The following is a 51049-nucleotide window of genomic DNA, read 5'->3' on the forward strand; positions in this document are numbered from 1 at the left end:
ATGGTGCGCGTAAGGTCTGGCATCAGCTCAGACGCGAAGGCAGGAATGTCGCCCGCTGCACGGTAGAGCGGCTGATGCGCCAGATGGGACTGAAAGGCGTCATTCGTGGCAAGGGGGTCAGAACCACCCGGCCAGATCCGCAACGCCCCTGCCCACAGGATCTGGTGCAGCGCCGGTTCCATGCGCCAGTTCCCGACAGGCTGTGGGTTTCGGATTTCACTTACGTTTCCACATGGCAGGGCTTTGTATATGTCGCTTTCATCATTGATGTATTCGCCCGCGTGATTGTGGGCTGGCGCGTCTCATCAACTGTCCATACCGACTTCGTACTGGATGCCCTGGAGCAGGCTCTGTGCCAGAGGCAGCCCGAGGAGAAAGTGACCCATCATTCCGACAGGGGCTGTCAGTATGTGTCCATTCGCTACACGCAAAGACTGGCTGAAGCAGGCCTCGTTGCCTCTGTCGGTAGTGTTGGGGATTCCTATGATAACGCCCTGGCCGAGACCATAAATGGTCTCTACAGAACCGAACTCATCTATCGGCAGGGGCCATGGAAAAACAGGGAAGCTGTTGAACTGGCCACACTCAGATGGGTGGACTGGTTCAATAATCGCCGCATGCTTTCATCCATTGGAAACATCCCCCCGGCAGAAGCTGAGGCTCGCTTTTATGCTCAGCAGAAATCACATGCTTTAGCCGCCTGGTTCAGATAAAAAACGTCTCCACAAAACCCGGGGCAATTCAACGCGATCTTCATGGACCACGTTCATACGCCGGATCTGCCGTGCCCCCATTCGGTGCAGCTCTTCAACTGGATTATCGACGGCAAGCTGAAGGCCCACATTGGCGGTACCTACCCGCTGGCCAACGCCGCCCGCGCCCATGCCGACATGGAAAGCGGTGAAACGACCGGGAAGCTCCTGCTGATTCCGTAAAAAAGCAGGAGAGCCGGGATCATTCAGGCTTATTCGCCTCCCATTCCTTCCTGATCAGTTCCAGACCCTCCTCATATGTCGTGACCCAAAGCGCGGGGAAATGGCGTTTGAATTTCGTTGAGTCGAAGAGATTGTCCTGCTCGTAGCGGGGCAGCAACTCCCTTATCTCCCGCACCTGTTTTGAGAAAATGCCTGCGATGATCAGTGGCCATCTGCCGATAACCGAATAAGATGGCGTGCGTCCGAAAATCCTGCTCGCCATGGTGACGAATGTCTTATAGGTCGGCCGATCATCACAGCACGGCAGATGCCAGGTCTGGCCAAAAGCATTGGGTGTGTTGCCCAGGGTTGCCAGCCCCCGGCTCGCATCCGGCGTCCAGATGAGGGTCCGGCGCGTATCGTCACGGACCGGGACCAGAGGTCTTCTGCCTGCTTTCAGCCTGTCGATGATCAGGGCGTTGGTGAAGCTCTGCGTTTTTCCCGGACCATAGAATTCCGGTGCGCGGGCGATGAGCACGGGAATGTCTCCCCGCGCCATTTCTTCCAGCACCATGGACGCCATTGCAGCGCGCACCCGCCCTTTCCGGCCCACCGGGGCGAAGCGCGTTTCCTCCGTCTGGATATGACTGTTCTGCGGATACATGTAGGTATTGTCGAAATAGGCGAAACTGGCGCCCGCCGCCCGGCACGCCTGCAAGGCGTTCTTCAGCATGACCGGAAACCGCTCTTCCCAGAGCGTGCTGTCAGGGGGCAGGCCGGCTGTGAAATAGACGATCCGGCTGCCTTTCACCGCCTGTGTCGTCTGTCCTGCATCCAGCAGGTTCGCAGCCATAAGGGTATCGTCCTGGTTGACCTTGCGGGGATTGCGGCTCACGAGCCGCAGGTCGCCCGTATGATGCTGATGTAATGTCCGCGCCAGTTCCGTGGCGATCTGGCCATTTGCGCCCAGAATTGTCTGCATGTGGGGCTGCCTCCATGGTGCCGAGCAGGTTTATCGTTACGACGCTAACGTTGAAGTCAGATTTAATGTCAAACGACAGATTGACCTTCAACTGGGCTTGAACGTTACAAAACGGTTGTCCGCCCCCCTGTCGCATCAAAGGGACCAGCCATGAGCCGTCATATCCTTCACGTTGCCACCAACATCGCGCATTTTGACAATCCGGCGCACCCAACGGGATTATGGCTGTCGGAACTGACGCATGCCTGGGACGAGTTTGCCGCCAGGGGTTATGAACAGCGCATTATCAGCCCCAGGGGTGGCAAGGTTCCGCTTGACCCGCGTGCGCTGAAATGGACGATGCGCGATGCCTCATCCAGAGCCTGGCTGGCCGATCCGGCAAAAATGGCCCTGCTCTCTTCAACCCCCTGCCCAGCAGACATCAATCCGCAGGATTATGATGCGATCTACTTTACCGGGGGGCATGGCGTGATGTGGGACTTTCCAGACAATGAGGACCTTCAGGCCATCACCCGCGCAGTGTGGGAAAAGGGCGGCATTGTTTCCGCTGTCTGTCATGGATATTGCGGGCTTCTGAACACCCGTCTTACAGACGGTTCTTTTCTGGTCTCAGGGCGAAAAATCACCGGATTTTCGTGGACCGAGGAAAGGCTGGCGGGCGTATCGCGGGAGATACCCTACAACGCGGAAGCTGAGATGAAGGCACGGGGCGCGCTATACGAAAAAGCCCTTCTGCCGTTCATGTCCCATGTCGTGGCGGATGGAAAACTGGTGACGGGCCAGAACCCTTCTTCTGCCAGAGCGACCGCAAGAAAAGTCGCGTCCCTTCTGGGAGGACTTTAAGGCGAAACAGCTTTTTTGCTGCGCCTCCTGCTCACGGACAGACGACGATCCGTGCTGTCCAGAAGGCGCACATCGTCAGGGGTCACGTCCAGGTTTTCGGGAGGCTCCATAAGCACATTCGTCAGGACACGATGGGCATTGGCCGCACAGTCCATGTCGTCAGGGCGTGCCTGAATGTCCGTAACCAGACGAAGGAGGTGGGTTTTGCTCTGGGCCAGACGTGCCTGCAGCGCCTCGATATCCGCAATCTTGCGTGTCAGTGCATTCATGAGGGCATCATGATCCCAGTGTTTCAGATCAGCGGGCAGCAGGGTGCGGATTTCATCCAGCGTAAATCCGGCCCGCTGTGCCATCGTGATGAGTCCCAGGATCAGCTCGGCCTGTGGCGGATAGGTACGGTATCCGTTGGAACGACGATCAACCGTTTTCAGGAGACCGATGCGCTCATAGAAGCGGAGTTTGGAAGTCGTAAGACCGGTTTGCCGGGCCAGTTCTCCAATTTTCATCATCTGTCTTCTGTTACAGGTTCATCTTGACGTTGAACTTATGTTCAACGTTAGCGTCTGAGCAATATCAGTTCTGAATGCTCGGGAGAAGTATCATGTCATTCGTCACGACATCCGACGGCGTAGAGATTTTCTACAAGGACTGGGGACCGAAGGACGCCCGGCCGATCGTATTCCATCATGGCTGGCCGCTCAGCGCCGATGACTGGGACACGCAGATGCTGTTCTTCCTGAGCAGGGGATTTCGCGTTATTGCGCATGACCGCCGCGGTCACGGACGTTCGGCGCAGGTGAGCGACGGTCATGACATGGACCATTACGCGGCTGATGCATCGGCAGTTGTCGAACGTCTCGGTCTGAAAAACGCCATTCATGTCGGGCATTCGACAGGGGGCGGACAGGTTGCCCGCTATGTTGCGCAATATGGTCAGCCTCAGGGACGTGTCGCCAAAGCCGTGCTCATCAGTTCCGTGCCGCCTTTGATGGTCCAGACGGACCGCAGTCCGGAAGGCGCACCGATCGAAGTCCTGAACGGACTGCGTGCCGGACTGGTGGCCAATCGCGCGCAGTTCTTTCTGGATGTGGCCGGCGGGCCGTTTTATGGCTTCAACCGTCCGGGCGCAGAAGTTTCGGAAGGGACGATCCGCAACTGGTGGCGTCAGGGCATGATGGGGAGTGCGAAAGCCCATTATGAAGGGATCAGGGCATTCTCCGAAACGGACCAGACGGAAGACCTGAAAGCCATTACCGTCCCGGTGCTTGTGCTACAGGGCGATGATGATCAGGTCGTGCCTTATAAAAATGCGGCCATCCTTCAGGACAGGCTGCTTCAGAACAGCACGTTGAAAATCTATCCCGGTTATCCGCATGGCATGCACACGACCCATGCCGATATCATCAATGCCGATATCCTGGCGTTTATTACCGACTGAAGATCGCGTCCCGACGATGTGGCCTTTGACGTCAGTAGGTGGTGATTTTGTCTCGTTACCTGCCTTGTCGTGAAGTCAGTCCCCGCAATGTGGCTGGGCTGGAGTTCGTCTGTAAACGTCGGCTTTACGAAAACGTCTCTGATGGACGTAATGTCCTGAATGCGGACATCAGTAGCCTGTCCGCTCTGTTCTCACCAAGCAGACAGGCAGTTACCGACAGGAAAAGGCGAATGCTGGCTGTGGGTGACAATTTCCCTCTTGCCGGCCATCTTCTACCGGGAAGATGGCCGGTCATGCTGAGGCAAGAAACGCAACCAGAACCACCCCATCAGGGCAGACAGGACAGAACCGGCGAAGATGCCCATCTTGGCCAGGGTCACAAGATCTGATCCGGAAAATGCCAGGTTCGCGATAAACAGGCTGATCGTAAATCCGATGCCGCACAGCAGCGAAAGACCAAACAGCATTCCCATTGGTGTTTCGGCCGGAAGCGTGGTGATCTTCAACCGGGTCGAAAGCAGCGTCGCGCCAAAGACACCGACAGGCTTGCCAACAATCAGTCCCAACATGATCCCGAGCGGAACAGCCTCCAGCGTTCTGTCCGGATGAACGCCCACCAGTGAAACACCCACGTTCATGAAGCCGAAAAGTGGCAGAACCACCCATGTGACAAAGGGGGCCAGCGCGGAGCCTGTTTTATCGAGAGGCGTAACTGGTCCAACGCCTTTTCCGGATGTCGTCGCCGGCAGACAGAGTCCGGTTATTACCCCGGCAAGAGTTGGATGCAGGCCAGATTCCAGAAGTGCTATCCATAGGAGAATGCCTGCGGTGGCATAACTCCATAACGTCCTGATCCCGGCCCTGTTCGCTCCGATCAATGCTGCAGTAACGATCCCGACCGCTACAAGTGCTGGCCAGTACAGAGCGCTCCCGTAAAACAGGGCGATCACCAAGATACCCAGCACGTCATCGAAAATGGCCAACGCCATCAGCCAGGCCCTGGCGCCAGGCGAGACATGCTTTCCAAGAGCAAGAATGATCGGCAACGTGAATGCAGCGTCCGTTGCAACAGGAATAGCCCAGCCGCGCGTCGCTTCCGGATGCCCGCATGTCACCAGAAGATACGTCAGGGCGGGCACGATCATGCCGCCCAGTGCCCCGATAAGCGGCAGGGCAACGCGGCGTAGTGATGAGAGGTGCCCTGAGACGGTTTCCTTCTTGATTTCGAGAATGACCACCAGAAAAAACAGGGTCATAAGCCCGTCGGAGACCCATGCGTCCATGTTTTCCGGCCCATGCGTGCCCAGAAAGGAAAGCTTCATGGGGGTCGTTATCAGGGCTGTATAACCCAGCGCCCACGGTGAATTTGCCAGGACAAGACCCGCAAGAGAGGCGAGCAGGAGAACAGACGCCCCGCCTGCGGGAGAGCCAAGGAAACGTCGAAGATGGGCGGCGGACGCAATAAAGGATTCAGTCATTTCTCTTTGTTGAACAGGACAGGGTTCCATACAAGTCAAAGGTTCTGCGCTATATTGTCATAATGTTTCTTTTTACGTCCGCTTCTCGAATACCCGTTTTACGAGCTTTGCGTTCTGGATGAGGCAACTGCAGCCTTTTCCTCATATCTGCCCAAAGTCATCAATGATCCTGCGTTCTCCAATCATGCCATGCTGGCACTGCTTTAGTAGATGGTTCAACTCATGCCGTAGAGATTGCAGATCAGAATTTTGCGGTCGTTTTCCCTGACATGATTACTGGCGATAACATCAACTTCTTCGCTGGATCGGCCAGCCTGGGCCGCCAGATCCAGTAATACCCGCACCATTGTGGCTTGTGTTATGGGCGTGTCGGGGTTGTGGAGCGGATTGCAGATTATTTGTCACAGTATCAAAGAAGCTGGCGGTATTCTCCTGCGCTGAAAAGATATCAGGCATAACATCGTGCCGGATACCAGACGTATGGAAGGGCATAGGATCCCGTGGCCTTCGGTATTTTGCACGCTTTCTTCGCATCGACCCATTTTATGAGACGGCTGCTGAACATGACCAGAAAGCGCGTTATAATGGATCGGGAATACTTCTGTCTGGTGAATACTCCCTCGGTGAATTCCTTGTATTTTTAAGAAATGGGTCTGTAGCTGGACAGTCTGCCTGTTCGTCAGAGAATGCTGGCCACTCATCTTCAGATGTCATTGCGAAGGCTTTATAAAAACATCACCAAACATATATTATATTGTAATATAATAATTAATATAAATAATATTATATTTTATCAATGGATTTCTATCCATAATCCCCACGAATATCATAATGATAATCATTTTCATAATATAAATTCCTTTCATAGGTGACATGTTCAGGTTCACGTCAGGTTTCTCTGTTATCGGTAGGAAGTCATCGTCGTGATGGCAGGAACTCTACGTTTGACAGGAAACAGACGCGTATTATGCGAAGGATATTGCACGGTAGCCTGTATGCAGCCTGTATTTTCTTCCTGTTGGTATCGCCCACCCGGGCAGACAGCGGGACGGAAGGCATATGCATGACAGTCCAGCAGGGCATCCGCCTGCATGTGGACGGTATGTATGGCGGATATCCCCATTCCGTACTGCGCGATGCCGTGCTGCAGGGGGTGGCGTGCCCGTCTGATGAGGCTGAACTGCATGCATTCAGTCTTATCGCTGAGTCAGCCCCTCATCTGCGTATTTCCGTTACGAGGCCCATGGGACAGGGGCAGCAGGGATCGATTTCCGCCCGGCTATTCGCGCAGGGGCACTTTATCATAGGGGAACGTATGTCCCTCTCCCCCCTGGCACGTTCCCAGTCTCCTTTTTCGGTTTCGTCCGACATCAACCTCATGATGGCGCGGCTGTGGAGCGATCTCGCCTTACGGATCAGTCATGGTGGTCCCGTCATTCCATGAAGGCCTGAAGCATGAAGCGCGTCATGCGCCCCATCCTGTCGGTCGCCATGACCGGCGCCCTGACATGGGGGGCTCTGGCCCGGGCTCAGGTCCCCCGGTCCGGCCCATCCTTCCATGAAGCGGTCGGCATGGCGTGGGCCATTGATCCGGTCCGCACCGAACTGCAGGTCAGTCACCATTCCGCCCGTGCCCGCGCGAGTGCGGCGGGGTCATGGTTTGCCGGTGGCCCTACCCTGTCGGGTGAATACATGGATGACCACATGCTGGGCAGTAACGAAGGCTATACGACGTATCAGGGCGGGGTGTCCGTGCCGCTATGGCTGCCGGGACAGGGCAGCGCTACCTGGCAGGTTGCAAGCGCGGAAGCTGCATCGCTTGATGAACAGCTCAATGTCGAACACATGGCACTATCCATCCGGGTGCTTGACGCTGGCGCTGCCGCCCTGATCGCCCGTACGCGGGTGGAGGTGGCCCATACCCTTTATGATGTGACAGCACGCATGGCCACCAGCGCCACACGGGCGGTGCATGGTGGCGAACTGGCCTCGACCGATGGTCAGATGGCACAGGCGGCAGTGGAGAATGCCCGTAATGAACTGGCCCTGGCACAGGAGGAGGCCCGGAATGCAACGGCTGCACTGGAGGTGCTCCTCGGCCGCCCGGTTGTGCCGGATCTTGCGCGTTACGGGGCGAGCGACGTCACCCACGCCCGCTTTATCGCGCCCCGTGACATGGAGGACAATGACCCCCGCATCAGGGTCGCGCACCGCAATGTTGAAGCTGCCGAGGCCAACATGAAGCTGGCGCGCCGTTCCTTCATGCCCAATCCGGAAATCGGCGTGGATGCGATCCATGAAAAGCAGTACGGCAGCCCGTGGGATGACCGGGTGGGCGTGAATTTCAGCATTCCCCTGCCCAGCGAGGTCCGCAACACGCCCATCATGTCCGAAGCGCGCAACCGGCTGGCTTCGGCTACCAGTCAGGAAACGCAGGCGCGGCGCATGGTGCATCTGGAAATGATGCGGGTACGGGAACGCCTGATCGCAGCCACCACGGCGCGGCAGACCACCCGCACCGCATCCGAAAACATGGACAGGCGGGCCGAGGCGCAGGAACGGGCCTGGCGGCTGGGCGAAACCAGTCTGGATACGGCGCTTGCCGCCCGGCAGGCGGCGGCCAATACCCGGCTGGCCAGCGCCAGGGCCGAGGTGGAATGGCATGTCGCCAGCATCCGCATGCTGATCGCAACCGGGATCGTACCATGAAGCGGCTCACCCCTGCCCTGTTCATCCTGGGCCTGTCCTGCCCGCCAGCCCATGCCACGGATGTGGCGTTGCCTCCTGTCGTGAAGCTGGATGGGGCGGCCGTGGCGAACGCGGGTATCGCCATTGTCACGGCAGCACCCGGTAGGGTTGTGCCCATGCTGCCGGTCATAAGCCGGGTCATGCCCGATACGACACGGGTCGTGCATATCCACCCCGCTGGCAGCGGCAAGGTGCTGGCGGTGCTGGTGCAGCCGGGCACACCCGTGCGGCGGGGACAGGCGCTGCTGCGTTATCAGGACCATTCCCTGCATGTCGCGCGTCTGCAGGCGGTCCAGATGCGTGCGGCGCTGACAGCCGCCATCGCGGCCCGGAGCGATGCGGCGGGCGCCGTGCAGCGGGCAAAGGCGCTGGCGGGCGAAACCATCTCCATGGCCGAACTGCGCCGCAGGCAGGATGCACTGGCGCAGGCTGACGCCACCATGCACGCGCGACAGGCGGACGTGGATACGCTGGGCCATCGTTTCGCGGAGGAGTTCAATTCATCATCGGAACAGGACAGCAAGCGCACGGAAGACGAGAGCTCGACCCTGATTGCCCCTGTCGATGGCATGGTGCAGGCGCTCAATACTTCGGTGGCGGGCGACGTGGACCCGACCATGGATGTGGCGACTGTGGCGGACCTGTCCGGCATATGGCTTGTCTCCGACATCCCTCCCGATCAGGCCGTACGGATCGCACCGGGCGGGCAGCAGGTGACGCAGGCGGCAGGTGGCCCGTTCACGTCGCGCATCGACACGGTGGATGGCATGGCCAGTCCGTTGACCGGGCTGGTCCGCGTCATCAGCAGCGTGCCCAACCCCACCGGCGCACTGGTGCCCGGCATGGTGCTGGATGCAACACTGGCACAGCGCGATAGCGTGGCGGGCATTGTCGTGCCGTCCGAAGCCCTTCAGCAGATTGACGGGCAGAGCGTCGTGTTCTTGCGGATGAGCGAAACCGATTACCGGCCCGTCGTGGTTGATGTGGCGCTGGATGACGGGATTCAAGCGGTCGTCCGTTCCGGCCTGAAAGGGGGCGAGCCGGTCGTAGGCCACGGCAGCTTCGCCCTGCATTCGGTCATCGGCCTTGCCGGGATGGATGCGGACTGATGGCGCGGAAATACCTTGAGGCGCTGATGCGCGCGCGCATGCTGGTTCTGGGCGGTCTTTTCGTGCTGCTGGCGGCTGGAATCATGACGGTGCTGGGTCTGCCGGTGGAGGCGGTGCCCGATATCTCGCCCCGTCAGGTGCTTGTCTCGGTTGTCGCCCCCGGCCTCGCGACGGAAGAAGTGGAGAAACTCATCACCTTTCCCGTCGAGGCCAGCATGACCGGCATTCCCGGCATGACCGACCTGCGCTCCGTCTCCCGTGGCGGGGTGTCGGTGGTATATGTGCAATTTGCCGACGACACCGACATCAACCTTGACCGCACCCGCGTGAACGAGCGCATGCAGCAGGCGCGTTCGAACATATCCGTGCCCGGAATCACCATCAGCATGGGGCCGCTGGCCACAGGCATGGGCGAGATCATGCAGTTCCAGATCCGGGGCGCGGGGCGCTCGCCCATGGAACTCAACCGCATCATGAACTGGACCGTGGTGCCGCAGATGCGCCTCGTGCCCGGCGTGGTGGACGTGAACGTCAATGGCGGGGCGGAGGAAACCTATGAAGTCACGCTTGATCCGGCACGGCTGATCGGGGCCAATCTTTCCGTCGGTGAGGTCTATCGCGCGGTGGATGAGAATAATGCCGCGTCTGGTGGTGGCTGGATCACGCATCATGCCGAACAGCAGAGCGTGGTCGGGCGCGGGCTGGTGGGTAGCCTTGCGGATTTCGGCAACATCGCCGTGCGGACCAATACGGACGGCTCGGTCGTGCGCCTGCGCGACCTCGGGCGCATCACCACGGGCGCGCGCACCCGGCTGGGGGCGGTCACGCGCGACGGACAGGGCGAAATCGTGATCGGCGTGGTGATGATGGAAAGTGGGGCGAGTTCCAACGCCACCCTTGCCGCGATCGACCGCGCCCTGCCGGGTATCCGGCAGGCGCTGCCCGCAGGCGTTACGCTGGCCCCCTACTACACCCGCGCCACCCTGACCGGGCAGACCATCGCCACCGTGCGTGACAACCTGTTGATGGGCGCAGTGCTGGTGGTGGGCGTGCTGGTGGTGGTGATCGGGAGCTGGCAGGCGGCCCTTGTCATTGCCTCGGTCATTCCGGTGGCCCTTGTCTGCGCCATGGCGGGGATGCGGCAGTTCGGGATTTCAGCCAACCTGCTCAGTCTGGGCGCGATCGATTTTGGCATGATCGTCGATGGCTCGCTGGTGGTGATCGAACATGTCCTGTCACGGCGCGAGGAGGAACCGGATGTGGAATTCATGCCCCTCGTGGTGTCATCCGTGCAGCAGGTCATGCGCCCGGTGGGGTTCGCCATCCTCGTCATCATCATGGTCTATCTGCCCATCCTGACGCTGCAGGGGATCGAGGGGCGCATGTTCCGTCCCATGGCGCAGACGGTCATCATGGCGCTGCTGGCGTCGCTTGCTTACTGCTTCATCTGCATTCCCGTGCTGGCCAGCCTTGCGCTGGGGCGGCTGCACCCTGCGGGCGATACGCGACTGATCGCATGGCTGCGCCGCCCATATACCCATATGGTGACATGGGGGGAGATGCATCCGCGCACCCTGTTCGGCGGCACGATCGCGGTGCTGGTCGTATCGGCTGTTCTTGCCACACGACTGGGGGGTGAATTCATTCCCCAGCTTGATGAAGGCGCACTTGCGGTCACCACCACCCGACTGCCCTCGGTCTCGCTCGACACCGTGCTGGCGTCGGTCACGAAGCAGGAGCAGATCCTGCGTCGCTTCCCTGAGGTCAGGACAGTGGTCAGCAATACCGGCACATCCGCCATTCCGACCGACCCGATGGGCGTGAATGAGACCGACAGCTTCATCTTCCTCAATCCCCCCTCCACATGGAAAACCGCACGCACGCAGGCCGGACTTGTCGCCGCGATGGACGACACAATGCGGCGCGAACTGCCCGATGCACTGTATTCATGGAGCCAGCCGGTGCAGATGCGCATGGACGACCTGCTCTCTGGCGTGCGCACCCAGATTGCCGTCTCGATCTTCGGTGATGACCTGACCACGCTGGCAGAACTGGGCGACCGGGTGGTGGCTGCAATGTCCGGCGTGAAAGGCGCGGCGGACGTGGCGGCGGCAGGCGATGGCGCCGTGCCGCTGATCGTGGCCGATATCGACCGCACGCAGGCCGCCAGCCGCAATGTGGCGGTGCAGGACATTCTGGATACGGTAGAGGCGGTTGGCGGGCATATCGGCACAAGGCCGGTGATCGTGGATAACGCCATCATCAGCACGCAGGTGCGCCTTGAACCGAAGCGCGTGACCTCGGCTGCCGCGATTGGTGCGCTGCAGGTCCGGCGCATGGACGGGCAAGGCAGTGTCATGCTTTCACAGGTGGCGCATGTGCATGAAGTCGATGGCCCGCCGCGCATCAGCCGCGATGGCGTGCGCCGGCGCATGGTGGTCCAGGCCAATGTGCGCGGGCGGGATCTTGCGTCCTACGTGGCCGAGGCACAGGCCCGGGTGGTTCGGGACGTGAAACTGCCCGCAGGCTATACCATGCAGTGGGATGGCCAGTTCCGTAACCTGCAATCAGCGGTGCTGCGGCTGGAGATCGTCCTGCCCATTGCCCTTGGCCTGATCTTTGCCCTGCTGGTGGTGGCGTTTGGCGCGGTCCGGCCTGCCCTTCTGGTATTCATCAACCTGCCGGTGGCGGCGACCGGCGGCATCGTGGCGCTGACGCTGCGGGGCCTGCCGTTCAGCATTTCGGCAGGCATCGGCTTTATTGCACTGTTTGGCGTGGCGATCCTCAACGGTGTGGTGCTGGTCAGTGAAATCGCAGCCCTGCGCGCGGGTGGCATGGCGGTGGCGCAGGCGGCCTTTGCCGCCGCCGAATCCCGCTTTCGCCCGGTCATGGCCACGGCCCTTGTCGCCAGCCTTGGCTTTTTCCCCATGGCGTTTTCAGACAGTGCGGGGGCCGAGGTCGAGCGCCCGCTGGCCAGCGTGGTGATCGGCGGGCTGGTTACGTCCACATTGCTTACACTCCTGGTGCTGCCATCGCTTTACGCCCGGGTCATGCGAGAGAAAGTTCGGGACTGATGCGTATCCTTATTGTTGAAGATGAACGTGACCTTGGGGCGGCAGTGCAGGAGCGCGTGCGGCTGGACGGGCACGCCGTGGACTGGTTCATGACGCTGGAGGACGCGCGCGCGGCCATGGCCACCGTGGATTATGATTTCATGCTGCTTGATCTTGGGCTGCCAGATGGCAGCGGGCGCGACCTGCTGCGTGAAATCCGTGCTACGTCGTCTGATATCGCCATCCTCATCACCACGGCGGAAGATCAGATCAGCGACCGCATTGCCGGCCTGTCCGAAGGGGCGGATGATTATATTGTCAAGCCTTACGACCTGAACGAACTCGTGGCCCGTATCGCTGCCGTGGCGCGGCGTTATGCGGCTCCCCGCAGGCAGGTCCATTATCGCATTGGGGAGATTACGATCGACCGGGAAAACCGCTCGGTATCGCGCAGCGGGCGGGTGCTTGACCTGACCGCACGGGAATGGGCCATTATGGAACTGCTTTCACGTCATCCGGGGCGGATCTATTCCCGCCAGCAGATCGACACGGCCCTGTATGCGCTGGACCACGATGTGGACAGCAACACTGTCGAGGTTTTCATAAGCCGCCTGCGCAAGAAGGTGGGCAACACGGTGATCAGGACTGTCCGTGGCCGTGGATACTGCCTGGCTGACGGTGAAGCAGTATGAAGAACTGGAGTCTCGCCACCCGCATCGTCAGTAGTGTCCTGAGCGTGGTGACGCTCAGCCTGCTGGCTCTCAGCCTCGCCGTTGCAGGCTTTACCCGCTACGAAATAACGGAACGGCTGGACAATTCCCTGCAGGAAGTCTCCGAACGGCTGCAGGCCACCATCGCTACACAGCCCCATGGACCACGGGACACTGTTGCCTGGGTGCCCGGTGTCGGACCGCGCACACTCGCCTACCAGGTGGTCGATCAGTCCGGGCATGTGGTGTTGCGCTCACAGAATGCGCCGGTCCAGCCGTTTGTGCCCGATATCCATACCGGGTTTGTCGATACCCCCCGTTTCCGGGTCTATATCGCAGCCCCGACCGCCACGGCCTATCGTGTGCTGGTGGGGGAGCCGACATTGCACCGTCGGGGGGCGACGTGGCGCGCGACGGCGATCGCCATTGTGCCGATACTGGTTTTCCTGCCTGTCATCTGGCTGCTGGTACGCGTGATCGTACGGCGTGCCCTGCGCCCGCTTGACCGCCTGCATGATGAAATGCAATCGCGTGGCAGCGGCAACCTGCGGCCCATCCCCTCGCTTGACCTGCCGGTGGAACTCGTCTCCATCCAGCATGCCGTCAATACCCTTCTGGCCCGTCTGGAAACCGCACTTTCCACCGAGCGGGCCTTTGCCGCAAGTGCCGCGCATGAACTGCGCAACCCGCTTGGCGCCCTGCTGGCGCAGGTGCAGATGCTGGGCCGCATGGTATCGCCAGAAACGGAGGCCGGGCGCAGGGTGGACATCATTGCCGACCGGACCCGCCGACTTGGACGGACGGTAGAAAAACTGCTGCAGTTCTCACGTGCCTCGTCAGGTGTTGCCTTCCGCCGCAACCGCTTCGACCTCCTGACCGTGCTGCGTGTACTGGCGGACGATCTGGACCATAACCCGCGTGACGGGTGCGGAATCATCCTGAACGTAAACGGGATCAGCCACATATTTGTGCATGGTGACATGGATGCGACCGGCATCATGCTGCGCAACCTGCTGGAAAACGCATTGCTGCACGGGGGGCGTGAGACGCCCGTGCATGTGGCCGTCCTGCCAGATGGGGGCATTGACATTACCAACGACTGCCCGGCCCTGACGGCGGACATGCTGACGCGGCTGACCAGTCCGTTCGTGCGCGGCGGGACTGGCACGCGCGGCAGCGGCCTTGGCCTGGCAATTGCCAGCAATATTGCCCGGCAGATGGACGCGACCATGCGCCTGCGTTCCCCGCTGCCGGAATCAGGCAGGGGGTTTGGTGCCCACATTACTTTCCCCGACCCGGATGTGATCCGCGCCTCCGGCACAGCCTGAGACCGCGCGTTCGGTTTCACGTCATATGGAACTGATATGAAGACTGGCATGACGCACGAAACACTCCCGGCACGCAGGCGCTATGATGCGCCGACAGTCTTTTTTTACTGGAGCTGTGCAGCAATCATCATGTTGCAGTTCATAAGCGCAGATATATGGGGTCTGTTCCATAATCCGCTGCGTCACCAGCTTCTGGTCAGCCACCTGACGGCGGGAATGGTGCCAAGCAGTGCTACTGCCCGTGCGCATCGCGTGGCGGATCGGGTGGGGGCGACAGATGTCCGCATCAGACCGCTGGCTGGGCTCTCTCTTGGCCTGCTGCATCAGCCACACCAGTGGAATTGCTGGCTGATCATCTTTCTGGCTACCGGCCACGCGCTGGCGGCGTGTTTTCATTACTTCACCCTGCGCGACAATGTTCTGCAGCGCATGTTCATGACCGGGAATATATCGAATGGACGTAAGTGATAAGGGCATATCTGGTTCGGATGAGGTACATGCAGCCGCCCGTATGGGCTGGCTGCGGGCCTCCGTTCTCGGGGCAAATGACGGAATACTGTCTACTTCCAGCCTTATTATTGGCGTTGCAAGTGCCCATACCGCGCAGGCAGGAATACTACTGGCTGGTATTTCCAGTCTGATAGCTGGCGCCATGTCCATGGCTGCAGGGGAATATGTGTCTGTCAGTTCCCAGGCCGATTCAGAAAAGGCGGATCTGACCCGTGAAAAAAAGGAACTCGGTAGTAGCTGGGATTCTGAAGTCAGCGAACTGGCTGGCATATATCGTCAGCGTGGACTTGATGATCTTCTGGCGCACCAGGTCGCCGTTGCCCTGATGAAACATGATGCGCTGGGCGTCCATGCCCGTGACGAACTGGGTATCTCCGATGTAACGGCGGCGCGTCCGATACAGGCTGCCCTGGCGTCCGCATGTGCATTTGCGCTTGGCGCCATACTGCCGTTGCTTACGGCCGTGCTATCACCACTCAGGCTGGTATCATGGAGTGTCTCTATCGTTTCGCTGATCTGTCTTGCAATTCTGGGAACTGTCGGCGCTCTGGCTGGAGGTACGGCACCCTGGCGTCCAGCGTTGCGGGTCATATTCTGGGGCGTGATGGCCATGCTTGTCACATCGGTTATTGGAAACGTATTCAATAAGTAAAAATATGAATTTTTATTTTACCATGGGCATTATTACGGATTGTTGTCTCTGTGGTATTTGAAAGTAATGGTTGCTGCAAAGCATCTGGCCGGGCAGAATATATGGGCGCTACGGTCATAACGCGTTGCGATACGGTGCGCTGTATGATTGGCGACAGAATGTTTCAGCGTTGCTTCACGGATGGTTTTTGGGAAAATATTCCTTAAAAAAATTATGTCAGGTTTCTGAAATTTCAAAATGATGTCCGTCAATCCATTCAATGGACTAGATTAACAAATTGTTTATATTTAGGTAATCTGGAATAGAAATATTTTTGTGACTATTTTTTAATAGGAAATATGATAACAGGAAATTTCCGCTACGATTGAGGAAGATTTTTCCCCTGTCATGATATCAGTGCGTCCACTTACGACCCTGCCGTTTTTCCCCCTGTTGCTTGGGGGATGTGCATTTCGGGGGGCGCCCTCTTTTCCAGTGGTGGGCGCCTATTTCCCGGCATGGATGGTGTGCGGGCTGACCGGGGTTGCGGTGTCGCTGGGCCTGCGGGTGGTATTCGTGCTGACGGGGGTGGATGCCATCCTCAGCTTCCGGCTTTTTACCTATGTCGCACTGGGTGTCCTTGCCGCGCTGGCGGTCTGGCTGGTGGCTTTCGGCCCCGGATGATGCAGCGCGTCCGTATTTCAGGCAGAAAGCCGCTTGGCATGGCCATTGCCGCAGGCTGCATCGGTACTGCCGTCGTGCTGAGTCTTTATGTGGCTCACCGGGGAAATGCCTATCCCGGGTCCGATAGCGCAAGCATTGATGCCGAACTGGTTCATATCGCCTCAACGGTTGGTGGACGGCTGACAGACCTTCCGGTTCAGGTCAACCAGCATGTTCATAAAGGCGACGTGCTGTACCGCCTCGATCCCGAGCCTTATATGCTGGGCGTGCAGCAGGCGCAGGCCAATCTGGACCTTGCCAGCGCGGAGGTGGAGAACCAGAAGCGTCTGGTTGGCGTTAAAACGGCAACAGCCGCCGCCGCGCGTGACCAGGTCACCCGCGCCCAGACCAACCGCGACCTTGCGGCCCGTACGACCGGGCGCCTGCAGCCGCTGGCCGGTAAATCCTATATTCCATGGCAGGAATACGACCAGGCCCGCGTTGCCCTTCGTGATGCCGAGGTCTCGCTGGCACAGGCGCGACAGCAGTCCGCAGCGGCGGATATGGCCGTGGGTGACCTGAAAAGCGCACAGGCCGCACAGGCTGCAAGCCAGGCGATGCTGGATCATGCCCGTTACGAACTGCGCCAGACAGTTGTCACCGCGCCTGCGGATGGATACGTGACCAGCCTTGGTGTAAAGCCGGGCGAAGTGCTGGCCCCGTCACAGGTGCTGTTTACGCTGATTGTGGATGAGGCATGGTACGTGACCGCCACCATTCGGGAAATCGACCTTGCCCCCGTTCATCCCGGTGACTGTGTTACGGTCTATTCCATGATCGACCGCCATACCCCCCTGCGGGGCCACGTGGAAAGCATTGGGTGGGGCGTTATGTCCGCCGATACGACCGGTCTTGCACGCACGCTGCCCCTCGTGCCACGGCAGATGGACTGGGTTCACGTCGCCCAGCGTTTTCCGGTGCGGATCCGTCTGGATGACATCCGCCCTGCCCTGCTGCGCATGGGCGCCACCGCTACCGTCGAGATCCGTTATGGCGCCGCCTGCCACTAACGTCCCTGTCGCACAGATGCGGCGCCCGGGTATGCCCCGTGGTCTGTCGCTGTCACGCCTGTGGGCGCTGGTCTGTAATCCGGCACCCGGTCGGCTGGGTTATGCCCTGCGTATGGCGGCGGGGTGCACCACCACCGTGCTGGTGGGAGAAATATGGCAGGTGCCCGACCTGGCCGTGCCTGCTCTGGTGACCATGGCGCTGTGGCAGAAAGACCGGGTGACGAATGTGCTGGCGGCAGTGGGCATCAACATCTTCGTCGTGTTCCTGCTGGCTTTCGTGTTCGGGCTGGTCCGTCTGACTCTGGACCACCCGATGGGGCTGGTCATCATCATTACGCTGCTGTCGTTCGGGTTTTTCTTTATGGGTTCGGCAAGCAAGCTCAGGCCTGTCGCCTACGTGCTCGGCCTGACCGTCGTGTATGCGCTGATTGCCATCGATCAGGTACCGGTGGGTGAAATCGTGACCCGTGCCGTACTGTATGCCGATCTGTTCCTTGCCGTGCCCGGCGTGGTGATGGTTGTGCTCGGGCTGCTGATCTGTCCTTCGCCCAAAACGGTTCTGACGGATGGCATTGCAGCGCGTCTCAACCTGTCCATCAGCCTGCTGCGGAACCCTGATGACAGGCTGATCGACCATGCCACGGGTCTGCTGCGCGCCGGGCCTGCCGAAATGATGGGCAATGTGAAAATGGCGGGACTGGAAAAGATCTGGTCACCTCATGATCTTGCCTGCCTGCAGCAGGCCGCCAATGCCAGCGTCGCGGTGCTGGTGCTGGCGATTGATGCAGCACGCGCGCAGGCCACCGCACCGCCCGAACTGGTCGCAACACTGGGCGATATGGCGGCTATGTTCGAAGAGGGTGACTATCCTGTCGATATCCCCCTTCCCGCCCCCGTTGAGGACAGCGCCACCCTGCATGACCTTGCGGCCCTGTTGCCGACATTTACAACGCCAGCCGGAGCGCAACCGGAAAAAACGGGCGGCCCTGCAGGTTTTTTTGCCCCTGATGCATTCACCAGCCCCACTCATGTCCGCTTTGCGGTCAAGGGCACGGCTGCTGTCATGTGCAGCTACCTTTTGTTCAAGATGCTGGACTGGCCGGGTATCCACACCTGCATCATCACCTGTTTCATCGTGGCACTTCCCACCACGGGCGAAATGATCTCCAAACTGACGCTGCGCATCACCGGGGCGCTGATCGGGGGAGCGATCGGGATCCTGGGCATCATTTTCGTCATGCCGCATCTGGATGGCGTTACGGGTTTTCTGGTTCTTGTCTTTGTCGTCTCCCTGCTCGGGGCATGGATCAAGACTGGTGATGCCCGGATCGCCTATGCCGGTTTCCAGATTGGCCTTGCCTTCTACCTGACCGACCTCAAGGGCTATGGGCCAACCAGTGACATGGCGACGGCGCGGGACCGCATCGTGGGCATCATGATCGGTAATTTCATTACTTACGCCGTCTTCACCAGTTTCTGGCCCGCCAGTGCGCGTGACGCGATACCGGGGAAACTTGCAGCCCTGTTCGGCCTCCTGCACCGGCAGGCGGATGCGCCCGTTCTCCAGCATCGCGAAGCCCTGTTTGCCCGGGTACAGGGCGCGATGGCGGCTGCGGAACTGGCGGTGGAATACACCCGGGCCGAACCGGTGCCCCCGGGCGACGATGCGGACCGGCGCAATACCCAGCTTGCAACATGGCACGATACGCTGGCGCAGGCCGGATGCCTGGGCACCACGCTGCTGGGCCACACTCTGCCTGATACGGCTGCACGGATCGAACAACTGGAACATAGCGCCCGATGAACCGTCCTGCTTTTTCCATACTGGCCGGTTACGCGATTGTTGTCCTGTGCGGGTGCGCCACGCATGAACTGGCCAGTGCCCCGGCCAGTCCGGACAGCCCGTGGCAGCCCAGCCAGACCGCCAGCGGTGAAATCCAGCCCGGCCGTGCGGCCCGGCATGGGCTGCTGATGCCACCGGGCTTCACCCTGCCCTCCAACAGCCAGATCCAGGTGCGGCCCCCCGATACGGCCATTACCGCACAGGCCGGGCATGCCTACGGGCTGGCGGAACTGATTGACATTGCCCAGTCGGCCAACCCCGATACGCGCCGGGCGTGGGATACGGCGCGCGATGCGGCTCTGGCTGTGGGCATTACCAAAAGTACCTACCTGCCCCGACTGACGGCAACCGTGGTGGGTGGCTACAATCACACCCGCAACAATGGTGACAACCCTTCCATCAGTAATGGCGGGGCGGCAGGCGATGCCTTCAATGGCGGGGTGACCAGTTTCAATAATCTTGTCGGTGGCGTTCGCAACGCCGGTTCGGGTGCGGGCGAAATCCAGACGGTAGGACTGGAATGGCTTCTGTTTGATTTTGGCAAGCGTGAAGCCGTGCTGGCCGCGATGCGGCAGGGACAGATCGGGGCCAATATCCTGTTTACCGCTGCCCACCAGAAAATCATTTATGGTGTTACCATCGCCTTCTATGCCCACGCGGCGGCGGCTTCCCGCGTGCACTGGCTTGAACAGGCGCTGGAAAATGCCCGGCGGGTGGAGGATGCCGCACAGGCGCGGCTGAAACATGGGCAGGGCACGGTCGTGGATGCGACACAGGCCGGCCAGGCCACGGCCCAGACTGAACTCCGTCTTGTGCAGGCGCAGGGCGATGTGGAGAATACCTATCTGGAACTGGTCAATGCGATGGGCATCTCCCCCCGCACCCGTATGCAGACCGAGAATGTATCGGACCGGCCCCTTATGCTGGATGATACCCGACTGAGTGATGCCTTTGTCCAGCAGGCGGTTTCGCGCCGGGCAGATGTGCTGGCGGCTTACGCCAGCGTGAAAGCCGCCCAGAGTCAGGTTGCCGCAGCCAGAAGCGAATTCCTGCCCAAGATCTTTGTGACTGGCAATGTTGCCTATACCACCGGTCGGCTGGCGCTGTCTTCCGTGCCGGGGGTCGGCAGTGATAGCCCGCCCACCCTCAACCTGTCCTCCAACGCGCTCAGCAGCGTGATTTTGGGCGGGATCAGCGTGCCGATCTTTGATGGCGGCATGCGGGCGGCCCAGCTCAGGCAGGCGCAGGACCGGGCGGATAGCGCCAGCGCCACATTACAGAAAACGGTGGATGCATCCGTCAAACAGATCGTGGCGGCAGAAAACGCCCTGCACACCAGCCTGAGCGCCTACAGTGCATCCGGCAGGCTGGAGACAGCGACACGGACAGCGTTCGATGCAGCTTATGCCGCCTATCGCAATGGTGTGGGGTCCATCATACAGACATCCATGGCCCAGAACGGCCTTCTGGATGCGACCCTCAGCCATTCCGATGCCTATTACGCCGCCCTGATCGCTGCGGCCAGCCTGGCATTTGCTACCGGGTCACTTGATCAGGCGCCGGCTGAATACGCGCCCTGAGCGTTGATACGGAGCACGGTCCCCGAGATGAAAAACACCCGGCTCATTTACTGACTGGACGTGTCACGGTTTAATTCCGGACTACGGATGATCTGTTAAGCGGCGTTGCTCTCATAATCCAGAGGGCTTTTCCATTATAGTGCGGAACGCCGCCTCTGCGGATTGCAAAAAATCGTTGATATGGCATGTGATGGTCTGCACGACCTTCTGACGCGTCATCCGTGCCTGCCGCCACAGGAGTTCAGCCTTCAGGGCCTTGAAGAAGCCCTCCGTGACAGCATTGTTCCAGCAGTTTCCTTTTCTGCTCATGGATACGATAAAACCATGAGCAGAAAGGAGCCGACGATAATTCTCTGAACAATACTGACTGCCACGATCGTCATGATGCACACCCTTCTGTAGGTGACGTAAGGCAATGGCTTGTTTCAACGCTGTGACAGCAGGATTCGCGTCATACGGACATTGAGGTTCCATCCGATAATCCCCGCCGTGAGAACAGATCAGGGACCACAGACAGATAAACCCAGCTTTCACGTGTCCAGATGTATGTGATGTCTGCTGTCCATTTCTGGCTGACGGCTGTTGCCGAGAAATCCTGTCCCAGCAGGTTGGGTTCAGTGGCATGATGGTAAGTACTACTGGTGGTCACTTGCGCTGTCGTGTCCTGACAAAACGAATGTCATTCTCATGCATCAGGCGTCCGCAGCCTTGAGTTCCTCTGTTATTCGTGTGAGCAACTCGGCCAGTAGACCATCGAAATCGTCAGGCGCTCCGACAGGGCGGTGGGTTTTGTTGTCCTGCCCAAACGCTGGATCGTGGAACACAGCTTTGCCTGGCCTGGTCGTAGCCGTCGCCTCAGCAGAAAGGTCGAGGCGACAGTTTCATCTTCACATGCCTGGCTGATTATCGCCCATATCCGCAGAGTTGTGCGGAAAATCGCTCAGGTCGCTTTTTGAATCAGGCTCTAAAAGGCAGAGATGATCGTGCTGTCGGACATAATGTATTCTGCAATACCTGCCTATACTGGCAATGGGGAACAGAAAATCCTAAATAAACGGTAACTGATCTGGCAGTTGAATCGATAATCATAACTTTTTCCACTGCTACAGATCATATCAGTATCACATCGCAAGAAATTCTTACTTGTTATTGGTGACCGCCCGATAGATGGTGGCCTTATGCACGCCAAAACGGGCCGCGACTTCTGAAATGGAGATGTTCTCGTCCCGGACAAGCTTCTGGATCGTCGCAATCTGCTCAGCGCTGAGCTTGGCAGGCCGACCAAGATGCACACCCCGTTCCTTGGCCCGTTTCCTGCCTGTTTCCGTAAGGTTCCGGCTTAATGCGCGCTCGAATTCGGCAATGCCGGCAAAAACACCAAGAATCATCTGTCCATAGGGAACGGTGGTATCGGCCCAGGGTTCACACAGGGAACGCAGCCCTGCCCCCTTTTCACGCAGTCGATCGGCCACCTCCAGCAGGTGGGGCGTTGACCAGGCAAGACGGTCCAGAGAATAGACAATCAAAGTATCGTCAGAAGAAAGTTCCGTCAGGATGCGACCCAGAACGGGCCAGTCCCTGCTCATCGTAGGAACTTTTTCCTCATATATTTTTTTACAACCCGCCTTTCGGAGCGCTTCTACCTGATGGAGAAGCGTCTGTTCTTCCGCATTTTCGCGCGCGTACCCGATCAGCATCATATTATTCGTTTATATTGGCACATCAGTCTTATTTTATAGACGATTGTATAAACGCATAGCCAGAATTTTTTTTGTTTTCAAATAACGGGTCTTATGCAACAATAAATTCCGTTATCTCCTCATCACCTCCACCACCATGCGGTTTCACATCGGGCAGAAAGGCCACGCCACAAATATTTCATATTTTGGCCCAATAGCCAGCGGTCAGAAAAACCGGAACTTCCTTGCTGGTGCGAGTATTTTTGAGACAGGCGATACATATGAAAATGGTAACGGATAACGGTCACTCCCTTGTGGTCAGCACAGACGAGACCGCAGTCAGAGACGGCTTTTTCATCTGGGGAAACGTGATCGAAATTGTAAAAAGATCACTTCCCCTGTCACGCAGGTCGGATCTGTCTTCCTATCGTTTCATAATAGGGCCACGGGCCTGGGTCCGCACGAACCTGATTGATCTGGCCCGGTGGAGCAGTTGGGAATACGTCCTGCAGGGGGGAACGCTGGAAATCGACAGTTTTGGCCCCCTTCAGGTGCTGTGGCTGCACCTGATTATTGATCAGGCGGGGGGAGAAATCATTTTCGGACCCAAGCATTCCGAAGCCGGACTTATCCTGATCGACATTACATTTGGCAGCCTGGACCGCACCGCGTCATTCAGCCTGGTATTCCGCGGCAACGAGACCCTGACGGCATCCTATGATTCCGATACCTGCATCACACTGGTCGGGCTGCTTGCAGGATGCGGGCTTGAACAGGACTGCGCGGCATGGGCGGTCGTGCGTTGTGATGGGGACCCCTATGGACTGTCCCATCCTGAAAACGGGCAGCAGGGGGGAGAAGGGACAGACACGTCCCCGCTTTTTCTCAAACGCTACCGGACACAGACCCCTCAGAACGGCATCGTCATCCATTTACCCACCAGAACACAACAGACAGGCAGGCCAGACTAATGGGCGAACGACAGACCTATCCCATTCCGGACAGACTGCTGGAAAGCATTGATACGGGTATCCTGCTTGTCAGCAATGATAATACAATCATCTTTGCCAATGATAACGCAACCCGTATCTGGGGTGGCCCCACGGCCGGGCTGGCCGGCCGGAAACTCGATATCCTCTTTCCCACCGGGACAGACATCCTGCCCTGTACCTTTGGTGAGAACCTGACACATGTCGCGCTGTGTCCATCCGGCGTATCAGGGGACAAGGTCTGTCGTTCCACTACGGAAAACCGCCGCCATCTGGCCCTGCTGCGGCATGATGGCACGGCGTTCTCCGCCGAACTGTCCGTGGCACGGATCGAGGGAGCCGGACAGCCGGTGTTTGTCATTTCCCTGCGCGACGTGACACGGAATCTGTCCCGGCATGAACAGGACCTTCAGTATGCCACCATTGTGCAACGCAGCGCATGTGGCATCCTGATACTGGACAGCCAGTGCCGCATTACCTACGCCAATGCAGCGGCGGCCCGGTTTTCGGGTATCGGTGCCGAGGGTATGGAAGGGGCTGATTTCTCGGCTTTTCTTTCCGGCCGGCGGGACGATCTTGCAGCATTGCACGCATTCCGCCGTCGCCTGCAGCGCTGTAGGCCCTTTGAACTGGAAATCCATTCCCGCACCGATACGGGTCAGGACGTCTGGCTTCTGGCAACCATAACGCCCTTATGCAGCCCCTATGAGGAACTGCATGAAGTGATCGTGGTGCTGAATGACATTACTGGCAGCGAGCAGATAAAGGCGCTCCAGAAGGACATGATGGGGGCATTGACCAGCAACCTGTCCTTCAACGAAATCCTTGCTCTCATGTGCCGGCAGATTGAACGCATCGCGCCCGATGTCGTAACACAGATCGTGGTTGTGGATGAGGCACGGCGCATGCACCCCGCAGGCAGGGCACGGCTGCCTGCACAGATTGCCGAAGTCTGCGCGGACCTGCAGATTGGCCCCGAGGTCGGGTCATGCGGCACGGCGCTGTTCACAGGCAGGGAAGTGGTCACGCCAGACATTGAAGCCGATCCGAAATGGAAGGGTTTCTGGCAGTTTGTCGTCCCGCATGGCCTCATGGCCTGCTGGTCGGTGCCGATCCTGCTGCGTGATGGCCGGGTAGGAGGCAGCCTGGCTTTCTATTTCCGTGCCAAGCGCGCACCGGGCAGATGGCATCGCCGGATTGCCGATGCCTGCCTGCATCTGTGCGCACTTGCCATCGAGCAGCAACGCTCGCGTGAGGATCTCGCACGGCTTACGCAGTATGACACACTGACGGGCCTGCCCAACCGGACCGGGCTGCGCCACGGTATCAGGCAGCGGGCGGCACGTGCGCGGCATGAAAACCTGCTGGCCCTGATCATTAACCTTGATCAGTTCCGGACCATCAATAACGGATTGGGGCGCCCGGCGGGTGACAGGCTGCTGGCGGTGCTGGCCAGGCGGCTATCCGGTCTCATTTCCACTGATGACCTGCTGGCCCGCAGCGGAGGTGACGAATTCACCCTGATCACGACTGGTGGTGTGGAGCGGGCCACGGCACTGGCCGATGCCGTCATGAAAGCCGTGACGGAGCCGGTCATGATTGACGAGGTTCCTGTCACCATTACGGCCAGTATCGGTATTGCGGATAATAACGGCGGCCTGCAGGAGTCAGAATTACTCATGCAGCAGGCGGAAACGGCCCTGTCACAGGCAAAAAATTCCGACCGAAACTGCTACCGTTTTTTCAGCGAGGAAATGAACCGGCAGGCGGCGGACCAGATCCTGCTGGCCAACGCGCTGAAGGAGGCGATCAGGACAGATCAGCTCTATCTGGTATACCAGCCGCAGGTCCATGCCGCGACTGGCAGGCTGGAAGGGGTGGAAGCCCTGGCCCGATGGACCGACCCTGCCCTGGGCATGATATCACCGGGCCGTTTTATACCCGTGGCGGAAGAAACCGGGCAGATCGAAGCAATCGGACTGTGGTCACTGCGTGCGGCCTGTCGGCAGATGGCCATATGGATGCGGGCAAGAATCGAAATTCCGGTCGTCTCGGTCAATATATCCGCGCTGCATTTCAGAAATCCTGATCTGCCGCGCCTGATTGGTGATATTCTGAATGCAAGCGGTATTCCTCCCCAGCGCCTGACCATCGAACTGACGGAAAGTGCGATGATAGAGAATTATGAGCAGACCCTTGTTGCCGCGCAGGCGATCCGGGCAATGGGTATCGGGCTTTCCATGGATGACTTCGGAACCGGTTTTTCCAGCCTGTCGAACCTGGCAAACCTGCCGCTTAACGAACTCAAGATTGACCGGAGCTTCATGGATGGCTTTGAACCGACGGGCAAGGTTCACTCAGTAGTCACAGCCATCATCCGGATCGGGCGGAGCCTGGGCATGACAGTGGTGGCGGAAGGCGTGGAAACGCAGGCGCAGCTTGACCTGCTCCGGCAGATCAACTGCGACGTGATACAGGGATATTTCTTTTCCAGGCCGCTGGGTGTGCAGGATCTTGAAGCATGGCTGCATGCGCGCCCGGATACCGGGTGCTCACAACCCGGCAGTCAACATGATGCTGCTTGAGACGGGCATGAATAATGGCGTGATGACGACGGGAAGATGCCCCCCGGTTACCAATTCTTTACAATAAAAGCTTTCCTATCGGATTTGGAGCTTTATCTGTTGCAGGACCGGACATGACACGTGCGCACCGCAATCAAGATTTCTCTGCAGGCGAAGATTCCGCCCTGTGGCAGCAGCTATGCGGACAGTCGGCCGCGGATGATCCCATTACGCAGATGCTTGTGGCAAGCGGTCTACCCGTAATGCATGGCATCACCCTGCCACTTGGAACAGATGAAAGTGTGGAGATCGATCACATATTTGCTAGCGCGGACGGACTGCATACCTTACATACGAAGCATTATATTGCGTGGCTCAATGCGCCTGCTTCCGAAAAAGAAATACGGCCGCAGGGCGGGACGGGAAATTTTGCCTATAATGATGATTTCCTGCAAAGTTTCCTGAAACTGGCAGAAGCTGTCAGCACCACCATAAATGACCCATTACCGCCAGAGGACGGGACCTGCGTTCCCGTGACGGGCCATTTCCTGCTTCCTTACAAGGTGCCACTGATGGCCCCCCTGCAGAATCATGCCCTTTTTGTCCCGGAACTGGAAAGCATGTTGAATAGCCAGGCCAGCAGGGGCACCATTCCTGTCGAATATGGCAAGGCTTGGTGCCATCTTGGGACAGTACATCATAAATACGCAATCGCATCTTCACAGATACAGAATCGAAGTCCCTTCTGAATTTTCCTTGCCTTTGACCAGATCGGACTTCCTGTGGACATCACAACACCCTGCATTACTCGAAAAGACTATTATTAGGATAGCAGATGTCGTTTGTACCCCTGTTAGAAGAAATGGACCTGCCCGACTCTCCCCTGCTGAACAATCTTGCACAGGAGTTCTCGACGGCCAGACCATTTCCGCACCTGGTCATGGACAGGATGTTCAGTCATGCCCTGCTGAACGAAGCGTTGCAGGCATTTAATCTCGATCATGTAAATAATATAAATGTATTCCAGAATCAGCTTCAGTCAAAGCGTTCGACCAGCACACAATCCGCCATGCCTGCAGAAATACAAAGGTATTTTGATATTGTTAACGGGGCACCGTTCCTCCGGCTACTGACCAGATTGACAGGAATCACAAATCTTCTTCCCGATCCCTATCTTTATGGGGGGGGCATGCACGAAGTGGCGGGACAGGGGCATTTTCAGGTTCATACCGATTTTCGTCATCACCCCCATACATGTCTGGAAAATCGACTGGCTTTGCTGACTTACCTCAATCATGACTGGAAACCTGAATATGGCGGCCAGCTGGAACTGTGGCAGAACAATCCCTCCCGGCCTGTCAGGAAAATCGTTCCCCAGTTCGGGCGCAGTGTTCTCATGCTCCAGTCGCCTGATTCATGGCACGGGCATCCTCAAGCCGCACAAGCGGGGTACCTGCGGCGCACACTCATTACATATTTTTATACGGCACCAAAAATAAAAACCGACAGGACAGCACAGAACACGATCTATCTGCCCAACAGCAGACAATCGACCATGCAGATAGCAGAAATATTCATACGGAACATACTTCCGCATTTCGTTCTTGATACGGCAAGATGGATACGACGCAGGAAACGTAGACAGAATTGTAAGTAAAATTCTAGAACCTGTTGGGTCTTGATATAATCTGCTGTAGCTGCGGTGAGGATGACGGAGAGAAAGGACGTGGCTGTCTTCTCGTATCGGATTGTGACAGCCTGCCATTCCTTGAGCTTTGCCCTTCGAGACGGACTTCCTCGATCAGAGGCTCCCAGATAGATCAGGCGGCATCATGCTCATTATAAACAGCTATGCAGTGCGTCTCATCATTCAAGGTCTAACGGGTCTAAACATGCTAAATAGCGTGGGGTTTTCAATCCGTTCGCTTTTTCCCTTTCATATTTTTCAAATCGTTTTTTTCACAACATGATTGTTGCGTAATAACAACAATTATGTTTATTATCGTCGATGATTATTTAACCTTTTGATATAATTTCATTTTAAAACAGGGAGGTGAGAATGGATATCGGGTGGAGAAAAATTTTTGCCTCGCACCCGAGAGATGAGAAAGAAACGCTTCAGGAAAATATCCGCAAAAAACTTGTTGCTGCCATTGAAAGTGGCAAGATCCGTTCAGGCACCCGCCTTCCCTCCAGTCGTCAATTGGCGGATGTCCTTGGCATCGCCCGCATAACGGTGGTCATGGCCTACGAACGCCTGATTGATGATGGATATATTGTCAGTCGTTTGCGTAGTGGCATGTATGTGAAAGACGAAGTCAGTCGTCATCTTGTCGAACAGAAAGATGAACAGGCTACGCCCCCTGAAAATCGGGTCAATTGGAACAAGCATATACAATTAAAGGTATCAAACCTTAGGAATATCTCCAAACCCAGGAACTGGCAGGACTACAAATACTGTTTTTTATTTGGACAGCTTGATTCAACCCTCTTCCCGACAAGGGAATGGCGGGAAAGCATGAAAAAAACGGTTAATCTCAGGGGGCTTGGTCTTTGGGCTGGTGACATGATTGATGAAGATGACCCCGATCTTCTCGAACAGATATGTCTGCAGATTCTACCCCGACGCGGGATATGGGCATCGGAACAGGAAATTATCATTACAGTCGGGGCACAGCATGCCCTTTTTATGGCATTGAAGATACTTGTATCATCATCAACTAATTTTGGGATTGAAGATCCTTCCTATACTGACTCACGCAATATGGTCCAGCTTCAGACTTCCCGCATAAAAAATCTGAAAATGGATGATCAGGGGGTCATACCCAATGATGATTTTAGCCAATGTCAGGTTGTACTTCTTACTCCAGGGCACCAGTGTCCGACTACAGCAATCATGTCTCCACAACGCCGTATGGAAATACTTGGGGTCGCCCAAAAGAAAGATATCGTTATTATAGAAGATGACTACGATGCAGATCTGTTTTCAGAAGGACAGGCCGGGTCAGCCTTGAAAAGCATGGATACGCATGGACGTGTCATCCATATCGGTAGCCTGTCTAAAATACTGGCACCAGGCCTGCGGATTGGTTATATCGTAGCGCCGCCTGCCATTATACAGGAACTGCGTGCTCTGCGTCGGCTTATGCTTCGTCATCCCCCGCGTAATAACCAGAAAACCTTGAGTGCATTTATTGCATTAGGACATTACAGATCACATTTAAAGAAAATGGGCGCGCAATTACATGAGCGCGCTATATTAATGGATAAATTGCTACCCCGTTGTCTGCCGAACTATAAAATCATGCGATCTGCCGGTGCATCCAGTTTCTGGATTCAGGGGCCTGATCATCATGACGCCACGAAACTGGCTCAAGAAGCCAGTAAACACGGTGTATTAATCGAGCAGGGCAATATATTTTTTAATAACCCCAAAGCAGGACGATCATGCTTCCGTATGGGTTTTTCGGCTATTCCCTACGAGCGGATAGAAGAAGGCCTGAAAATACTGGGGTCTATCATTCCATCCTGATAAGTCATGAAATTGGATCAGTATGGGATGTTTTTTTATTATGTTGTTTTGTGTATAAAATAAAAATGTTATGTAATAATATAATGTAATAAATCGATTGTAAAAATTTGTTATTAATAATACTTATTGCGGGGGCAGTAAGAATTTTCATATAAAAAACAGGTATGTATTTGACGCAGATTACATTCGATGCACAGCCTGTTTCTGAATATGATAAAATTTTAATTAAATAGAATAAAAAATATCGCAATATAAACGTAAAGATCCGGATAATTACCCGTTTTTAAATCAGTTTTATGCGTGTAATAAAGGATTGGTTCCCTAGAGCAATTCCACTGAACTCTGGCTCAGTAGAATTGCTCTAACTCATTGTTTATCGTACATCTTCACCAATTCGAATGTGTCCATTCAAACTGGATCTGCTCTAGTTTATTTGTGCATTTCTCAAAATAATTAGCCTTTGTAATAATTTTTATTTTGAATGTTAATTAAAAAATCAATGATATCATGCTTTCCGATGAGCTGCTATGCACGAAAGTACACTACTGACAACCAGTAAGAATGCCATCACTTCAAGGGGACGGGGCGTCCTCTGTTCCCACAAAAAGCCATAGAGTAAGGCAAACAGGGTTTCAAACAGGATCATCTGTCCGACCATGGTGAGAGGAAGGAGACGACTCATCCGGTTCCACAGGGCATTGCCGCAGATTGAGGCAAGGAACGCAATCCCGACCGAGACGGAAATAAAACGCTCCCATCCCTGTGCAGTATGATGAATATTGGTCAGCAACCAGGCAACAGGAACAAGCAGCACGGCCTGAGCGCCGGTAACAACACCGGTGAGCAGATTCCATTCATGTCCTGAAATATGATGAAGCCGTCCGAGGCACCGGCTGTTCCACACCACATAGGCGCTCCATGATGCAAGTGCGGCGAAGGCGCAGAACAGTCCGGTTATGGACGATCCTGCAGGTGTTGCCACAAGAATGGCCTGACTGCCGATACACAACATGCCTGCACCGCACAGAATAAGCGATGGAACAAGTTGCTTAAGGGAGACAGCATCTGCCTCACGGCTTCCGACTACGGTTACGATAACTGGAAGGAAGCCAGCAATAAGCGAAGTCAGGGCGATGCCGCCTAGCTGTACAGCCATTGAGAGCAATATATAATAAAGGATATTGCCCAAAAGTGACAGCCAGAACAGGGCCTGCCAGTCCTGTCGTGTCACGGTGCGGGAAAGCACAGGCCAGCGGGGCGCTATTAGTACGCAGGCAATCACGCCATAAGCCAGATAACGACCGACTGCGAGTTGCATAGGCGTGAAGGTTCCTACCAGTTCTGGCGCCAGAAAAACCAGTCCCCACAAGGCCCCTGCCCCAGCACCACATAAAACGCCCAGGGGGATCTGCCGTGGGGGTGCCAGAAGTGTTTTTGTCGCGCTCACTATATTTTCCCCTTCATGGAGCATGACATATTATTACGTTCCTGAATTTTGTAATCCTGATTATGCCGTGAAATGCAACAAAAACGCGTTTATGACGAAACCCGGCTTTCTTCTGCCGATTCCCTTGATGCCCCTGTCCGTCGCGTACAAGCATTCCCGCGGACGGCCATCAGGGGTGCTCGCCACGGGCCATACGACCATCGAACGCCCATAAGACAGGCAGAAGGTCTGCTACCGAATCAATAACGACATGCGCGCCCGCCGCAGTCAACTGGGCGTATGCTGCTGCGCGCTTTGCTGCGAATTCCAGATCTGGCAGGGCTGCCATTTCCTCCGGCGCATAGCCAAAGGCATTGCCGCTCAGCGCCACGCCTACTGTCCATGCGCCTGCGTTGATGCCTTCATCAATCCCTATGGGGGTATCGTCAACCTTTACGGTGGCACGGGTGGGCCAGACGTTCATCTGCGTCAGGGCGTGCCAGACCATGAAGGGGCTTGGTCGTCCTTCTGTTGTTTCCCCCGAACAGACAAGGCTATCGACACTAACCCCCTGTCGCGCGGCAACAGGCAGGATTTCGTTCATGATTTCGCGGGTATAGCCTGTAGTGGACCCGATCTTCAGCCCCCTCTGCCGCAAGGCCGCCAGCACGTCCGCCGCGCCGGGGATGATATCGGCATGCCTGCTGGCGACCGAGACATTTTTGGGCACGAATACGGCATATATCGCATCGATATCCTGCTCGGTTGGGGGGGCGCCATGGCGCTGACGCCACGCCTCATGAATACGCGGCTGCGCCAGCAGGGCGGCAATATGGGGACGTTTCGCCATGCCCATCGGTATCCGCGCTTCCTCAATTGTAATGATCACACCGAATTGCGCGAAAGCCTCGACAAAAACCCCCATCGGGGCGCGTGATCCATAATCGACCAGGGTACCGGCCCAGTCAAAAATGACGGCTCTGAGATGTCTGAATGACTGCATTTTTTTAAATCTCCTGCTTGGAAAACGGGTCAGGCCAACGCGGCGGCATCTCGCGCCGCCAGACTGGCGGCTGACGGCGCGGCATGGGGAATATCCAACGCCGCCAGGGATTCCTTTGCCGCGGCAACTACCCTTTTCATGACATCCGGCCCGAAATGACCGATGCAGCCGATACGGAAACTGTCAACAAGTGTCAGTTTTCCGGGGTAAATGATGAAACCTTTTTCTTTCATCAGGTCATAGAATTTCCTGAAATCAAATAACTCATGTCCGGGCGTAAGAAACGTAACAATAATGGGGGATAACCACTGTTCTCCCAGCAATGTCTCGAAACCCAGCGCCCGCATGCCGGCAACCAGCGTGTCACGGTTGGCGGTATAGCGTTCCAGCCGGGCAGGCTGGCCGCCTTGGGCCATATACAACCGCAATGCTTCAACAAAGGCGGCTACAACATGAGTGGGAGGCGTAAAGCGCCATTGCCCGGTGGTGTTCATGATACGCCACTGCTCATGCAGGTCCAGACTCAGGGAATGGCTACGTCCTTCTGCCTGCTCGAATGCTGTCTTGCGGGCAATGATAAATCCAAAACCCGGCACGCCCTCGATGCATTTATTGGCGGATGAAACCATGGCCTCATACTGCAGGGTTTCGATATCAAGATTAACGGCCCCGAATGCGCTCATGGAATCAATCAGTAACTTGCGACCGTGGGCTGCCGTAACCGCGGCTATTTCCTCTATCGGGTTAAGGATGCCGGAACTTGTTTCGCAGTGCACGACAATGACATGGGTAATGGCTGCATCTTCCGCCAGTATCCGGGCGACTTCGGCTCCGCGCGGTGGACTGAAATCCCCCTTGTCCAGTACGCGGCAGGCGCGCCCCAGATAGCCGAGTGTTTTGACAATACGCTGCCCATAGGCACCATTGACAAGCACCAGCACCTTACTGTCGTGCGGCACAATACTGCCAAGCATGGCTTCGACACAGAAGGTACCGCTTCCCTGCATTGGAATACAGTCATAAACGGTAGTGTTGCCAGCGATTTCCAGCAGGGCACCCCGCAATTCAGCTGTCAGGTCTCGGAATTCCTGATCCCACGATCCCCAGTCCCGCATCATCGCCGCACGGGTCTGGGGCGCGGTTGTAAGGGGGCCGGGGGTCAGGAGATAATGATCGGGTTCCATCAGCAGATCGTCTGGATTACGGGAAGTGTGCTCGATTGTGTCTGACATGTCACCACTCGCCTGATTTGGAATGGACATAACAAAGCGGAGTGATATAGATTTGTAAAATCGATAAAATTAATTCTTGTAACGATTTTACTTATATATCAGTCACGCCAATGCAATATGTCCAACTTCGCGCTTTTCATGCTGTTGCTGAACATGGCAGCTTTTCCCGTGCAGCCAGCGCACTGGGTCTGACACAGCCTGCAATTTCCGATCAGGTGCGTCGTCTGGAGCAGGAATTTGGCGTCACCCTATTCAATAGACGGGGACGTACGGTAAAACTGACCGACCTGGGACGACGTCTGTTGTTGACCACACGGCAGATGTTTATTTATGAGCGCAATGCGCGCCAGTTACTTTCTGCAGAAGGCGCATTGGATGCAGGCAGCCTGCTGATGGTAACAGACGCACCTGATCTGGCAGTTAAAATAATAGCCACTTTCCGCAGACATTACCCCAATGTCATCATTTCACTATCCATTACAAATGCGGAATCCTGTCTGGCCCGTGTGCTGAATAATACGGCGGATATAGCTGTATGCGCTATCTATCCATCGGATTCCCGTATTCGTGGTCAGGAATTACGACGTGAAAAATTGATGGCTGTCGTTCCCAATACCGATGACTTTGATGAACACGGTCTTACTTTTTCAGAATTCGTACAACATGGCCCCATTTTTCGGGAAGTCCAGTCCGTTACGCAACGCCTGCTTTCCAGGGAACTGGGCAAGCGCGGCATCCAGGTTACACCTACCCTTCTGATTGATGGCCGCGAAGGCATGATTGAGGCCGTTGCCCATGGTCTGGGTGTCGCTGCCATATCTCCCAGCGAATTTATAGGAAATGACCGGGTTCGTCTGGTGCCACTTATTGGGGCAGAGGAAGAAATGATCGAATATATTGTCTCCCTCGCAGATCGGCCGCCTTCAAACCTGCTGGATGCACTTCATGCCATTACACTTGAAATGAATGCATCATCTGTTGCTACCCCTATGCCGATAACATCACGGCGAAAGCCACGATGAACAACCGGGATATCATTATATACATCCCGCCCACGGTTTACGCCGCGTATTCGTTAGCAGAACAATATTTGGACCTGACGTCGTATCATAATTTGGGCAGAGTATGACGAATATGCGTGGCAAACTGTTCGGCCGGATCGCTGCTTACAACCTTATCAAACGCAATGGCTATCCCCAACTGCGGTAGATCTGGCAGGCCGACATCGGGCCCCAGTTCCAGCAGGTCAGGCGGCACGGCTGCACGGGTAAGCACGGCTACAGCCTGACCTGACCGGACAACGGCCGTCAGCCCCGCTAAGCTGGCACTGGCATAGGCAATTCGAAATTTCCTGCCATCATGCTCCAAACTCTTCAGGACCGCCTGATGGTCAAACGTATCAACTTCCGTCAGGGCAAGAGGAAGTGGTATGCTATTCCAGACCGGAAAACCTGTCCTGCCCACCCAGACCAGTGGTTCCATACGGATAATATCATGTTTCGTATGCGGGTTGACAATGGATACAAGAGCCAGATCCAGCTGTTGCTGTTCCAGCATCCTGTTCAGTCTTTGCGTTGACCCACAAACGATTTCAATAAGCACATCCGGATGAACGCTGGTAAAGCTGCCGACCAGGCCCGGCAGGAAAGCGGCTGCATAATCGTCAGGACAACCAAAACGTACGCTACCGGTCAGGCCCCGCCCTGTTAAATCAGCCAATGCACGGTCATGCGCACGTAAAATATCACGCGCGTGTGTCAGCAGGCGAAGTCCATGGGCGGTCAATGTTACACCACGCCCACCCCGGTTAAGCAGGCAACGACCCGTCAGATCTTCCAGTCGTTTGACGTGCATGCTCAGGGCGGACTGGGTTTTAGCCAGTTGCAGGGCGGCCCGGCTGAGCGATCCGGTATCGGATATGACGGTAAAGGACCGCAATAGATCAATTTCCAGATTATACGGCACGATATCAAATTTCTTTATACCTTGTATCAAAACTATTCGCTGCGCTTAATATTGTCAATGCAATATCATTCCGGGAAACCATGGTCACACGCACGCAGGAGCGCGTATTCATGCCTGAATCCAAGAACAATGATCCCAGGTTCTGGGAAAATGCACGGGAACATCTTATCCGTTATGGCGGTACCTTCGAGCACCTGATTATCGAACGCGCCAAAGGCAGTTTTGTGTACGATGCTGACGGGCGCGCCATTCTTGACTTTACTTCCGGGCAGATGAGTGCGGTTCTGGGACATTGCCATCCGGATATCGCAGCCGTCATTGCCGAGGGCAGCCGTAATCTTGATCATCTCTTCAGTGGTATGCTGTCACGTCCGGTTGTCGATCTGGCAACTGCACTGGCCAAGACATTGCCCGATGGGCTGGACCGCACCATTTTGCTGAGCACGGGGGCGGAATCCAACGAAGCGGCAATCCGCATGGCCAAGCTGGTCACGGGAAAATACGAAATCGTAAGCTTTGCCCAATCGTGGCATGGTATGACAGGTTCGGCTGCATCCGCAACCTATAGTGCGGGCCGCCGGGGCGTGGGCCCATCAGCCGTAGGCTCCTTCGCCATTCCCACGCCGTTTCCCTATCGACCCCGCTTTGAAAAGAACGGGATTTATGACTGGAGTGCCGAACTGGATTATGCTTTTGACCTGGTGGACCGGCAGTCCACTGGTAATCTGGCAGCGTTTATTGCGGAACCTATCCTGAGTTCTGGCGGAATTATTGACCTGCCAGTTGGTTATCTGGCCCTGCTGCAGAAAAAATGCCACGAACGTGGCATGCTTCTGATTGTTGACGAGGCCCAGACCGGTGTAGGTCGTACTGGCATGATGTATGCGTTTGAGCGTGACGGGATTGTGCCCGATATCCTTACATTATCCAAGACATTGGGGGCGGGCCTGCCATTGGCAGCAATGATCACGTCTGCTGAAATTGAAGAAAAGGCCCACAAACTCGGGTACCTCTTTTATACAACCCATGTATCGGACCCCCTGCCCGCAGCAGTTGGGCTGAAAGTTCTGGAAGTCGTCAAGCGCGATAATCTTGTTGAACGTGCCAGGCTCATGGGCCAGCGATTGGAAGCGGGCCTTCGTTCCCTGCAGGCACGCCATCAATGTATTGGCGATATTCGCGGGCGTGGCCTTCTTCTCGGTCTGGAAATTGTAAAAGACTGTCAGACAAAGGAAGCGGATGGCGCACGGGGCGAGGCCATTACACGGGCCTGCATGAAACTTGGCCTGAGCATGAATGTCGTGCAGTTGCCGGGTATGGGGGGCGTCTTTCGTATCGCCCCTCCCCTGACTGTAAGCGAGGAGGAAATCGATATGGGGATTGAACTCCTGGGCCGGGCGATTGAACAGACCCACTGATGGCATCATAACTATTTTCTGCAACCAGTTGATCATGATGTCGGTATGCGGGCTCATCGTGTCAGTCTTTCGAGATCCGGCCAGGCCCGCATACCGACATGGTCTCACCTGTGGTATTGTGCTGTTTTGGGGCCGCCATTGGCGTTGCGTCCAGTATCTGACCGGATATCAGGGTATAGCCAGAATAACTTCGAAGCGTTCCAGCAGGGGCACAATGGCACCGTCTTGCGCCAGGCGTTAGCAAAACAGCCAGACAGTCCCAGACTGGAGGCCAGATGGTTATTGATCAAACATTCCGTCCGCCTATCATGAAGGCTATTCCGATACCGAATTACCAGAATGCGGAATAGCAGTATGGCGTTAAACGGCGAATGACTGCCTTTGCTCAGGTCCGGATGAGAGGAAGTCTTCTCCAGATCAGGCTGCAATACCTCAAGATCCACAGTCCGGTCAGACGGGAGCGCCGTGCATCAATATCAGAAAACAGCTGCTGCATTTCGCTCTCTCCCATTGGGACGAAAAAAACGAAATCATAAAAAACCACTCAAAACCAAGGGATTTTTTGAATCCATCAGGTGAAGATTGAATATTCATCCAATCCCGGATTTTTCATGAACTTCCTGTCGAACAATATTCCCATCGTTCGATTTTATACCTGAACATCTGTTACGAAAAAGTGAAATACTGGTTATCACGATGACAATAAAAGAACTGAATTCTATCTCAAAACGTGTCTGTGCTTCGAACATCATAATAACCAGAACCAGCAGAAAAGATCCAGCCGTCAGGTAAGATAAGATCGGGAACAGCCACATGGGGCAGTCTGGCGTCTGGTTCTGGCGGATCATTTTCTTACGTAGTCTGATCTGCGCCAAGGCAGCTAAAAAATAATCAAATAAAATCAAAGCACCGCTTGCACTTAACAGGAATGTAAAAATGCCCCCCGGGGACAAGGTTGAAAATAGCGCCACAATAGCTTCAACTCCGGCTGCCATTATGATTGCCGCGGTTGGAACGCCCGTGCTTCCCCGCTTGGCTAAAAAGAGCGGAGCATCACCGAAAGTCGCCATTTCCATCATCACGCGGGATGTCACATAAATTGCTGAATTAAGGCACGACATGACCGCAATGAACATGACAAAGGCCATCGCAGTCGTTGCATAGGGAATATGCAATTGGGTCAGTGTGGCCAGAAACGGGGAAAAGCCGCTATGAACATCATTTACAGGCAAAATATATAAAATAAGCGCGACTGAAATGACATAAAAAAGCAGGATCTTGATTGGCACGGAATTGGCAGCACGCGCGACACTTACACTGGGATTGCGCGTTTCAAGGGCAGCAACAGTCGCTATTTCCGATCCGGTCAGGGACATCATAATGGTCGGAATGATGGTAATGACAGCCAGGACACCATGCGGTAGCATATTTTGTGCTGTCACGGCCGATTGAATGGGAAATGTATTGATAAGTCCAAAAATGGACAGAACACAGACTGTTATAAAAATACAGACTGCGCTGATTTTCATGAAGGATAGCCAGTATTCAAATTCGCCATACCCGCGAACTGAAAACAGGTTGCTTGCTGTCATGATCGCAATCAGGATACCTTCTATTGCTACTCTGGGCAGGCTAATCCAGTTTTCAATCAGGCCAGCCCCTGCGATGACTTCCGTACCTGCTATGATGGCCCATAATATCCAGTAGGCCCAACCTGCGACAAAGGCGGCATGCGGACCCAGGCCACGACGGATCTGAATAATGAACGACCCCGATCTGGGGGAGTTCAGAACCATTTCCCCCAGCATCCGCATAATCATCATGGTCTGGATACCAGCAAAGATATAGGCCAGCAGGACAGCAGGACCAGCACGGGAAATGGCAGCAGAGGAACCTACGAACAGGCCCGCCCCGATGACGCCTCCGATCGCGATCATGGAAACATGTCGTTCACGAAGTTGTCCTGCCGTATTGTCATTTTCATCAGCCATCAATGCATAACCTTGCATATATATTTGCAAAATCCCAACACGAAGCGCAATCATTCTTTATGTGGAAGAAAAAAGCAATAGGTTCTTTTTCTAATGAAAAATTATGTGTAGAAATTGCATGACGTTACATTAAACCAATAAATTTGATCTCATATATGGATATATTATTTATGGCATATTGAGAAACCTTGTTATGCGAATGTGGTAACATCCAGGATAACCCAATATTCTGGTTATCAGCATCAGGACATGCGTAACATCATGGCGCCGACGAGAATGATACATACGCCCATCACACGGCGTGATGTCGCCGGTTCTTTGAGGAATATCCATGAAATCAGAGAGCCAAAAAGAATGGATGTCTCGCGCAATGCTGCAATCATGGCAACGGGTGCAACCGTCATCGCCCATAATGCCAGACCATATGATGCGGTCGTTCCCCCGCCACCAATCAGGCCCTGCATCCAGTAATGACGGATATATTCCTTAAATCTGTCAGGCATCATACAGAACGTACCGATACCCATGGGAAGACCTGTCAGCAGAAAAATCCACAGGGTGTAAGTAATCGGGGCGCCAGACCGACGAACGCCTATGCCATCCACCATCGTATATGCCGCGATGATGATGGCGGTAAACAATATCAGTCTTAATCCATCCTTATTTTCCTCATGATGATTATCCAGCGCCATGCTCAATATGCCCAGACAGATGACACCAATACCCAGCCAGGCTATAAGGGAAAGGGATTCACCCAGCAGGGAAGCGCTTAGAATAGCAACAATGAAGGGCGCACTTCCACGCATCAGGGGATAACCCAGGCTCATATCAACAAGATGATAAACCCGTGCGATCAATATATAATATATGATCTGCAGCATGGCGGATATAAGTATAAATATCCAGCTGGCTGACTGCGGCTGTTTTAAAAATGGCAGGATCAGCGCAGAGATTATGGCAGCACCACTTGTAACCAGAACGGTTATAAGAATTTTGTCGGTGTTTTTCTTGACAATAGCGTTCCATGTCGCATGCAACAGCGCGGCAAATATCACAATAAAAAAAACAGACAGCGACATTACCGCAAACCCTGGAAATCCATTAAACATCTCTATCAGGCGCAAAAAATATTATGACGCCTGACAGAATTAAAATATTCAGGTATCGATTTTAAATTCACTTATCCAAAAACAGAGGTCAGTGCCTTATCAAGCGTATCGATGATCTGGTTTGTTTCATCATCATTGATGCTAAGCGCAGGACTGAAGCATAACGTGTTATTCATGCCCGGTAATGAACGGTTTGTCATGCCAATGATGACACCGTCTGACATGCATTGTTTTACAACGGCCTGGACAAGTTTCTCGTCCATAGGTTCCTTCGTTATCCGGTCCTTGACCAGTTCTGCACCGCAGAACAGCCCTTTACCCCGCACGTCACCAATGACCGGATGCTTCGCCATCAGTCCATTCAGGCCGGTCATGAAGCGTTCGCCCATCACCCGCGTATTTTCCAACAGTTCCTCGTCCTCGATAATCCGCATATTTTCCAATGCGGCGACGGGGCCGGACAGGCAGCCACCAAATGTCGAAATATCCCGGAAATAATTCAGTGGGTCATCAGGACTATCCTTGAACAGGTCGAATACAGCCTCGGTCGTAATCATGCAGGAAATGGCAGCATATCCCGATGCCACGCCCTTTGCTACAGTTACAAAATCCGGTTTGATATCGTAATTCTGGTAGCCAAACCATCTGCCGGTACGACCGATCCCGCAGACAACTTCATCAATATGAAGCAGAATATTGTATTTCTTGCATATTTCCTGAACGCGCGGCCAATAACCGACTGGTGGGGTTATGACCCCTCCCCCCGCGGTGATCGGTTCCAGACATATTGCCCCGATCGTATCGGGACCTTCGCGTAAGATCACCTCTTCAATGGCATTTGCCGCCGCCAGGCCATAATCCGGGGCATCAGGATACTGGTTGCGATATTCCAGGCAATGAGGGACTTCGACAAAGCCGGGCGGAAATGGCCCGTAATCCGCACTGCGTTGCGGCTGTCCGCATGCTGCCAATGTCCCTAATGTCGTGCCATGGTAGTCCCGCTCCCGAAACAGGATTTTCCATTTGCGCCCTCCATGATGGCGGGCCGAAATCTGGCGCACCATCTTGAAAACCTTTTCGTTCGCTTCAGAGCCTGAATTGGCATAGTAAACCCTGCTCATGCCGGGCATTTTTTCAATCAGACGCTCAGAAAACAGGGCAGCCCCCACCGAACCGGCCGATCCGGCGAAATAGTTCAGTTTTACCAGCTGGTCGCGCACAGCATCGGCAATGGAAACCCGGCCATATCCCACGTTCACTGTCCAGACACCGCCGGAAACAGCATCGAGATATTCCCGCCCTTTGATATCCCATAGCCGCAGCCCCTTGCCTTCCACCATAATTGGCGGATCAACAGTCTCATACTGCTTATGCTGCGACAGGTGATGCCAGACATGGTTCCTGTCTGCTTCGATAATGTGACGGTTGTCATTGCCGTCATGCATGTAATTCATGATAATTTTTCCCAGTTTGTAATGTTTTTTTAGAAATTCAGCTTTTGCCGATGCCACGACTGACAGCCATGCCACCAGCGGACTGACAGACCGGCATCATTTCGATTTCATTGATATTTACATGCGAAGGCAAGCTGACAACCCAGCTTATGGTCTCGGCAATATCATCCGGCACCAGCGGAAAGGTGTCTTCATAAACCGCAGCGGCTTTTTTATCGTCCCGCAGGCGTACGTTACTGAACTCACTACCACCACACAGGCCGGGCGCAATATTGGTTGCCCGTATGTGCGTGCCCAGCAGGTCACAGCGCAGGTTACGCATAAACTGCGCCACGAATGCTTTCGTGCCGCCATACACATTTGATCCCTGATAGGGATACCGGCCGGCCGTGCTGCCGATTGAAATGACATGCCCTTTGTTCCGGGTTATCATTCCGGGCAGGAATGTGCGCGTCATGTGTACAAGTCCGGTAACATTGGTCTGGATCATCTCATCCCAATTTTCCAGATCCGCATCCTGTGCGCATTCCAGTCCTCGCGCCAGCCCCGCGTTATTGACCAGAATGTCGACCGCACGCCATTCCGCCAGCAATGCCTCGGGCAATGCCTTGACTGCAGTCGCATCAGAAATGTCCAGTTGTATGGGTAGAAGGTTCGTCCCGAGTTCCGCCTGCAGTTCCTTCAGTCGTTCAATACGGCGGCCTGTTGCAATAACACGGTAACCATCCGCCACCAGTCGTTTGGCAATCGCCCATCCAAATCCTGCCGTAGCACCTGTAACCAGAACCGTTCCCCGCATTTATATCTCTCCGCTTGCGTCAGGCAGTGAAAACATGATGATGCCAGTAGTGACTGCACGCGCCGCAAATCATAGAGCCAGTTGGGACAAAAGAGCGTGCCAATGCTGTCGGCAAGTAATGTTCAGGCGTATGGCACATGTCCAGAAACGTGATCGAAAATGAATCGGGATGACGACCCGCTGGCAGTGGCGAGAACCGTTACGGTTTTCCCTGCCCTCGCTATTGTTTGCGGGAGTGTATACATTGTGCGTCAGTCATTGAGCATGATCGTCATGAAAGGCTGGATCTGGTGGCGGGACTAAAAAAAATCGGGCGGCAAAGTCTGGAGGCACAGGCGACGACAGCGATTGAACAGGCCATCATCAATGGTCATTTCAAGCCGGGATCACGTCTTACGGAAGTGACGTTATCTGAACAGCTGGGTCTGTCCCGTGGACCAGTCCGGGCCGCACTGACCAAGCTTTCGACTGCTGGTCTTATCGTACAGCATCCCTATGCCAGTTGGGAGGTCATCGCCTTTTCTGACAAGGATATATGGGAGTTGTTCACTTTACGGGCCTCACTGGAATGCCTGGCGATCGAACTGGCCATGCGGCGCTTTTCCCCTGCGGTAAACCGACGTTTACAGAACGCGTTGAAAAAGCTTGAGGATGCTTGTGCCCGAGATGACTTTGCGGCAACCAGCAACAGCGATTTTGCATTCCACAAGACGATTGTCGAACTGTCGGACCACGGCCTGCTGGTGGAACATTTTGAACGTGTGGAAATGCGGATCAAGATGTTGATCAGTTCCTCCAACCTTCGCCTGCCCTCCTCTGCTGAACTTCTTGCACAGCATGTGCCGATTGCCGATGCCTTTGCCCGACAGGACATAGTCCTGGGCCAGCAGATCCTACGCGCACATATTCTGGATGAAGGGCGGGCACTCATTGATGATTATGAAAAAAAACCATCTGCTGCCTGAGAGACTTTTTGGAAATTCATGGATGAGCATTTCGGCGTAACAGGAGGCTTCCCATGGTGATGTGGATCATGGCCTTTGCCACGTCGACACGCTGCTCGTAATCCTCACCAGTCGGGCGCCAGCGGATCATCCTGCCGAATGTCCGTTCAACGACCTATCGACGCGGCAGGATTTCAAACCCCTTTGCCGTATCGAACCGGTGAATGATCCAGCCCGTGAAGTCAGGAAAGGCGGCCCTGTCCATCAACCGCAGGCGGCCATCCGTATTGACGGCAATGTGCCGCTTGCGGCCAACGACTTTCCTGCCGGCGTCATAACCCCGTTCTTTTGCATGGACGGCCTTGATGCCCTGGCTGTCGATGACAACCACCGGATGGAGTGGCCTCGCGTCCCGCGGCTTCATAATCGAGCATCAGGCAGACATCATGGATGGTTTCGGCCACGAAGCGGCGCATCAGCCTGCGGAACGACCAATAGACAGTCTGCCATGGACCAAAATGAACCGGCAATATTTCTCATCCGCACCCTGAGCGGACAGGATAGCGCAGCGCATTGATGATCTCGCGTAAATCGGTTGTCCGCTTCCCGCCACGGTGATGCGCAGGCAGAATCAGAGGGGCTATGCGCTCCCATTCCTCATCGGTCAGATCAGAGGGATAGCGTTTCGTCCTGCGCGTAATGCTGGTCATACGGTCTCGTTGTGCTGGCATCCACATCCTGCGTTTGAATCACGCTCAAACCGTCTTGAAAACCTATCACATCGAATTTCCAAAAGGGTTCCGGGCCGTCATGGGCGTTTTCATGGTTTTTCATTGTTATCAGACCCTGCCGGGGTGCTTGACAGTGCATTCATGCGACGGAATTAAAATTGGAGATTGTAGACAACCTACAGGCATGCGTATGCTGCCCGGATACTCCGATTCGGATAAGAAATAAAATTATTCAAGACAAAGGTCAGGTAAGATACTTATGGCTCCTTCCAGATCATATGATCCGTCCCCCACACTTATGGGGGATCTGGCAGCCGATTTCGTAAGGATGCCCGAAACGGAAGCCGGACAGATTGGTCTTTCCCATTATGGCATACAGGGAACGGCCGAGCGGCTTTCAACGGAAAAGGACGACACATTCCGCCTCACGGCGTCGGATGACCGTCATTACATTCTCAAGATTGCCAATCCGGCTGAACCGGAAGAAGAAATTGCAGCACAGGTTGCGCTGCTTGAACACCTGGCATTCAACGCCCCGACATTACCTGTCCCGCGCGTTATTCCCAATCATGATGGTCAGTCCCTGCCGGTCGTTATCGATGCGGCAGGACAGACCCGGCGTATGCGGCTCATGTCCTATCTGGCTGGAAGACCACTCGACAGCACGGATACGAACGGCACCGAACGCGAAAAAGTGGGGGAACTGGAGGCGGCCCTGCGTCTGGCAATGGCAGATTTTACGCATCCGGGCTGTAACCGGACCGTATTATGGGATGTCCGCAATCTTGCGCTGCTGCAGCCGCTGCTAAACGAAATAGCCAATGACAGCCAACGCTTGGCACTATCGGGTGCGATGACGCGCTTCCTTGAAATGCAGCCGGAAATTAACCGGTTGCGGATGCAGGTCGTGCATAATGATTTCAGCCGGTCCAATATCATTGTCGATCGTAACGCCGAAAAATTTGTCACGGGCGTTATCGATTTTGGTGATGCCGTCTATACGGCCATTGTCATAGATGTTTCGACAGCGCTGCTTAATCAGTTGCCTTCCCGCATTGATGATCCCGTCCGTGACAATATCTTCCGGTATGGATATGACCTTCTGCGTGGCTATCTGCGTATCGCGGATCTGACCCAGGCGGAAATGTGGCTACTTCCCCATCTGGTCATGGGGCGTATCGTCGCGCGTACCCTGATTACGTTATGGCGTGCCCGTCTTTTCCCCGATAACGAAACCTATATCCTGCGAAATACCCATCAGGGCTGGGCACAGCTTGACTGGTTTCTCATGCGTAGTCCGGATGAAGTCTCACGGTCGTTCATTTCAGGTTTTCATCAGTAAATCCCATCAAAAGGTGTCCCGTAAATGACAATGCCCCCCAAACATGCCACCATGGTCAACGCCTTCAGCCCGGATAATATGGCATCACTTGATCCAGTGATGCAGGATTCCGTTAAAAAGCGTCTCCGTCTGCTTGGTCCGGCCTATCGCCTGTTTTACCAGAACCCTGTCCAGGTGAGCAGAGGGGCCGGCGTACATCTGTATGATCGCGACGGGCAGGAATATCTTGATGCCTATAATAATGTGGTCTCGGTTGGTCATGCCCATCCGCGCGTTGCTGACGCCATCTGCAGGCAGGCCCATACATTATGTACGCATACCCGTTACGTGCAGGATGGCATTTTACGGTATTCCGATGAAATCCTGAGTACATTTGGCGGGCAACTCGGGATGTCCGGTCACATGATGTATACCTGTACCGGATCGGAAGCCAATGATCTGGCCTTACGGATTGCGCAGCATCATACCGGCAGGAATGGCATCATCATCACATCCGAAGCCTATCATGGCAATTCGTACCTGACGGCCGGGTTGTCTCCATCCCTTGGTGCGCGTTCCCCATTGGGAACGTGGGTCCGGCGCATACCCGCACCGGATTCCTATCGCCTGCCCAGCAAGGATATGGGGGCATGGTTTGCCGACTGCGTGCGTGCACAGATCCATGATCTGGAACGACATGGTAACGGACTTGCCGCTTTCATCGCGGATTCCATTTTTTCGTCCGATGGAATCTATGCCTTCCCGACCGATCTGCTGGCACCCGTTGCGGAAGTCGTGCGTGAAGCTGGTGGGGTGTTCATCGCTGATGAAGTACAATCTGGTTTTGGTCGTACCGGGGACAAATTATGGGGCTATCAGCGTCATGGTGTAGATCCGGATATTGTATCCATGGGCAAGCCGATGGGAAATGGCTTTCCTGTCGCTGCTATTGCCGTCCGTCCAGAAATTGTCGCAAAATTTGGCGGCGATATGCGCTATTTCAATACATTTGGCGGAAATTCGGTTGCGATTGCGGCAGCCCAGGCAACCCTTGATGTGATCCGCGATGAACAGCTTATCGAAAACGCGCAGCGGGTAGGTGTCTTTCTGCGCAAGGGATTGCGGGAACTTCAGACACGTTACCCGCAAATGGGCGATATACGGGGTGCCGGGCTGTATATCGGCGTTGAGATGGTAAAGGATCCAGTTGGCAAACAGCCGGATGCGGCACTGGCGTCTGCCATCGTAAATGGTCTGCGCGAACGTCGGGTCCTGATTTCCGCTACTGGGTTTTATGCCAATATTCTGAAAATCCGACCACCGCTGGTTTTCTCTGAAGATGATGCCTCCCGTCTGATAGAAGAACTGGAACGCGTGTTATCCAATTTCTGAAATAATGATATGATATGCATGTACAGGTGCGTCACATATCACCTGTACATATTTGATAATTACTTTTAAGAAACCATAACCATAAGTTCTCGAAACACGATTTTATCCGGCATATATAGAGGTCTGTATCAATAATTTTATTTATTCACCACTTCGTGATGTAGGTGATTTATTATTGAACGGTTGTTTTGTTTTCCTGATTAATGAGCTACAGCATATGAATGTGCGGCATATTTCTGGCGGGCATGGCCCCGCCAGAGGTGGCGGCGCACCAGATTGATGACTTTTTGGGAAAAATCATGACTACAATGTACGTTACCTACCCTGGAAAATCTGACGCATGGTTCGATCGCGACTATTATGTGACGCATCATATGCCACTGGTTATGGAAGCATGGAGCAGCATTGGTCTGAAATCCGCTACGGCCTTTTTCCCGACTGACACCACCAACGGGACGGTTGCAATCTGTGAATGTCAGTTCAAGGATGAAAGCGCCCTTCAGGCTGCTCTTGCATCCCCTGAAACACCTCGTGTTCTGGCTGATCTGAAGAATTTTACAAAAATCGAACCTGTTCTTAAGCGTGGAATTAATATTTGATATTGTATATATAAAATATTAATTTTACCATTTTGTGTTCTATGTATTCAGACAGGCCGTATAATGTATATTATATACATTATACGGCTTTTTTTGTTTTGAAAATGTTCCAAAAATAGTTTCCTGCATTAGATGGCAGCTTGCCTGCCCCGCGTCATTCCACCTTATGCTTGGGACATGTGCTGTTGGTTACGTACAGCCAGTCGGCTTCGGCTCGTTCGCCTTGGGTTCGATATCTGGCATTATAAAATGTAGAAATTGGCGTTGGCGCCATAAGGATATTTACGTTACCAATTTATAGTAACGTAGAAATTTTTGCTTTTATTCCTGCCAAATTTACTCGATTGAGTTCAGTTGCAACCTGATCTCGAAACGGCATGTATTGCAAACGATGAATGTTAATAAAAATTGTGTTGTAATTTTGCCATACCCAAAACCGTTCATCATTCAGCGGGGTTTGAACGTTTGACAGTTCATCGTTTCAAAAAATAGGATCGATAACGAAATTATGGTTCATGAGAAACAGTATAAAACAACAAATCAACAGAAACAAAAACGTTCGTGGGTACACATTTCTTATGGGTATTTCTTCGCGCTAGGGCCAATATCTGTTCCGCATTCGACGTGAGAAAAAAATGATAAGATCTCAATTTTTTTGCTCCCTTCTTGTTACGACAGCTTTTATTTCTGCGTTTTCGGAACCTGGATGGGCAGCGCCTGTCAGTAGCGGAAAAACTGTTCGTACCACCGCGAAACCCGTACATACGGCTGCCGCGACCCAGTCTGTCCCTCCGACCCCAAAGGTTGAAACGCTGAACGCCGTCGGGATCCGCAGGCGCGCACGTGGCACCCAGATCAGCATGGGGCAACAGGTGCTGCGCACCATGGTGCCAGGCACCAACCCGCTCAAGGCGCTGGCCCAGACCCCGGGCGTCGTGTTTCAGTCGGATGACCCGCAGGGTGTGGATACCTATTCCGTCAACCTGTACATGCATGGTTTTGCCCAGAACGAAATCGGCATGACCATGGATGGCATCCCATTGGGGGAACCGGTCTATCGCGCCTATAACGGCCTTAACCCCGTACAGGCGATCTCATCTGAAAACGTCGAGCGACTGGATGTAACCCAGAGCGCTGGCGCGGAAGGGGCCGCCAGCACCAATAACCTTGGTGGCTCCATCAATTATGTCAGTAGCGACCCGAAAGACCGCATGGGTGGCCAGGCGGCCCAGACTTTCGGCAGCAACAAGATGTACCATACATTCTTCCGTTTCGACAGCGGCGTGCTGAACAAGACGGGCACCAAATTCTACGCGTCCTACATGCGTAATGAAACCGGAAAATGGAAAGGCGGCAGCGACCAGTTCATGCAGCAGGTCAATGCCAAAATTGTGCAGCCCATCGGTCAGGACAGCAAGATCACCGCGTTCTTTGACTGGGATAACCTGCAGCAGACCAACTATCAGGATTATTCGCCTTACTGGATGCAGCATAACGGCACTGGGCTTGATAACTTTATCGGCACGCCCAATGGTTACCAGAATGCTTATAATTATGCTGTAGGTCATGGCCTGCCATCAAATGTCTATGATGCGCGTGATTCGTCCTATTATGACAGTACCTCCATGTCCTATGACTATTTTGGCGGGCTGACGGCGGACCTGGCGCTAACGAACCACGTCCGTTGGAAAACAACCATCTACGGACATGAGGAATTGACCCGCGGCACCTATACCAACCCCTATGGATGTGGTTCGAACTATTATATCGCCGATCCCACTGGTACAAGCGCCGATGCAGCATATTGTACCAATAATCGGGTTGGTCTGAACGGTAACCCACTGTTTGAACAGACCAAGCGGCCGACAGACCACCGTTACGGTATCCTGTCATCCGTGAGCTATAACGTCGCCCATCACCAGATCACCGGCGGTGTCTGGTATGAAAACAACAAATACGTCTCGGACGAATATGGTTATGCCGTCCCCTTCCCGAAGGAAGGGCAGATGTGGGACCAGTATGGCAACCTGCCGTCAGGTGGACGCGAGTTGTGGGGCCAGACTTATAATACCAATACATTTACTGCATTTGTCGCGGATACGTACCATCCGGTACGCAATCTGGCGCTGCATTTCGGCTTCAAGTCGATGCTTAACACGACCCGCGTCAGTCAGGATGGCAATTATGAACCGTTTACGGGTGTCAGCGCCATCACCGGGGGGGAAAGCCTGACAACGGCAGAGGCCTTCATGCCGCATATCAGCGCGGACTGGACCTTCCTGCACAATCATGAACTGTTCTTTGATATTTCAAAGAATGCGCATGCTTATTCCCAGTCGGGCTACAACCTGACGGCATCCCCCATGGCCGTGTCACAGGCTGCATTTAATGACGCCAAAAGTTCGCTCCGGCCGGAAACGGCCTGGACTTACGCAGTTGGCTACCGTTACCATGACCGTCTGGTGCAGGGATCGATCTATGCCTACCGCACCAACTTCAGCAATCGCATGCAGCAGATCGTGACTGGCGGCACAGTATCCAGCCTGTTGTCCGAAGTACGTAACGTGGGTGGCGTTACCATGAACGGCGTTGATGCCGGTGTTACCTTGACCCCGGTTCGCGGTCTGGCGATTACAAACAGCATCAGCTACAATCATTCCACATACGATAGCGACATGAATGCCTCCGGCACCACGTACGCAACCCACGGCAAACAGGTGGTTGATTACCCACGCCTTATGTATAAGGCACGGGCGGCCTATAACTGGCGCAATGCCGAGTTCTATGTCGATGCGCAGTATATGGGTCAGCGCAGCTATTCCTATACAGGGGATTACCAGCTACCCAGCTACTGGCTGACCAATGTTGGCGCGCGCTACGTAATGGGTGAGATGGGCCATTATAACAAGCACCTGTCTTTCATGCATAACGTGACCTTTGCCTTCAACATCTACAACCTTACTGATACGAAATACGCATCGACTGTTGGCCAGAATGGTTTCCTGATGAGCGATCCGAAGGGGCAGAACCAGTCTATCCTGCTTGGTGCGCCGCGTCAGTTCTTCGGCAGTGTGAAAGCTGATTTCTAACCAGAAAAGATGCATTGACGCGGAACAAGGATAACGAATTTCCCGGCATTGAATATGCCGGGAAATGGGTTTCTGAGGCAGCGTCTTTACATGGCTCCGGTTCCATACATAGGGCACCGAGTGCACGTTTTTAAATCCTCGACCACATTTTCTGCCGAAGCAATGCCAGACGCGGGACATATTGCCAGAACAGGGCATTAACAGCGAGACATGTGGTCAGGAAAAAAGCTATCCGGCATCGATTATAGGATGTGGTGAGATGTCTACATCCGTGACGCATGTGAATATGGTCCTGTTCCGGTTCCATCGTCTATGTCGGCAGCTTTCATATCTGGTGGGCTGACACGTGACTTACGTCTGGAAATGCAGGGTTTGAGCCTTTTTTGCATCCCGGCCCTCAGCACCAGTCTGTGTTATGGCCAGCTTTGTCAGCCTTCATTGCTGCCTTGGACAAACCATCCAGCAAAGTGATACCGGCCAGCGTGGTTACTGATCTGGCCAGTGGTCATGAAGGAACCGGGTGGACGTCCATCCCTGCCCGTCATGCATAAAGCTTCATGTTCATGCGGCCTCTGGTGCGACGGATCAGCCGAACGGCGTCCCTCCAGCGAGGTCGTGCCAATCATGACCGTTTCTGGTACAGCATTCCCGGTCGGCAGGTCTTCCATGATCGGGGCAGAGCCCCCCGTCCTCCCAGCTTTTCAAACGTTTATAAAACGTCTTCCCGCGTATCAACAAGACAGCACGGCCTTACCGGGCGTGTTTTGACATCCCATATGAACTTGAGTGGCTGGAGTTCTGGTGATGTTGAAAGTCATGAAGGGTCTGACAGACGTTGAGTTCGAGCGTCTCTACAGCACGGAAGAAGCCTGTATCGAGGCGTTGCTGATGGCGCGTCGGGAGGCATTGATT

General features: G+C 54.9%; 42 protein-coding genes and 2 pseudogenes. 29 read left to right on the plus strand and 15 right to left on the minus strand.

Going from position 1 to position 51049, the window contains the following annotated elements; genetic code table 11:
* A partial coding sequence (locus MSKU9_RS00745; RefSeq protein WP_141259455.1) for an IS3 family transposase occupies nucleotides 1-713 on the plus strand: 713 nt, incomplete at its 5' end.
* Between the two features lie 42 nt (nucleotides 714-755).
* A complete protein-coding gene (locus tag MSKU9_RS00750; protein WP_141259456.1) occupies nucleotides 756-935 on the plus strand; it encodes a zinc-binding dehydrogenase in 180 nt (59 codons plus the stop codon).
* Nucleotides 936-954: 19 nt separating this feature from the next.
* Here MSKU9_RS00750 and MSKU9_RS00755 read toward each other — a convergent pair whose 3' ends face one another.
* Entirely contained in the window at nucleotides 955-1896 is a 942-nt protein-coding gene (locus MSKU9_RS00755) for an SDR family oxidoreductase (RefSeq protein ID WP_141259457.1), read from the minus strand.
* Between the two features lie 150 nt (nucleotides 1897-2046).
* Between MSKU9_RS00755 and MSKU9_RS00760 the strand changes: the two genes are divergently transcribed.
* Nucleotides 2047-2739, plus strand: coding sequence for a type 1 glutamine amidotransferase domain-containing protein (locus MSKU9_RS00760; protein WP_141259458.1), 693 nt, complete (start codon nucleotides 2047-2049; stop codon nucleotides 2737-2739).
* On the opposite strand, the gene MSKU9_RS00765 is transcribed toward MSKU9_RS00760, so the two are convergent.
* Nucleotides 2736-3248, minus strand: a complete 513-nt coding sequence (locus MSKU9_RS00765; protein ID WP_227002287.1) for a MerR family transcriptional regulator — start codon at nucleotides 3246-3248, stop codon at nucleotides 2736-2738. The two genes, MSKU9_RS00760 and MSKU9_RS00765, sit on opposite strands and share 4 nt — an antisense overlap.
* 92 nt (nucleotides 3249-3340) lie before the next feature.
* Between MSKU9_RS00765 and MSKU9_RS00770 the strand changes: the two genes are divergently transcribed.
* The gene (locus MSKU9_RS00770; protein WP_141259459.1) at nucleotides 3341-4177 is read left to right on the plus strand and encodes an alpha/beta fold hydrolase; all 837 of its coding nucleotides are present in this window, start codon (nucleotides 3341-3343) and stop codon (nucleotides 4175-4177) included.
* A 272-nt stretch (nucleotides 4178-4449) separates the two neighbouring features.
* Here MSKU9_RS00770 and nhaA read toward each other — a convergent pair whose 3' ends face one another.
* A complete protein-coding gene (gene nhaA, locus MSKU9_RS00775) occupies nucleotides 4450-5655 on the minus strand; it encodes a Na+/H+ antiporter NhaA (RefSeq protein WP_141259460.1) in 1206 nt (401 codons plus the stop codon).
* An 868-nt stretch (nucleotides 5656-6523) separates the two neighbouring features.
* Between nhaA and MSKU9_RS00780 the strand changes: the two genes are divergently transcribed.
* The 12 genes from MSKU9_RS00780 (at nucleotide 6524) to MSKU9_RS00835 (ending at nucleotide 20900) form a co-directional block, all read left to right on the plus strand.
* Nucleotides 6524-7099, plus strand: coding sequence for a hypothetical protein (locus MSKU9_RS00780; protein ID WP_306342983.1), 576 nt, complete (start codon nucleotides 6524-6526; stop codon nucleotides 7097-7099).
* 11 nt (nucleotides 7100-7110) lie between these two features.
* Nucleotides 7111-8364 carry a TolC family protein gene (locus MSKU9_RS00785; protein WP_141259462.1) on the plus strand — a complete coding sequence of 418 codons (1254 nt, stop codon included), beginning with the start codon at nucleotides 7111-7113 and terminating at the stop codon, nucleotides 8362-8364.
* Entirely contained in the window at nucleotides 8361-9512 is a 1152-nt protein-coding gene (locus MSKU9_RS00790; RefSeq protein WP_141259463.1) for an efflux RND transporter periplasmic adaptor subunit, read from the plus strand. Before MSKU9_RS00785 ends, MSKU9_RS00790 begins: the two co-directional genes overlap by 4 nt.
* Entirely contained in the window at nucleotides 9512-12586 is a 3075-nt protein-coding gene (locus tag MSKU9_RS00795; protein ID WP_141259464.1) for an efflux RND transporter permease subunit, read from the plus strand. Before MSKU9_RS00790 ends, MSKU9_RS00795 begins: the two co-directional genes overlap by 1 nt.
* Nucleotides 12586-13257 carry a response regulator transcription factor gene (locus MSKU9_RS00800; protein ID WP_141259465.1) on the plus strand — a complete coding sequence of 224 codons (672 nt, stop codon included), beginning with the start codon at nucleotides 12586-12588 and terminating at the stop codon, nucleotides 13255-13257. The genes MSKU9_RS00795 and MSKU9_RS00800 overlap by 1 nt, the downstream gene beginning before the upstream one ends.
* On the plus strand, nucleotides 13254-14603 hold the full coding sequence (locus tag MSKU9_RS00805; protein ID WP_141259466.1) for a sensor histidine kinase: 1350 nt from the start codon (nucleotides 13254-13256) through the stop codon (nucleotides 14601-14603). Before MSKU9_RS00800 ends, MSKU9_RS00805 begins: the two co-directional genes overlap by 4 nt.
* Before the next feature lie 36 nt (nucleotides 14604-14639).
* Entirely contained in the window at nucleotides 14640-15071 is a 432-nt protein-coding gene (locus tag MSKU9_RS00810) for a cytochrome b (protein ID WP_227000601.1), read from the plus strand.
* Nucleotides 15058-15765 (plus strand): VIT1/CCC1 transporter family protein, encoded by a 708-nt coding sequence (locus MSKU9_RS00815; protein ID WP_141259467.1) that lies wholly within the window; start codon nucleotides 15058-15060, stop codon nucleotides 15763-15765. Before MSKU9_RS00810 ends, MSKU9_RS00815 begins: the two co-directional genes overlap by 14 nt.
* A gap of 396 nt (nucleotides 15766-16161) precedes the next feature.
* Complete coding sequence (locus MSKU9_RS00820; RefSeq protein ID WP_227000603.1) at nucleotides 16162-16428, plus strand: YtcA family lipoprotein; 267 nt, start codon at nucleotides 16162-16164, stop codon at nucleotides 16426-16428.
* Complete coding sequence (gene mdtN / locus MSKU9_RS00825; protein ID WP_141259491.1) at nucleotides 16428-17477, plus strand: multidrug transporter subunit MdtN; 1050 nt, start codon at nucleotides 16428-16430, stop codon at nucleotides 17475-17477. The genes MSKU9_RS00820 and mdtN overlap by 1 nt, the downstream gene beginning before the upstream one ends.
* Nucleotides 17458-19281 (plus strand): FUSC family protein, encoded by a 1824-nt coding sequence (locus MSKU9_RS00830; RefSeq protein ID WP_141259469.1) that lies wholly within the window; start codon nucleotides 17458-17460, stop codon nucleotides 19279-19281. Before mdtN ends, MSKU9_RS00830 begins: the two co-directional genes overlap by 20 nt.
* Complete coding sequence (locus tag MSKU9_RS00835; RefSeq protein ID WP_141259470.1) at nucleotides 19278-20900, plus strand: TolC family protein; 1623 nt, start codon at nucleotides 19278-19280, stop codon at nucleotides 20898-20900. The genes MSKU9_RS00830 and MSKU9_RS00835 overlap by 4 nt, the downstream gene beginning before the upstream one ends.
* Nucleotides 20901-21011: 111 nt before the next feature.
* Here MSKU9_RS00835 and MSKU9_RS00840 read toward each other — a convergent pair whose 3' ends face one another.
* On the minus strand, nucleotides 21012-21374 hold the full coding sequence (locus MSKU9_RS00840) for a DDE-type integrase/transposase/recombinase (protein WP_162515701.1): 363 nt from the start codon (nucleotides 21372-21374) through the stop codon (nucleotides 21012-21014).
* 275 nt (nucleotides 21375-21649) lie between these two features.
* Between MSKU9_RS00840 and MSKU9_RS00845 the strand changes: the two are divergent.
* A pseudogene (locus tag MSKU9_RS00845) lies at nucleotides 21650-21856 on the plus strand (transposase); the annotation flags it as partial.
* A gap of 183 nt (nucleotides 21857-22039) precedes the next feature.
* Here MSKU9_RS00845 and MSKU9_RS00850 read toward each other — a convergent pair.
* Complete coding sequence (locus MSKU9_RS00850) at nucleotides 22040-22600, minus strand: recombinase family protein (RefSeq protein ID WP_141259472.1); 561 nt, start codon at nucleotides 22598-22600, stop codon at nucleotides 22040-22042.
* 260 nt (nucleotides 22601-22860) lie between these two features.
* Here MSKU9_RS00850 and MSKU9_RS00855 point away from each other — a divergent pair, with 260 nt between their 5' ends.
* The 5 genes from MSKU9_RS00855 to pdxR all read left to right on the plus strand — a co-directional run bounded on the left by MSKU9_RS00855 (nucleotide 22861) and on the right by pdxR (nucleotide 29664).
* Nucleotides 22861-23550 (plus strand): hypothetical protein, encoded by a 690-nt coding sequence (locus tag MSKU9_RS00855; RefSeq protein ID WP_141259473.1) that lies wholly within the window; start codon nucleotides 22861-22863, stop codon nucleotides 23548-23550.
* A complete protein-coding gene (locus MSKU9_RS00860) occupies nucleotides 23550-26153 on the plus strand; it encodes an EAL domain-containing protein (protein WP_141259474.1) in 2604 nt (867 codons plus the stop codon). The genes MSKU9_RS00855 and MSKU9_RS00860 overlap by 1 nt, the downstream gene beginning before the upstream one ends.
* 113 nt (nucleotides 26154-26266) lie before the next feature.
* Nucleotides 26267-26881: an NERD domain-containing protein gene (locus MSKU9_RS00865; protein ID WP_141259475.1), complete on the plus strand. Its 615-nt coding sequence runs from the start codon at nucleotides 26267-26269 to the stop codon at nucleotides 26879-26881.
* An 86-nt stretch (nucleotides 26882-26967) separates the two neighbouring features.
* Nucleotides 26968-27789: a 2OG-Fe(II) oxygenase gene (locus MSKU9_RS00870; RefSeq protein WP_141259476.1), complete on the plus strand. Its 822-nt coding sequence runs from the start codon at nucleotides 26968-26970 to the stop codon at nucleotides 27787-27789.
* Nucleotides 27790-28191: 402 nt separating this feature from the next.
* Complete coding sequence (pdxR, locus tag MSKU9_RS00880) at nucleotides 28192-29664, plus strand: MocR-like pyridoxine biosynthesis transcription factor PdxR (protein ID WP_141259477.1); 1473 nt, start codon at nucleotides 28192-28194, stop codon at nucleotides 29662-29664.
* Between the two features lie 505 nt (nucleotides 29665-30169).
* Here the strand turns inward: pdxR and MSKU9_RS00885 are convergent.
* The 3 genes from MSKU9_RS00885 to MSKU9_RS00895 form a co-directional block, all read right to left on the minus strand.
* The gene (locus MSKU9_RS00885; RefSeq protein WP_456305976.1) at nucleotides 30170-31033 is read right to left on the minus strand and encodes a DMT family transporter; all 864 of its coding nucleotides are present in this window, start codon (nucleotides 31031-31033) and stop codon (nucleotides 30170-30172) included.
* A 247-nt stretch (nucleotides 31034-31280) separates the two neighbouring features.
* Nucleotides 31281-32093: a phosphonoacetaldehyde hydrolase gene (phnX, locus tag MSKU9_RS00890; RefSeq protein ID WP_141259479.1), complete on the minus strand. Its 813-nt coding sequence runs from the start codon at nucleotides 32091-32093 to the stop codon at nucleotides 31281-31283.
* A gap of 29 nt (nucleotides 32094-32122) precedes the next feature.
* Nucleotides 32123-33325 carry a 2-aminoethylphosphonate--pyruvate transaminase gene (locus MSKU9_RS00895; RefSeq protein WP_141259480.1) on the minus strand — a complete coding sequence of 401 codons (1203 nt, stop codon included), beginning with the start codon at nucleotides 33323-33325 and terminating at the stop codon, nucleotides 32123-32125.
* 110 nt (nucleotides 33326-33435) lie between these two features.
* On the opposite strand from MSKU9_RS00895, the gene MSKU9_RS00900 reads away from it, so the two are divergent.
* Entirely contained in the window at nucleotides 33436-34347 is a 912-nt protein-coding gene (locus MSKU9_RS00900) for a LysR substrate-binding domain-containing protein (RefSeq protein ID WP_141259481.1), read from the plus strand.
* Between the two features lie 85 nt (nucleotides 34348-34432).
* Here the strand turns inward: MSKU9_RS00900 and MSKU9_RS00905 are convergent, their stop codons facing one another.
* A complete protein-coding gene (locus MSKU9_RS00905) occupies nucleotides 34433-35290 on the minus strand; it encodes a LysR family transcriptional regulator (protein ID WP_141259482.1) in 858 nt (285 codons plus the stop codon).
* A gap of 110 nt (nucleotides 35291-35400) precedes the next feature.
* Here MSKU9_RS00905 and MSKU9_RS00910 point away from each other — a divergent pair, with 110 nt between their 5' ends.
* Nucleotides 35401-36708 carry an aspartate aminotransferase family protein gene (locus MSKU9_RS00910; RefSeq protein ID WP_141259483.1) on the plus strand — a complete coding sequence of 436 codons (1308 nt, stop codon included), beginning with the start codon at nucleotides 35401-35403 and terminating at the stop codon, nucleotides 36706-36708.
* Nucleotides 36709-37298: 590 nt separating this feature from the next.
* On the opposite strand, the gene MSKU9_RS00915 is transcribed toward MSKU9_RS00910, so the two are convergent.
* The 4 genes from MSKU9_RS00915 to MSKU9_RS00930 form a co-directional block, all read right to left on the minus strand.
* A complete protein-coding gene (locus MSKU9_RS00915; RefSeq protein WP_162515702.1) occupies nucleotides 37299-38699 on the minus strand; it encodes an amino acid permease in 1401 nt (466 codons plus the stop codon).
* Between the two features lie 242 nt (nucleotides 38700-38941).
* Entirely contained in the window at nucleotides 38942-39778 is an 837-nt protein-coding gene (locus MSKU9_RS00920) for a DMT family transporter (RefSeq protein WP_141259485.1), read from the minus strand.
* A 101-nt stretch (nucleotides 39779-39879) separates the two neighbouring features.
* A complete protein-coding gene (locus MSKU9_RS00925) occupies nucleotides 39880-41319 on the minus strand; it encodes an aminotransferase family protein (protein ID WP_370685905.1) in 1440 nt (479 codons plus the stop codon).
* Nucleotides 41300-42061, minus strand: coding sequence for an SDR family NAD(P)-dependent oxidoreductase (locus tag MSKU9_RS00930; RefSeq protein WP_141259486.1), 762 nt, complete (start codon nucleotides 42059-42061; stop codon nucleotides 41300-41302). Before MSKU9_RS00930 ends, MSKU9_RS00925 begins: the two co-directional genes overlap by 20 nt.
* 290 nt (nucleotides 42062-42351) lie before the next feature.
* Here MSKU9_RS00930 and MSKU9_RS00935 point away from each other — a divergent pair, with 290 nt between their 5' ends.
* The gene (locus tag MSKU9_RS00935) at nucleotides 42352-43026 is read left to right on the plus strand and encodes a GntR family transcriptional regulator (RefSeq protein ID WP_162515703.1); all 675 of its coding nucleotides are present in this window, start codon (nucleotides 42352-42354) and stop codon (nucleotides 43024-43026) included.
* A gap of 16 nt (nucleotides 43027-43042) precedes the next feature.
* Here MSKU9_RS00935 and MSKU9_RS00940 read toward each other — a convergent pair.
* Both MSKU9_RS00940 and MSKU9_RS18000 read right to left on the minus strand, forming a co-directional pair.
* Nucleotides 43043-43742 (minus strand): annotated as a pseudogene (locus MSKU9_RS00940) (transposase).
* Nucleotides 43675-43839 (minus strand): hypothetical protein, encoded by a 165-nt coding sequence (locus MSKU9_RS18000; RefSeq protein ID WP_162515700.1) that lies wholly within the window; start codon nucleotides 43837-43839, stop codon nucleotides 43675-43677. Before MSKU9_RS18000 ends, MSKU9_RS00940 begins: the two are co-directional and overlap by 68 nt.
* A 156-nt stretch (nucleotides 43840-43995) precedes the next feature.
* Here MSKU9_RS18000 and MSKU9_RS00950 point away from each other — a divergent pair, with 156 nt between their 5' ends.
* The 4 genes from MSKU9_RS00950 to MSKU9_RS00965 all read left to right on the plus strand — a co-directional run bounded on the left by MSKU9_RS00950 (nucleotide 43996) and on the right by MSKU9_RS00965 (nucleotide 50137).
* Nucleotides 43996-45078 (plus strand): phosphotransferase, encoded by a 1083-nt coding sequence (locus MSKU9_RS00950; protein ID WP_227000607.1) that lies wholly within the window; start codon nucleotides 43996-43998, stop codon nucleotides 45076-45078.
* Nucleotides 45079-45102: 24 nt separating this feature from the next.
* A complete protein-coding gene (locus MSKU9_RS00955; RefSeq protein WP_141259488.1) occupies nucleotides 45103-46449 on the plus strand; it encodes an aspartate aminotransferase family protein in 1347 nt (448 codons plus the stop codon).
* 245 nt (nucleotides 46450-46694) lie between these two features.
* On the plus strand, nucleotides 46695-47048 hold the full coding sequence (locus tag MSKU9_RS00960) for an EthD family reductase (protein WP_227002288.1): 354 nt from the start codon (nucleotides 46695-46697) through the stop codon (nucleotides 47046-47048).
* Nucleotides 47049-47908: 860 nt separating this feature from the next.
* The gene (locus MSKU9_RS00965; protein ID WP_227002289.1) at nucleotides 47909-50137 is read left to right on the plus strand and encodes a TonB-dependent receptor domain-containing protein; all 2229 of its coding nucleotides are present in this window, start codon (nucleotides 47909-47911) and stop codon (nucleotides 50135-50137) included.
* Nucleotides 50138-51049: the final 912 nt, after the last annotated feature.

The organism is Komagataeibacter diospyri (assembly GCF_006538165.1).
GTDB classification, from domain to species: domain Bacteria; phylum Pseudomonadota; class Alphaproteobacteria; order Acetobacterales; family Acetobacteraceae; genus Komagataeibacter; species Komagataeibacter diospyri.

Excerpts from the sequence above, each read along its gene's own strand:
- MSKU9_RS00750 (WP_141259456.1), top strand. The coding sequence starts at position 756 with ATGGACCACGTTCATACGCCGGATCTGCCGTGCCCCCATTCGGTGCAG.
- mdtN (WP_141259491.1), top strand. The coding sequence starts at position 16,428 with ATGCAGCGCGTCCGTATTTCAGGCAGAAAGCCGCTTGGCATGGCCATT.
- MSKU9_RS00960 (WP_227002288.1), top strand. The coding sequence starts at position 46,695 with ATGGCCCCGCCAGAGGTGGCGGCGCACCAGATTGATGACTTTTTGGGA.
- MSKU9_RS00795 (WP_141259464.1), top strand. The coding sequence starts at position 9,512 with ATGGCGCGGAAATACCTTGAGGCGCTGATGCGCGCGCGCATGCTGGTT.
- MSKU9_RS00850 (WP_141259472.1), bottom strand. The coding sequence starts at position 22,600 with ATGATGCTGATCGGGTACGCGCGCGAAAATGCGGAAGAACAGACGCTT.
- phnX (WP_141259479.1), bottom strand. The coding sequence starts at position 32,093 with ATGCAGTCATTCAGACATCTCAGAGCCGTCATTTTTGACTGGGCCGGT.
- MSKU9_RS00805 (WP_141259466.1), top strand. The coding sequence starts at position 13,254 with ATGAAGAACTGGAGTCTCGCCACCCGCATCGTCAGTAGTGTCCTGAGC.
- MSKU9_RS00855 (WP_141259473.1), top strand. The coding sequence starts at position 22,861 with ATGAAAATGGTAACGGATAACGGTCACTCCCTTGTGGTCAGCACAGAC.
- pdxR (WP_141259477.1), top strand. The coding sequence starts at position 28,192 with ATGGATATCGGGTGGAGAAAAATTTTTGCCTCGCACCCGAGAGATGAG.
- MSKU9_RS00770 (WP_141259459.1), top strand. The coding sequence starts at position 3,341 with ATGTCATTCGTCACGACATCCGACGGCGTAGAGATTTTCTACAAGGAC.
- MSKU9_RS00835 (WP_141259470.1), top strand. The coding sequence starts at position 19,278 with ATGAACCGTCCTGCTTTTTCCATACTGGCCGGTTACGCGATTGTTGTC.
- MSKU9_RS00755 (WP_141259457.1), bottom strand. The coding sequence starts at position 1,896 with ATGCAGACAATTCTGGGCGCAAATGGCCAGATCGCCACGGAACTGGCG.
- MSKU9_RS18000 (WP_162515700.1), bottom strand. The coding sequence starts at position 43,839 with ATGAAAAACCATGAAAACGCCCATGACGGCCCGGAACCCTTTTGGAAA.
- MSKU9_RS00865 (WP_141259475.1), top strand. The coding sequence starts at position 26,267 with ATGACACGTGCGCACCGCAATCAAGATTTCTCTGCAGGCGAAGATTCC.
- MSKU9_RS00930 (WP_141259486.1), bottom strand. The coding sequence starts at position 42,061 with ATGCGGGGAACGGTTCTGGTTACAGGTGCTACGGCAGGATTTGGATGG.
- MSKU9_RS00965 (WP_227002289.1), top strand. The coding sequence starts at position 47,909 with ATGGGGCAACAGGTGCTGCGCACCATGGTGCCAGGCACCAACCCGCTC.
- MSKU9_RS00920 (WP_141259485.1), bottom strand. The coding sequence starts at position 39,778 with ATGTCGCTGTCTGTTTTTTTTATTGTGATATTTGCCGCGCTGTTGCAT.
- MSKU9_RS00790 (WP_141259463.1), top strand. The coding sequence starts at position 8,361 with ATGAAGCGGCTCACCCCTGCCCTGTTCATCCTGGGCCTGTCCTGCCCG.
- MSKU9_RS00955 (WP_141259488.1), top strand. The coding sequence starts at position 45,103 with ATGACAATGCCCCCCAAACATGCCACCATGGTCAACGCCTTCAGCCCG.
- MSKU9_RS00810 (WP_227000601.1), top strand. The coding sequence starts at position 14,640 with ATGAAGACTGGCATGACGCACGAAACACTCCCGGCACGCAGGCGCTAT.
- MSKU9_RS00915 (WP_162515702.1), bottom strand. The coding sequence starts at position 38,699 with ATGGCTGATGAAAATGACAATACGGCAGGACAACTTCGTGAACGACAT.
- MSKU9_RS00785 (WP_141259462.1), top strand. The coding sequence starts at position 7,111 with ATGAAGCGCGTCATGCGCCCCATCCTGTCGGTCGCCATGACCGGCGCC.
- MSKU9_RS00900 (WP_141259481.1), top strand. The coding sequence starts at position 33,436 with ATGCAATATGTCCAACTTCGCGCTTTTCATGCTGTTGCTGAACATGGC.
- nhaA (WP_141259460.1), bottom strand. The coding sequence starts at position 5,655 with ATGACTGAATCCTTTATTGCGTCCGCCGCCCATCTTCGACGTTTCCTT.
- MSKU9_RS00950 (WP_227000607.1), top strand. The coding sequence starts at position 43,996 with ATGGCTCCTTCCAGATCATATGATCCGTCCCCCACACTTATGGGGGAT.
- MSKU9_RS00765 (WP_227002287.1), bottom strand. The coding sequence starts at position 3,248 with ATGATGAAAATTGGAGAACTGGCCCGGCAAACCGGTCTTACGACTTCC.
- MSKU9_RS00870 (WP_141259476.1), top strand. The coding sequence starts at position 26,968 with ATGTCGTTTGTACCCCTGTTAGAAGAAATGGACCTGCCCGACTCTCCC.
- MSKU9_RS00910 (WP_141259483.1), top strand. The coding sequence starts at position 35,401 with ATGCCTGAATCCAAGAACAATGATCCCAGGTTCTGGGAAAATGCACGG.
- MSKU9_RS00815 (WP_141259467.1), top strand. The coding sequence starts at position 15,058 with ATGGACGTAAGTGATAAGGGCATATCTGGTTCGGATGAGGTACATGCA.
- MSKU9_RS00830 (WP_141259469.1), top strand. The coding sequence starts at position 17,458 with ATGGCGCCGCCTGCCACTAACGTCCCTGTCGCACAGATGCGGCGCCCG.
- MSKU9_RS00840 (WP_162515701.1), bottom strand. The coding sequence starts at position 21,374 with ATGGAACCTCAATGTCCGTATGACGCGAATCCTGCTGTCACAGCGTTG.
- MSKU9_RS00860 (WP_141259474.1), top strand. The coding sequence starts at position 23,550 with ATGGGCGAACGACAGACCTATCCCATTCCGGACAGACTGCTGGAAAGC.
- MSKU9_RS00800 (WP_141259465.1), top strand. The coding sequence starts at position 12,586 with ATGCGTATCCTTATTGTTGAAGATGAACGTGACCTTGGGGCGGCAGTG.
- MSKU9_RS00895 (WP_141259480.1), bottom strand. The coding sequence starts at position 33,325 with ATGTCAGACACAATCGAGCACACTTCCCGTAATCCAGACGATCTGCTG.
- MSKU9_RS00760 (WP_141259458.1), top strand. The coding sequence starts at position 2,047 with ATGAGCCGTCATATCCTTCACGTTGCCACCAACATCGCGCATTTTGAC.